The organism is Streptomyces diacarni (assembly GCF_003323715.1).
Taxonomy (GTDB): domain Bacteria; phylum Actinomycetota; class Actinomycetes; order Streptomycetales; family Streptomycetaceae; genus Streptomyces; species Streptomyces diacarni.
Window position 1 is genome coordinate 1 of the sequence record NZ_QOIN01000026.1, and the last position, 57,671, is coordinate 57,671.

General features: G+C 71.0%; 43 protein-coding genes, 2 tRNA genes and 1 pseudogene (1 of these 46 running past the window's edge). 23 read left to right on the forward strand and 23 right to left on the reverse strand.

What is annotated here, in order from left to right:
- The first annotated feature begins 146 nt into the window (after positions 1-146).
- On the forward strand, positions 147-467 hold the full coding sequence (locus tag DTL70_RS02475; RefSeq protein WP_245978933.1) for a LysR substrate-binding domain-containing protein: 321 nt from the start codon (positions 147-149) through the stop codon (positions 465-467).
- A 350-nt stretch (positions 468-817) separates the two neighbouring features.
- Here the strand turns inward: DTL70_RS02475 and DTL70_RS02485 are convergent, their stop codons facing one another.
- Positions 818-1,975, reverse strand: coding sequence for a macrolide family glycosyltransferase (locus tag DTL70_RS02485; protein ID WP_114020163.1), 1,158 nt, complete (start codon positions 1,973-1,975; stop codon positions 818-820).
- Positions 1,976-2,618: 643 nt separating this feature from the next.
- Here DTL70_RS02485 and DTL70_RS02490 point away from each other — a divergent pair.
- The 3 genes and pseudogenes from DTL70_RS02490 to DTL70_RS02500 form a co-directional block, all read left to right on the forward strand.
- Positions 2,619-3,464, forward strand: coding sequence for a DUF2637 domain-containing protein (locus tag DTL70_RS02490; RefSeq protein WP_114020164.1), 846 nt, complete (start codon positions 2,619-2,621; stop codon positions 3,462-3,464).
- A gap of 661 nt (positions 3,465-4,125) precedes the next feature.
- Positions 4,126-6,669 (forward strand): NACHT domain-containing protein, encoded by a 2,544-nt coding sequence (locus tag DTL70_RS02495; RefSeq protein WP_181860749.1) that lies wholly within the window; start codon positions 4,126-4,128, stop codon positions 6,667-6,669.
- 291 nt (positions 6,670-6,960) lie between these two features.
- Positions 6,961-7,155 (forward strand): annotated as a pseudogene (locus DTL70_RS02500) (transposase); the annotation flags it as partial.
- Between the two features lie 214 nt (positions 7,156-7,369).
- Here DTL70_RS02500 and DTL70_RS02505 read toward each other — a convergent pair.
- The 7 genes from DTL70_RS02505 to galU all read right to left on the reverse strand — a co-directional run bounded on the left by DTL70_RS02505 (position 7,370) and on the right by galU (position 13,529).
- A tRNA-Ala gene (locus DTL70_RS02505) sits at positions 7,370-7,443 on the reverse strand.
- Positions 7,444-7,551: 108 nt separating this feature from the next.
- Complete coding sequence (locus tag DTL70_RS02510) at positions 7,552-9,255, reverse strand: gephyrin-like molybdotransferase receptor GlpR (RefSeq protein WP_181860750.1); 1,704 nt, start codon at positions 9,253-9,255, stop codon at positions 7,552-7,554.
- Between the two features lie 163 nt (positions 9,256-9,418).
- The gene (locus DTL70_RS02515) at positions 9,419-10,048 is read right to left on the reverse strand and encodes a GNAT family N-acetyltransferase (RefSeq protein ID WP_114020167.1); all 630 of its coding nucleotides are present in this window, start codon (positions 10,046-10,048) and stop codon (positions 9,419-9,421) included.
- Positions 10,045-10,710, reverse strand: a complete 666-nt coding sequence (locus DTL70_RS02520) for a MogA/MoaB family molybdenum cofactor biosynthesis protein (RefSeq protein WP_114020168.1) — start codon at positions 10,708-10,710, stop codon at positions 10,045-10,047. Before DTL70_RS02520 ends, DTL70_RS02515 begins: the two co-directional genes overlap by 4 nt.
- Positions 10,707-11,216 carry a cyclic pyranopterin monophosphate synthase MoaC gene (gene moaC / locus DTL70_RS02525; RefSeq protein WP_114020169.1) on the reverse strand — a complete coding sequence of 170 codons (510 nt, stop codon included), beginning with the start codon at positions 11,214-11,216 and terminating at the stop codon, positions 10,707-10,709. The genes DTL70_RS02520 and moaC overlap by 4 nt, the downstream gene beginning before the upstream one ends.
- A gap of 66 nt (positions 11,217-11,282) precedes the next feature.
- A complete protein-coding gene (gene glp, locus DTL70_RS02530; RefSeq protein ID WP_114020170.1) occupies positions 11,283-12,623 on the reverse strand; it encodes a molybdotransferase-like divisome protein Glp in 1,341 nt (446 codons plus the stop codon).
- Between the two features lie 3 nt (positions 12,624-12,626).
- Entirely contained in the window at positions 12,627-13,529 is a 903-nt protein-coding gene (gene galU / locus DTL70_RS02535; protein ID WP_114020300.1) for a UTP--glucose-1-phosphate uridylyltransferase GalU, read from the reverse strand.
- A 101-nt stretch (positions 13,530-13,630) separates the two neighbouring features.
- Between galU and DTL70_RS02540 the strand changes: the two genes are divergently transcribed.
- Entirely contained in the window at positions 13,631-14,239 is a 609-nt protein-coding gene (locus DTL70_RS02540) for a 5-formyltetrahydrofolate cyclo-ligase (RefSeq protein WP_114020171.1), read from the forward strand.
- A gap of 136 nt (positions 14,240-14,375) precedes the next feature.
- Here the strand turns inward: DTL70_RS02540 and DTL70_RS02545 are convergent, their stop codons facing one another.
- Positions 14,376-17,210: a penicillin acylase family protein gene (locus DTL70_RS02545; RefSeq protein WP_114020172.1), complete on the reverse strand. Its 2,835-nt coding sequence runs from the start codon at positions 17,208-17,210 to the stop codon at positions 14,376-14,378.
- 332 nt (positions 17,211-17,542) lie between these two features.
- On the opposite strand from DTL70_RS02545, the gene DTL70_RS02550 reads away from it, so the two are divergent.
- From DTL70_RS02550 to mscL, 6 genes are all read left to right on the forward strand, one after another.
- Positions 17,543-19,054 (forward strand): potassium/proton antiporter, encoded by a 1,512-nt coding sequence (locus DTL70_RS02550; protein ID WP_114020301.1) that lies wholly within the window; start codon positions 17,543-17,545, stop codon positions 19,052-19,054.
- Positions 19,055-19,584: 530 nt separating this feature from the next.
- Complete coding sequence (locus DTL70_RS02555; protein ID WP_114020173.1) at positions 19,585-20,979, forward strand: MFS transporter; 1,395 nt, start codon at positions 19,585-19,587, stop codon at positions 20,977-20,979.
- Between the two features lie 67 nt (positions 20,980-21,046).
- The gene (locus tag DTL70_RS02560; RefSeq protein ID WP_114020174.1) at positions 21,047-21,448 is read left to right on the forward strand and encodes an FmdB family zinc ribbon protein; all 402 of its coding nucleotides are present in this window, start codon (positions 21,047-21,049) and stop codon (positions 21,446-21,448) included.
- A gap of 136 nt (positions 21,449-21,584) precedes the next feature.
- Positions 21,585-22,421, forward strand: a complete 837-nt coding sequence (locus DTL70_RS02565) for an S-methyl-5'-thioadenosine phosphorylase (protein ID WP_114020175.1) — start codon at positions 21,585-21,587, stop codon at positions 22,419-22,421.
- A gap of 720 nt (positions 22,422-23,141) precedes the next feature.
- The gene (locus tag DTL70_RS34050; protein ID WP_245978934.1) at positions 23,142-23,342 is read left to right on the forward strand and encodes a hypothetical protein; all 201 of its coding nucleotides are present in this window, start codon (positions 23,142-23,144) and stop codon (positions 23,340-23,342) included.
- Between the two features lie 174 nt (positions 23,343-23,516).
- The gene (gene mscL, locus DTL70_RS02575; RefSeq protein ID WP_114020177.1) at positions 23,517-24,119 is read left to right on the forward strand and encodes a large conductance mechanosensitive channel protein MscL; all 603 of its coding nucleotides are present in this window, start codon (positions 23,517-23,519) and stop codon (positions 24,117-24,119) included.
- A gap of 175 nt (positions 24,120-24,294) precedes the next feature.
- Here the strand turns inward: mscL and DTL70_RS02580 are convergent, their stop codons facing one another.
- Positions 24,295-24,492 (reverse strand): hypothetical protein, encoded by a 198-nt coding sequence (locus DTL70_RS02580; protein ID WP_114020178.1) that lies wholly within the window; start codon positions 24,490-24,492, stop codon positions 24,295-24,297.
- Positions 24,493-24,539: 47 nt separating this feature from the next.
- Between DTL70_RS02580 and DTL70_RS02585 the strand changes: the two genes are divergently transcribed.
- The gene (locus DTL70_RS02585; protein WP_114020179.1) at positions 24,540-25,664 is read left to right on the forward strand and encodes a P1 family peptidase; all 1,125 of its coding nucleotides are present in this window, start codon (positions 24,540-24,542) and stop codon (positions 25,662-25,664) included.
- Between the two features lie 364 nt (positions 25,665-26,028).
- Here the strand turns inward: DTL70_RS02585 and DTL70_RS02590 are convergent, their stop codons facing one another.
- The 3 genes from DTL70_RS02590 to DTL70_RS02600 form a co-directional block, all read right to left on the reverse strand.
- Positions 26,029-27,045: a sigma-70 family RNA polymerase sigma factor gene (locus DTL70_RS02590; RefSeq protein WP_114020180.1), complete on the reverse strand. Its 1,017-nt coding sequence runs from the start codon at positions 27,043-27,045 to the stop codon at positions 26,029-26,031.
- A gap of 557 nt (positions 27,046-27,602) precedes the next feature.
- Positions 27,603-29,171, reverse strand: coding sequence for an MFS transporter (locus tag DTL70_RS02595; RefSeq protein ID WP_114020181.1), 1,569 nt, complete (start codon positions 29,169-29,171; stop codon positions 27,603-27,605).
- 290 nt (positions 29,172-29,461) lie between these two features.
- On the reverse strand, positions 29,462-30,139 hold the full coding sequence (locus DTL70_RS02600) for a TetR/AcrR family transcriptional regulator (RefSeq protein ID WP_114020182.1): 678 nt from the start codon (positions 30,137-30,139) through the stop codon (positions 29,462-29,464).
- 429 nt (positions 30,140-30,568) lie between these two features.
- Here DTL70_RS02600 and DTL70_RS02605 point away from each other — a divergent pair, with 429 nt between their 5' ends.
- The 3 genes from DTL70_RS02605 (at position 30,569) to DTL70_RS02615 (ending at position 33,718) form a co-directional block, all read left to right on the forward strand.
- Entirely contained in the window at positions 30,569-32,440 is a 1,872-nt protein-coding gene (locus DTL70_RS02605; protein WP_114020183.1) for a glycoside hydrolase family 3 protein, read from the forward strand.
- Between the two features lie 82 nt (positions 32,441-32,522).
- A tRNA-Arg gene (locus DTL70_RS02610) sits at positions 32,523-32,595 on the forward strand.
- Between the two features lie 319 nt (positions 32,596-32,914).
- Positions 32,915-33,718 (forward strand): hypothetical protein, encoded by an 804-nt coding sequence (locus tag DTL70_RS02615; protein ID WP_114020184.1) that lies wholly within the window; start codon positions 32,915-32,917, stop codon positions 33,716-33,718.
- 142 nt (positions 33,719-33,860) lie between these two features.
- On the opposite strand, the gene DTL70_RS02620 is transcribed toward DTL70_RS02615, so the two are convergent.
- From DTL70_RS02620 to DTL70_RS02635, 3 genes are all read right to left on the reverse strand, one after another.
- Positions 33,861-34,667 (reverse strand): helix-turn-helix domain-containing protein, encoded by an 807-nt coding sequence (locus DTL70_RS02620; protein WP_281278647.1) that lies wholly within the window; start codon positions 34,665-34,667, stop codon positions 33,861-33,863.
- Between the two features lie 766 nt (positions 34,668-35,433).
- A complete protein-coding gene (locus DTL70_RS02630) occupies positions 35,434-35,853 on the reverse strand; it encodes a hypothetical protein (protein WP_114020187.1) in 420 nt (139 codons plus the stop codon).
- A 322-nt stretch (positions 35,854-36,175) separates the two neighbouring features.
- Positions 36,176-37,423 carry a helix-turn-helix domain-containing protein gene (locus DTL70_RS02635; RefSeq protein WP_114020188.1) on the reverse strand — a complete coding sequence of 416 codons (1,248 nt, stop codon included), beginning with the start codon at positions 37,421-37,423 and terminating at the stop codon, positions 36,176-36,178.
- 203 nt (positions 37,424-37,626) lie between these two features.
- Here DTL70_RS02635 and DTL70_RS02640 point away from each other — a divergent pair, with 203 nt between their 5' ends.
- The 4 genes from DTL70_RS02640 to DTL70_RS02655 all read left to right on the forward strand — a co-directional run bounded on the left by DTL70_RS02640 (position 37,627) and on the right by DTL70_RS02655 (position 41,348).
- Positions 37,627-38,172 (forward strand): flavoprotein, encoded by a 546-nt coding sequence (locus DTL70_RS02640; protein WP_114020189.1) that lies wholly within the window; start codon positions 37,627-37,629, stop codon positions 38,170-38,172.
- A gap of 730 nt (positions 38,173-38,902) precedes the next feature.
- Complete coding sequence (locus tag DTL70_RS02645; protein ID WP_114020190.1) at positions 38,903-39,517, forward strand: TetR/AcrR family transcriptional regulator; 615 nt, start codon at positions 38,903-38,905, stop codon at positions 39,515-39,517.
- Positions 39,514-40,755: an FAD-dependent monooxygenase gene (locus DTL70_RS02650; RefSeq protein ID WP_114020191.1), complete on the forward strand. Its 1,242-nt coding sequence runs from the start codon at positions 39,514-39,516 to the stop codon at positions 40,753-40,755. Before DTL70_RS02645 ends, DTL70_RS02650 begins: the two co-directional genes overlap by 4 nt.
- A 188-nt stretch (positions 40,756-40,943) precedes the next feature.
- Positions 40,944-41,348, forward strand: a complete 405-nt coding sequence (locus DTL70_RS02655) for a VOC family protein (RefSeq protein ID WP_114020192.1) — start codon at positions 40,944-40,946, stop codon at positions 41,346-41,348.
- A 23-nt stretch (positions 41,349-41,371) separates the two neighbouring features.
- On the opposite strand, the gene DTL70_RS02660 is transcribed toward DTL70_RS02655, so the two are convergent.
- Both DTL70_RS02660 and DTL70_RS02665 read right to left on the reverse strand, forming a co-directional pair.
- Positions 41,372-43,156 (reverse strand): MFS transporter, encoded by a 1,785-nt coding sequence (locus DTL70_RS02660; protein WP_342776439.1) that lies wholly within the window; start codon positions 43,154-43,156, stop codon positions 41,372-41,374.
- 715 nt (positions 43,157-43,871) lie between these two features.
- Positions 43,872-46,952 (reverse strand): serine hydrolase, encoded by a 3,081-nt coding sequence (locus DTL70_RS02665; RefSeq protein WP_245978936.1) that lies wholly within the window; start codon positions 46,950-46,952, stop codon positions 43,872-43,874.
- Positions 46,953-47,147: 195 nt separating this feature from the next.
- Between DTL70_RS02665 and DTL70_RS02670 the strand changes: the two genes are divergently transcribed.
- The 3 genes from DTL70_RS02670 (at position 47,148) to DTL70_RS02680 (ending at position 49,683) form a co-directional block, all read left to right on the forward strand.
- On the forward strand, positions 47,148-47,918 hold the full coding sequence (locus tag DTL70_RS02670) for a GOLPH3/VPS74 family protein (RefSeq protein WP_114020195.1): 771 nt from the start codon (positions 47,148-47,150) through the stop codon (positions 47,916-47,918).
- 494 nt (positions 47,919-48,412) lie between these two features.
- Positions 48,413-49,273, forward strand: a complete 861-nt coding sequence (locus DTL70_RS02675; RefSeq protein WP_114020196.1) for a helix-turn-helix domain-containing protein — start codon at positions 48,413-48,415, stop codon at positions 49,271-49,273.
- 194 nt (positions 49,274-49,467) lie between these two features.
- Positions 49,468-49,683 (forward strand): DUF397 domain-containing protein, encoded by a 216-nt coding sequence (locus DTL70_RS02680; RefSeq protein WP_114020197.1) that lies wholly within the window; start codon positions 49,468-49,470, stop codon positions 49,681-49,683.
- 157 nt (positions 49,684-49,840) lie between these two features.
- Here DTL70_RS02680 and DTL70_RS02685 read toward each other — a convergent pair whose 3' ends face one another.
- Positions 49,841-50,719 carry a hypothetical protein gene (locus DTL70_RS02685; protein WP_245978937.1) on the reverse strand — a complete coding sequence of 293 codons (879 nt, stop codon included), beginning with the start codon at positions 50,717-50,719 and terminating at the stop codon, positions 49,841-49,843.
- Between the two features lie 86 nt (positions 50,720-50,805).
- On the opposite strand from DTL70_RS02685, the gene DTL70_RS02690 reads away from it, so the two are divergent.
- Positions 50,806-51,600 carry an SDR family oxidoreductase gene (locus DTL70_RS02690; RefSeq protein WP_114020198.1) on the forward strand — a complete coding sequence of 265 codons (795 nt, stop codon included), beginning with the start codon at positions 50,806-50,808 and terminating at the stop codon, positions 51,598-51,600.
- 201 nt (positions 51,601-51,801) lie between these two features.
- Here the strand turns inward: DTL70_RS02690 and DTL70_RS02695 are convergent, their stop codons facing one another.
- From DTL70_RS02695 to DTL70_RS02710, 4 genes are all read right to left on the reverse strand, one after another.
- The gene (locus tag DTL70_RS02695) at positions 51,802-52,935 is read right to left on the reverse strand and encodes an ADP-ribosylglycohydrolase family protein (RefSeq protein ID WP_114020199.1); all 1,134 of its coding nucleotides are present in this window, start codon (positions 52,933-52,935) and stop codon (positions 51,802-51,804) included.
- Positions 52,936-53,018: 83 nt separating this feature from the next.
- Entirely contained in the window at positions 53,019-55,631 is a 2,613-nt protein-coding gene (locus tag DTL70_RS02700) for a bifunctional FO biosynthesis protein CofGH (protein ID WP_114020200.1), read from the reverse strand.
- Positions 55,632-55,859: 228 nt separating this feature from the next.
- A complete protein-coding gene (locus DTL70_RS02705; RefSeq protein WP_114020201.1) occupies positions 55,860-56,690 on the reverse strand; it encodes a TIGR03619 family F420-dependent LLM class oxidoreductase in 831 nt (276 codons plus the stop codon).
- A 112-nt stretch (positions 56,691-56,802) separates the two neighbouring features.
- Positions 56,803-57,671, reverse strand: partial view of an N-acyl-D-amino-acid deacylase family protein gene (locus DTL70_RS02710; RefSeq protein ID WP_114020202.1) — the 3' end only. It continues 871 nt past the right edge of the window; the window shows 869 of its 1,740 coding nt (coding positions 872-1,740); the start codon falls outside the window, past its right edge; it ends in the stop codon at positions 56,803-56,805.

Genomic DNA, 57,671 nt, shown 5'->3' on the forward strand with positions numbered 1-57,671 from the left:
AAGCCCTCCTCTGCCTCGCCCGACGACGCGCCGACGTGCTCTTCGCCATGCTCCGCGACGGCACCCTCTACCAACCGCCAACACCTTCAACGGCTTGACCAAACCCATAGAGGCACCCCCCCCCCGCGGAACGGGCTTGCGGGGGGGTGCTGGAACAGGCCTGCGCGCGGGCGGGGTTCCGGCCGCGGGTCACCTTCGAGACAGCGGCGCCGCCGCTGCTCGCGCAGCTGGCGGCGCGCGGGCTGGGCGTCGCCGTCGTACCGGCCATGCCGCCCGAGGCGGCGTCCTCCCTCGGCCTGCACACCCTGCGGCTGGACCCGGAGCCCCGCGCCCGGATCGGCCTCACGTGGCGCACCGGCGGCCCCGCGAGCCCCGCGGCCCGCGCACTGCTGGCACCCCTGCGAGCCGCGCTCACCTCGCCGCGTGCGGACGGCGGACCCGACGCCATGGAGGAGTGGACACGATGAGCTGCTTCCCCGACACCGTGAAGACACCGGCTTCGACGAGGTCTGCCCGACGAGGACGAGCCGCGTGACGCCCCTCGCCAGCCCCGGCAGTCCCGGCAGTCCCGGCAGCCTTGGGAGCCCTGGGAGCCCTGGGAGCCCTGGGAGCCCTGGGAGCCCTGGGAGCCCTGGGAGCCCTGGGAGGCGAACGAGGAGTGCCCGGACGTGTGTCGCTGATCCCCTCCTGGCGGACGGGGGCCTTGCACAGATCGACGCCCTGCCTGCCGCCGGCGAAACCACGGTGCCGCTTGGCCCGGCCGGCTCGGAACACTCTCAGGGGATTCCGAGCCGGCCGCAGGAGCGCCCGCGCGACCTCAGTCGCCGATCCCGGCGTACTCCTCGATGAGCTCCACGGCGCGCCGCGTACCGCCCTCAGCTCGCGCCTGGGCACTCAGTTCGGCCGACCGGCGTGCGACCTGTGGATCGTCGGCGAGTGCGGTCAGGGCCGCGCGCAGCAGCTCGGGAGTGGCCTCCTCGGTGTCGATCCGCCGGGCCACCCCCAGGGACACCAGTCGGTCCGCGTTGTCGAACTGCTCCGCTCCCTGCGGTACGGCGATCATCGGCGTCGCGGTCAGCAGTCCCTCCGCGCTTCCTCCCATCCCGGCGTGCGTGACGAAAGCGTCGGCCTGTTCCAGGATGGCCAACTGCGGCACCCACGAGTGCACTTCCACGTTGTCGGGAACGGGCCCCAGCTGCGCCGGCTCCGTGTACTTGCCGATCTGCAGCACGACGTGCCAGCCGGGCAGCCCGCCGAACGCCGCCACACAGCGCCGGTAGAACTCCGGCTGCCGGGTGTACGCGGAACCCAGCGACACCAGCAGCACCCGTTCGGCGCCCTCCGGGCGCTGCCAGGTGCCGCGCGCCCCCGGAGCACCGAAACAGGGACCGACGAAGTCGACACGGCCGCTGTCCACCTCGTCGGCCTTCGGCTGCATGACGCGGGGGATCAAAGCCAACGCCCGCGGAGGGAGGCTCATGTACGCGGCCACGTCCGTCGTGACGGCGCCGCAGCCTGCCAGCCAGGAGGCGTATTTGGCCCGGTAGGCGTCGGCGCCCGGCAGCGACCACAGGTGCGCACCGACGTCTTCCTGATAGCTGTCCCAGGCGACGAACGTGGGCGAGAGCTGCATCACCGGGCGGCTCTGCGCCTCGGCCAGGGCCCGCGTCGCCATGGCGCCGATGTCGTGCAGATAGAGATCGGGACGCTCGTGATCGTAAAGGGCACGCAACTGCGGCAGCGCGGCGATCGAGTCGTCGAGGAAGACCTCCATGGCCGCGATGGGGTCCTGTGGCCACGTGTTGTCCGCCACGGGCAGCGTGGAGCGGTACGGCAGGAACTCCGCGCCGGTGGAGGCCACCAGTTCGGCGACGGCCGGGTCGTTCGCATACGTCACCCGGTGGCCGCGCGCGACGAGCGCCCTGACGACCTCCAGGCTGGGCAGCACGTGGCTGACGGCCGGGATGCCGATCATCGCCAGATGACCGGGCCGAGCGGCGGGAGGGAACGCCGGAAGGTCACGAGAGGCCTCGGCTTGCGCGTTCCGGGAAGCCCGGGAGGACCGGGAGGCGGCGGAGGCCTGGGACACACGCGGGGTACGGGTCATGAATGATCACTCGTTTCAGGTCTACGGGTCTCCGCCACGGCACACGGCTTCACAGACCGGGCCCTCGCCTGACAGGGACATACCCGTGGCGGGGTGCTGTTGTGACGGAATGGACACACTCGGCGGGCCGGAGTGCGAAAACACACCCGGCGCGCCGTTGCGGGGCGGGGCGTCGCCCCGCGCGCGTCAGCCGTAGATCTGATGGAAGTACATGAGCTTCACTCTAATGCCGCATCACCCGGCCCCGCACGGATTAATCGCGACCTGACAACCGCATGCTCATAAGTCTGAGTACTGCGAACAGGGGTTTCCGCTGGCTGGAGTAGTCGTTGACGAGTTGTGACCGAAACGGTCGTATCCGTCCATCCCAGCCGGTCACCGCGGGCGGCAACTGGTCGCCACGTACGGCACGGGGCCGCCTGCCGGGAGCCGCTTCCCGGCAACGCGTGCGCGGATCGGACGGTCCCCGGCACCGTCGTCTGAACCTGCCCTCACAGAAGAGAGTTCAGTCTTGTCCGAGACGTCGCACACGTACGCGTCCTACACGCCCCGTGAACCGGACGCCGGCCTGCCAGGGCCGCGCAAGCCATCCTTCGTGGACGTGAACGCGGCGTACGGGGAAGGGACGTCCGCGTTCATGCACGACGCCTCCCCCCGTTTCGGCACGGCGGCGGGCCTCACCGACACCGGAACCCTCGGCCTGACCCGCTTCTCCTCGCCGCACCCCGAGCGCGACGAGTACCGGGAGCAGGCCGAGCACCCCGACCTGGAGACGGAACTCGCCCGTTTCCTCGACACGGTCGAACAGCAGTCCCTCGCCGACACGGAGGCCGCCCTCACCCGGGCAAGACACCGCAAGGACGGCCCCCTCGACCGGGTGAAGCAGCAGCACCGGCCCGACTTGACCTGGCGGCGCGTCCTGAGCGCCTTCTCCATCACCCTCACCGCGATGATCGTGCTCCTGGTCAGCTTCCTGGGCGCGAAGGCGTCCTACCCCTCCCTCTACGGCCTCGCCCAGGAGTCCGCACCCCCCGGCGTCGCCCACGCCTGGCCGCTGCTGATCTACGCCCCCTGGGTCGCGGCCACGCTGTCGATCCTGCGCACCCGCGCCTACCGCCGCCGCACCGTGCACTCCTGGCTCGTCGTCCTGTTCTTCGCCGCCGTCGCCTCACTGCTGTGCGTCGCCGACGCGCCCGCCACCCCGGCCGGCATCGCGGTGGCGGGCCTTCCCCCGATCACCGCACTGCTCTGCTTCCACCAGCTCGTCCGGCAGCTCGACCTGCCGCCCGTGCCGGCCGTGCCCTCACGGCACGCCCGGCCGCCCAAGGGCACCAACCGCCACCGCTCTGCGGGCTGACCGGCCCAGCGGCTGGCGCACCGGCCGCACCCCGCCGGACGCCCTGTGCGCACCGGCTGCCCGTGGCGCCGAGCGCCTACCCTCCGCACGGACGGCGGGACGGTTCCACCGTCCCGCCGTCCGTGCGGGCGTACGGGCGCGTTTCTCCTATCCCCCTCGCCCCGGACTGAACGTCCCCGCAGAGCGCGCTGAACGTCCCCGCAGAGCACGAAAACGCCAGGACGACGGTGCTGAGGCGAGAGCGAGCCAGGCGAACAGCAGCACGAAGACGATGTAAGAGACCAGTGCACTGACGTGAGGCGACAACGGCTCTGCAGGGGCAAGTTGTCGTACCACAGCTTGAGCAGCCAGAGCACGGGCAGGGCGAGCAGCACGCTGACTGGAAGCTGGGGAATGAGCCAGAACGCGGAACCTGTGGCGACGGTCCGTACGACGGGCGCTGCATTCTTCGGGGGTAGGACGTCGACCGGCCAGTATGGGACGGAACTTACGTCGCGGGCCGCGAAAGGCGACGGGCTTCACGGCGTACCACGGGCATCTCCGGTCACTGTTCTGGGAGTCGTGACAGTCGTGAGCACCAACGTCCCCTAACAGGTCAGGGGTTTGGAAGCGTCCGTGCCTGCCGCAGGATGACCACATGCAATCTCGGAGGCCGAAATGGTTGGCAGGGCTTGCCTTCGTCGGGTTGGTGGCGGGCGTGGTCGTCTTCCTCTCGCTGAACAGCCTTGCCAAGAGCGACCAGTGGTCCAGTGTTCTCGGTGGTCTGGTCGCGCTACTGGGCGTCCCTTCCGCTCTCGAGACCCTGGCGCGGATGTGGCGCGGCGCGTCGGCCGACCCGGCGACTTCCGAGCTGACAGTAGTAGCCGACCAGTTGTCGGTGGCCGTTCGCAGCCAGTGGGATGCCGAGGCATCGGTGCGGCGGGTGAACGACCCGTACCCCCTGCCGGTGGCCTGGCAGGCCGCAGACGTCGGACTGGCGGAACCCTGGGATCAGCTGGCACAACTGGCCCGTTCCTGGCCGGGCGGACCTCCCGGCACCCCGGACCTGTGGCCACAGGACATCGAGGGACTGGCCGGTCAGGACGCAGCAATCGGGAAGATCTTCAGCGAACGCGTACCCACCCGACGCCTGGTCGTCCTGGGCGAGCCCGGGGCGGGCAAGAGCGTGCTGCTCATCCGGCTCCTCCAGGACATCCTGACCCGCCGCACCGGCGACGACCCCGTGCCGGTCATCTTCTCCCTCGCCTCCTGGCACCCGGACCAGCCGTTACAACAGTGGCTGGCCGACCAGCTGCGCCGCGCCTATCCGGGCTTGCAAGCCAGGGCCAGGTCGATCACCGGCGACATCAGCGGTGATCTCGCCCAGGCGCTGCTGGAGACCGGCCGCATCCTGCCCCTGCTCGACGGTTTCGACGAACTCCCCCCGCACCTGCACCCCGCCGCCCTCGACGCCCTGAACCGGGCGCTCCCGGACCGTCGCCCCCTGGTGCTGGCCGCCCGCTCCGACGCCTACCGGACCGCACTGGCCGGACCGGGACCCACGCTCCGCCTCAACGGCGCGGCTGCCATCCGGCTCCTCCCACTGGATCCGAGTAGAGCAGCTGCCTACCTTCGCCGTGACGCCGGCGGCGTGAACACCCCAGCGGCCGCCCGGTGGAACACCGTCTCCAACCAGCTGGGCACCGACAGCCCCGCCGGCCGGGCACTGAGCACACCGCTGGGCCTCTTCCTCGCCCGCGCCATCTACAACCCCCGCCCCGGCCATGCGCCCGACGCCGCGGTACCGCACCCGAACGAACTGTGCGACACCACGAGGTTCGCCGACCGGGCCGCAGTGGATCGGCACCTCTTCCACGCCTTCATCCCCGCCGCCTACGCTCCGCACGGCCCCCGTCCGCCTCGGTGGAGCCCCGAACAGGCCCGGCGCGCCTTCACGCTCTTGGCCCGCTTTCAGGAGGCTCACCGCCGGGGCAGTCCCGACCTGGCCTGGTGGCAACTCAGGCAGGCCGTCCCGACGTATCTCCAATGTCTCGCCGGCGGACTCGTCGCCGGGCTCGTCGGAGTACTCATCAGCTTGATCGTGAACAGCCGCCTCCTCGGAGCACCCGACTACTACGGCGACGGGGGCACCGGGTCCAACCTCGTCATCGTGGTGAGTGTGGTCACCACGGGGCTCGCGTGCGCGCTCATCGGCAGGCGCACCTACGGCCCCGTCGGCGCCGCCCTTTTCCCACTCCTCGGGATCGCAGGCGGCGCGATTGCGTTCTTCCTCGCCGTAGCGTTGGTCAGCGGCCTGGAGGGCAAACGGCTACTGGTCAGCATTGCACCTGGTAGGTCAGGATTGTTCGAGGAAGCTTTGTTGGGGTTCCTCACCGGAGCCGTGCTGGGATGCCTGGCCTGGCATCCCTCCAGGCGTTCCACTTCCGCGGCCGCCGGGCCCCGGCAGTTGCGCCAGCAGCTGGTGGGTGGGCTCTCCGGAGTCGTGGTCATCGCTGCCATAGCCGTGGGATGGGCCCTCTTCCGCTACGGGCTCGCAGTCACTCTCGTGGGCGGACTCGCCGGCGGACTTGCAGGCGAACTCACCGGCCGACGCATTCACCACCGAACGGGCGGACTCACCACCGGTGCCAGCGGCGGCCTCGCGGCCAGCCTCGCAACAGCCGCCCTCATCAAAGCACTGCGTTTCGAAGAGGGCATGATCTCGATCGCGCTTGCGGTCGGGCTCATCGCTGGAATCGTGACCGTGGTCATCGACGGTGCCACGCGCCGCATCGCGCCCAGAACACCAGACCTGAGTTCCTACATCGGAGCATCCCGGGTATTCACCTGGGACCGGCGCTGCTCGCTCACGGTGGGCTTCGTCTTCGCCTCCACAGCCGGAATTGCCCTAGGGCTCCTGTACGGGACCAGCACCGGGGACAAGTTCGCACTCGATTTCGGCCAGGCCTATGGGATGGGTCTCGCCATGAGAATTGCCGTTGGGTTCGTGGCCGCGCTTGCGACCGGGCTTGCAGCAGCTACGGCAGCGACGGCCTGGCCATTCTTCGTCATGGCACGGACCTACCTCGCACTGCGCCGCCAGGCCCCCCGAGATCTGATGGCCTTCCTGCGCGACGCCCACGAACACCGCGGGGTCTTGCGCCAGGTCGGGCCCTTCTACCAGTTCCGCCACATCGACCTGCAACGCCACCTCGCTCAAAGCTGACCAGCACCCCTTCCGGGGGCGGCTGGCGGTGCCGCAAGAGCTCGCACCTCAGCCTTCGTGCAGAGCGGCGCCGACACGTCCACGGCCAGCTCGTGCGTCCACAGCAGACAGAACAGCACCCGCAGCACCGGCCTGTTGCCCAACGGCCGGCGCCCGTGAGCGCCACCAGCGGCTCGGGCCCACCGGCGCCAGCCGGAGCAGCGGGTGCCGGTACCCCCGGCCAATCAGCGCACGTCGCGCACTGCGTCGCGCTTGGCGCCTCCACGAGAGGGCTCCCACCCCACCTGAACGATCGAGCCGTTATTGCCGGTCGATGGCAGGCCAGGTGGGCGGTGGGCCGATCACCGAAAGGTGATCAATCAAGTGCTGTTCCGGGCCCCACGGGTGTGCCCCGGCCTGACCTGCCCGAGCGGTATGGCCCCTGGCAGACGGTCGATGAGCGGCACCGCCGCTGGTCGGCGGACGGGACGTGGCAGCGGATCCTGGCCACGCTGCGAATCGAGGCCGACGCCGCTGGTCTAGACGGCACGCGGGAGCGGGATCTGGAGAAGGAATGGGCGGTCAATACCGATCCGCCTACACACCCGCCACCCCGAACACGGTCGAACAGACCCCAGAAACGACGAAGATCCCGCCCGATCATGAAGATCAGCGGGATCTCGTGAACCGCTCCCGAGCCAACTCGAGAACGGCCCCGCGGTGGACCTGAGGGGATTTGAACCCCTGACCCTCTCGTTGCGAACGAGATGCGCTACCGGACTGCGCCACAGGCCCTTGCGATGGATGAAACTCTAGCATCCTCGTCGGGCCGGGAGGAAATCCGTTCCCTCGCTGGTCACGAGGGCTGCCGTGAGCGGGGCCCGGCGGCGGCCGCAGGGAGGATCACTCGTTGGCGGCGCGAGGGCGGTCCTCGTCCTCGTACTGGTCGAAGAGCGGGGTGCGGTCCCGGTCGTGGTGGTGACGGGGGCGGGCGGAACCGGCGTCGCGTGGGTCGCCGTCCACAGCCTGTGGGTCGGCGGCCGAGGCCGTGCTGGAGCGGGCGGAGCTCCAGGCGTCCGGTGCCTCCAGGTCGACTCCGCGCGTGGCGCGGGGGGCGACGGGGGCGCTCACGTACGTGGGCAGCGGCACCGGGACGGGCTCCCAGCCCTCACCGTCCGAGGAGTCACGCTCCCGGGCACGCTGCTGGTCGACCCACTCGGCGTGGTCGGTCTGCTCCACCAGGGCGCGCCGTTCGGCGGCCCCCTGCTCCTCCCTGACGCGCGCCGCCTCCTCACGCGCGCGGACAGCCTCTTCGCGGGCGCGGACAGCCTCCTGCCGGGCGTCCCTGCTGCCGGACGCGGTCGCGCCGCCCTGACGGCGGGCGTGCCCGGAGGCGTCCGCCGCCTGATCCGGTGAGCCGTCCGCGGTACGCCTGCCCTCGGGCCCCTGCCCGTCGTGCCGGGCGCCGGCCCCCTCGGGCCCTGGACCGGTCCGAGGGTGCGCGGCCGCGGGGTGGCGCGAGTCCCGCCCCGCGGAGTGTGCGGCATGGGCCGGGAGGCCGGGCTCGGTGTCGGCTTCCCAGGCTTCCGCCCGGCGGTGTCCGTCCGGAGCGGAGTCCCCGTCGCGGCGGCGCCGCGCGTGGAGCGTGCGGGCCGCCTCTTCTGCCTGGCGCCGGTCCATCGCGACGGCGAACCTGCGTCGCTCCTGGACGCGCAGGTAGGCGATGTAGATGCTCAGCAGGAGGGCCGGAACGGCGGGGACCCACAGGAGGGCGAGACCGCGCACGGCGGCGAAGACGCTGCCGACGGTGAAGGCCAGGAACAGCAGCATCGTCGTGCGGCGCCGCCGTGCGAGCAGCTTCGCACGCTTGGCCTCTCGGGCCCGACGGCCCGCCAGAGCGGCGGCCCGCGCCTGCGCGGACTGCTCGCGGGACATCTGTCCGGCGCCGTTGTCGGCACCACCCTGCTGCTCGCCCGGGCGGACGGAGTCGTCGCTGGCCGGGGCGTCCCCTGCGCCGCTGTGTTCGAGGCCGCCGTGCGCCGGGTCACCGCTGTCGTGGCCCGAGGGGGAGGGCAGGCCGGACGGTGCGGGGTGGTCGTGACCTTCCTGTGCGACGCGTCCTTCCGGGCGTGCGGCACCGCGCGGGCCGGCGTGCGCCTGACCGACGCGCTGAGCGCGCGCGTGGGGGGCGTGCGCGTTGCCGCGCTGAGCGTGTGCGTGCACCTCGGTCGGCGCTTCGGAGCCGGGTGCGCCGACCATGGTCTTGGGGTCGGCGAAAGCCCGGACGTCCACCGACTCGTCGGCGGCGTCCGGGTCGTTCCGGTACGCGTCTCCGTCGTAACCGTCGTACGCACCGGCAGAACCGGCGCCGGCCTGCGGCGCGTACGGGTCGTCCGCCTCCCACCGCTCGCGCACCCGGCGTCGCTCGGCGTCGCGCGCGTAGCGGCGCTCCATGCCGGCCTTGCCGGACAGCAGCCGGATGGCGGTGCTGAAGCGTTCCGTCGGACGTGCTTCGTTCAGCTCGTCCTGTCGGCGAAGCCACATCGGCACCAGGTAGGCGGCCCAGGCCCCGACGATGACTGCGTAGATGAGGCCACTGCTGCTCACCCTCACACGGTAGAGGGGATCGAGTGAGCCCATCTGCCAAATAGCCCGGTGTGTCGCACGATCTGGCTGATCTCTCCACCTTTTCTTGTGATTGCCGGCCCGGGCGGCATGGAAATGGGCGATTGATACCGGGAGGCGGCTTTCCGCGCCACAATTCGAACGTCTATTTCATTTCCGAGGAGTGACCGGGCCGCGAGCGGCGCCACCGGGTCAGAAGTCCCTCGGGGACCTCCTCCGCCGTCAGTGCGAACACCAGGTGGTCCCGCCAGGCGCCGTCGATGTGCAGATAGCGCGGCCGCACACCCTCTTCCCGGAAGCCCAGTTTCTCCACGACCCGTCTGCTGGGCACATTCTCGGGACGGATACACACCTCGATGCGGTGCAGCCCCACGGAGCGGAAACAGTGGTCCACGGCGAGCGCCACCGCCGTCGGCATGACCCCCCGCCCGGCGACACCGCGGTCGATCCAGTAGCCGATATGCCCCGAACACATCGACCCCCAAGTGATGCCCGCCACGGTGAGCTGGCCGACCAGCCTGCCCTCGAACTGCACGACGAAGGGCAGCATCCGTCCCGCCTGCGCCTCGGCGCGCAGATGGCGCACCATCTGGCGGTAGGTGGGACGCCGCGGCGGCAGGTGGCCGGGCGGAGCCGGGGGAATCGTCGCCTCCCAGGGGCGCAACCAGTCGCGGTTGCGCTGGTTCACCTCCCGCCAGGCACGCTGATCGCGCACCCTTATCGGACGGAGGGTCGTGGGACCGTCCGCCAACTCAGCCGGCCACGGCGCGTTCAGCGGTGGTCGTCCCCTCTGGGGTCGCCGGGCTGTTGGGACGCGCTCGGCTCGGTGGGCGTTTCGGTGTGGGCGTGCTGCGGGTGGTCGCCGCCGTGGACCTGGTCGACGGCGTGCGGCAGGAGGTCCGCCAGGACGGCGAGTCCGTCCTTCACGCCTCCTGTCGAGCCCGGAAGGTTGACGATAAGGGTGCTTCCCGCGACACCGGCCACACCGCGCGAGAGGGCGGCTGTGGGGACCTTCTTGCGGCCCTCCGCTCGGATGGCCTCGGCGATACCGGGGATCTCGTAGTCCAGCAGCGAGCGGGTCACCTCAGGGGTGCGGTCGTTCGGGTTGATGCCGGTACCGCCCGTGGTGAGGACGACCGCGTACCCGGCCCGTACGGCCTCCCTCAGTGCCTGTCCCACGGGTTCTCCGTCCGGCACCACCCTCGGCCCGTCCGTGGCGAACCCCATGGCCGTCAGCCCCTCCACGAGCAGGGGGCCGCCCTTGTCCGCGTACACCTGGGCGGCCGCCCGGTTGGAGGCCGTCACGGCGAGAGCCCGGTGGGACGGTTTTCTCGCGCCCTGGGGCCCGTTCCCGGCGGCGTGCTCTCCGGGGCCCGCGGCCGCGTGCCCGGTGCCGCCCGACGTGTGCGCGGCGCCACCGTGTCCCGCTGCCGTCATGCGTCGCCCTCCTCCCCGGTGAGCGGCGAGCGTGTCCAGTCGCCCGACTTGCCGCCGCTCTTCTCCTGCACCCTGACGTCCGTGATCGTCGCAGCCTTGTCGACGGCCTTCACCATGTCGATGACCGTCAGACCGGCGACCGTCACCGCGGTGAGCGCCTCCATCTCGACGCCGGTGCGGTCGGTGGTCCTCACCCGGGCGGTGATCTCCACCGCGTCGTCGACGACCGCCAGGTCGACCTTCACTCCGGAGACCGCGAGCGGATGGCACAGCGGGATGAGTTCCGGGGTCTTCTTGGCGCCCATGATTCCGGCGATCCGGGCGGTCGCCAAAGCGTCGCCCTTGGGCACGCCCTCACCGCGCAGCAGCGCGACCACCCGCGGGGAGACCAGCACCCGTCCGGTGGCGCGGGCCGTCCTCGCGGTGACGTCCTTCTCCGACACGTCGACCATCCGGGCGGCCCCGGACGTGTCGAGGTGGGTGAGGTGCTGCTGGGGGCTGGTCATGGTTCTCCCGGTCCTGTGCTGTGCCCAGACACGGTACCGGCAGGGGCAAGGGCCGTGTCCGGCGCGTCAGTCCAGCGGAACGACCGTGACCTCGCGCCCCGGTACGACCCTGCTCGTCTTCTCCGGGATGTCGATGAGGGCGTCGGCCTGCGCGAGAGCGGCGATCAGGTGGGAGCCCGAACCGCCGACCGGGCTGACGCTGCCCATCTCCTCGTCCTCTGCGGGCGGCGTGTAGGCGCCACGCAGGAACTGCCGCTTGCCCTCCGGCGAGGTCAGTTCCGACTCTCCGGACAGACGGGCGCTCACGGTGGGGCGTCGGACGGGCTCCTGTCCCATCAGGGCGCGCACCGCGGGACGGACGAACAGTTCGAAGGAGACGTACGCGCTCACCGGGTTGCCGGGAAGCGTGAGGATGGGCGTGCGGTCGGGGCCGATGAGGCCGAAGCCCTGGGGCTTGCCCGGCTGCATCGCGAGCCTGCGGAACTCCACCGCGTCCGAGGCGCCGTCCGCCGGCTCGCCGTCCTCGTCCGCGCCGAACGCCTCCACACGGGAGAGCGCTTCCTTGACGACGTCGTAGGCGCCGACGCTGACCCCGCCGCTGGTCACCAGGAGGTCGGCGCGGATGAGCTGGTCCTCGATGGTCGAGCGGAGCGTGTCCGCGTCGTCGGCCACTGCGCCCACCCGGTAGGGGATGGCTCCCGCCGCGCGGGCCGCGGCCGTCAGGACGAAGCTGTTGGCGTCGTGGATCTGACCGGGGCCCAAGGGCTCCCCCGGGGAGACGAGTTCGCTGCCGGTGGAGAGCACCACCACGCGGGGGCGGGGACGGACGGTCACCGCGCCGCGTCCGACGGCCGCGAGGAGGCCGACCTGCGCGGGGCCGAGCACCGTGCCCGCCCGGAGCGCGACCGTGCCGGGGCGGACGTCGCTGCCCTTGGCCCTCACGTGCTGGCGCGGGACGACGGGGCGGTGTACGCGCACCTGTCCGGAGGCGTCCTGCGGGGCGCTGCTGTGCGCCCGCATGGCGTCCGCCGGGCCGCTGCCCGTACCGCCGTCGGTCCACTCGACCGGGACGACGGCCTCGGCTCCCGGTGGCAGCGGTGCGCCGGTCATGATGCGGGCCGCCTGTCCCGACGACACCGTGGGCAGTCCCGCACTGCCGGCCGCGATGTCACCGATGACGCTGAGCACCGCCGGGAACTCCTCGCTCGCCCCCTCGACGTCGGCGATCCGTACGGCGTAGCCGTCCATGGAGCTGTTGTCGAACGGCGGAAGGGCCGCCGGGACGATCACGTCCTCGACCAGGGCGCACCCCTGCGCGTCCAGCAGGTTCAGCTCGATGGGTTCCAGCGGACGGATGCTGCGGAGGATGTCCTCCAGATGCTCGTCGACGGACCAGGTCTTGCTCAAGGCTTACATCTCCTCGGTGACGTAACCGCGCAGCCACTCCCGGAACTCCGGGCCCAGGTCCTCACGTTCGCATGCGAGTCGGACAATGGCTCGCAAATAGTCTCCCCGGTCCCCGGTGTCGTAGCGGCGTCCGCTGAAGACTACGCCGTGCACGGGGCCGCCCAGGGACTCGTCGACGGACAGTGCCTGCAGGGCGTCGGTGAGCTGAATCTCGCCGCCCCTGCCGGGCTGCGTCTTGCTGAGGACGTCGAAGACCGCCGGGTCGAGCACGTAGCGGCCGATGATGGCCAGATTGCTGGGTGCCTGCTCGGCGGAGGGCTTCTCCACCAGGTCGGAGACGCGGACGACGTCGCCGTCCGAGGTGGGGCTCGCCGCGGCGGCGCCGTACAGGTGAATGCTGGACGGGTCGACCTCCAGCAGGGCGATCACGCTTCCGCCGCGCTCCTCCCGGACCTGCAGCATGCGGGCGAGCAAAGGGTCGCGCGGGTCGATCAGGTCGTCGCCCAGGAGGACGGCGAAGGGCTGGTTGCCGACGTGCGGCGCGGCGCACAGGACGGCGTGCCCGAGCCCTCGGGGGTCGCCCTGACGGACGTAGTGCATGGTGGCCAGGTCGCTGGACTCCTGCACACGGGCGAGCTTCCCCTCGTCGCCCTTGTCGCGCAGGGTCTGTTCCAATTCGTAGTTGCGGTCGAAGTGGTCCTCAAGGGGCCGCTTGTTGCGGCCGGTGACCATGAGGACGTCGGACAGTCCTGCTGCCACGGCCTCCTCGACCACATACTGGATCGCGGGCTTGTCGACGACCGGGAGCATCTCCTTGGGGGTGGCCTTCGTCGCGGGGAGGAAGCGGGTGCCCAGGCCGGCGGCGGGGATGACCGCCTTGGTGATCCGCGTGCGGGGAGAAGTCATGTCCCGCACCATAACCGCTCAATTGATCCGAAAGATAAGGGTTCGCATGGTTTCCATAAGGTTTGTTGCGTTTTGCGAACCCGGGAGGGGTGAGGCGCGTCATGGGCGAGCCGAAGACCGCCGGCAACAGTAGGAAGCGCGAGTTGCGTCGCACTGTCCTCGCGGTGAGGAGGACGTTGCCGCCGGATGACCGCCAGGCAGCCGCCGAGGAGCTGGCACGGCGTGTCCTGGCCCTCGACGAGCTCGCCGCGGCCCGCACGGTCGCCGCCTACGTCTCGGTGGGAACGGAACCGGGAACGGGCCCTCTGCTCCGAGCGCTGGACGAACGCGGCGCACGGGTGCTGCTGCCGGTCCTGCAGGCCGACAACGACCTCGACTGGGCCCCCTACGAGGGTCCCGACGCGCTCGCCCCTGTGGGACGGGGACTGCGGGAGCCCACCGGGCCGCGGCTCGGGCCCGAGGCGGTCATCGAAGCCGACGCGGTGCTGCTGCCCGGCCTGGCCGTCGACCGGCGCGGGCTGCGACTCGGCCGGGGCGCGGGATGCTACGACCGCGTACTCGCCCGGCTGGCGGCCTCCGGTGCGCACCCGGCCTGCGCGGTGCTGCTGTACGACGGTGAGGTCGTCGACCACATCGACGGCGAGGCACACGACCGCCTCGTGCGGACAGCCGTGACGCCGGCTGGAGTGCACCGCCTCGGTGAGGAGTAGGGCACCGCCCGACTCTCCTCCTCGACCACCTCCACCGCCCACCTCCCGGGTCGGCCCCGACCGCCCACGGAGCCGGGTCGGGGCCGTAGAGGGGCGTCAGGGCGGTACAGGGGCGTCAGGGGCGGCGCCCCGGATCTCAGGGCGTCAGGGCCATCTGGTCATCGGTGGCCTTGGCGACCGCCTTCTCGCTGTAGGGCCACTTGAGGAACTCTCCCCTGGCCCACTTGTCGGTCTGATCGGTGTAGTGCGCGTTGTAGGCGTGCCCGGAGGCTCCCGTCAGGTTGATCCACCGGGAGTTGTCCAAGTCGCTGAGGTCGACGACCATCCGCATCGACGGCACCCAGGTCACGTCGTACCCGCCGGCCGCGTTCCAGCCGGTCGCGTTGACGGCCGCCTCGCCCCCGCTCAGGTCCCAGGGGCCCCGGTTGAGGAGCCACTGCACGACGCCGGGGCCCTCGGTGCCGAGGGTCTGGTTCTTGAGCATCAGCCGGTGCAGCCTGCCCCAGCTCCAGGTGCCGATGTCCTTGCCGAGCTTGGAGGTGAGCTCCCAGCGGGCGTCCTTCATGGCGTGGCCCAGCAGGTCGTCCCGGTTCTCGTCACCGTCTCGCCGCGCGGTGCCGCGCGTCTTCCACCAGTCGCTGTCGGGCTTCTTGAGCAGCTTGCGCACCACCTCGAACCAGCGGTCACCGCCGTCGGGCTGCGCGGTGTCGGCAGAGCGCTGGCCGCACTCGCGTACCAGGCGTTCCTCACCGCTGAGGTCGTCGACGGGCCCCGAGTCGTCGGACGGCGCCACGTAGAGGCAGTCGCCCTTGACCCGCAGTTCCTTGGGGAGCTTGTCCCCGAAGGAGAGCTTGAGGAGGTTGCGCCAGACCGCGTTGAAGTAGGCGGCCGGTGCCGAGTCGGAGTCCTGGGTGTAGTCCCAGCCCTCCAGCAGCTTCTGTGCCTCCCGTACGTACGGATCCTTGACGTCGATCTTCAGCAGGTAGGGCACCAGCAGCTTGGCGATCTCGCTGCTGTTGTCCATCTGCATGCTCTCCATGTCCTTGAGGGAGATCTTCCCCCCGTCCTTGATCTTCGACTGGATGAGGTCGTTGATCCGCTGGCTGCGCGCCCCGTAGCCCCAGTCGTCCGTCAGCATGTAGGGATACTTCTCGCGGTCCACGACGGCCTGGTTGGCCGTCACGACGTAGCCACGCTCGGGGTTGTACTCCCACGGCAGGGCGCGCTGGGGGATGTATCCCTTCCAGCGGTATCGGGGGTCCCAGCCGGGGGCCGGGTAGCGCCCGTCGCCCTTTCCGCGTACGGGGATGCGTCCGGGCGCCTGGTAGCCGATGTTGCCCTTGGTGTCGGCGTAGATGAGGTTCTGCGAGGGGACGGCGAAGTCGCGTGCCGCCTTGCGGAACTCGGAGAAGTTCGACGCCTCGTTCAGCTGGAAGACCGCGTCCATGGTCTTCGACGGCTCAAGAGCGGTCCACCTGAGGGACACCGCGTAGCCGTCCCCCCGGTCGGGCGCCGCGTTGCCGACGGGTGACTTGTCCCCGACCTTGCGCAACTCCTTGTCGCGGTCGGAGATGACCGGCCCGTTGTTGGTCTCCCTGACGGTGATGGTGCGGTCCTTGCCCCCGGCGACCTTGATGGTCTCCTCGCGGGTGCGGTACGGCACCTCCTTGCCGTCGTAGAGGTAGTGCCCGTCGCTGACCTTCTCCAGGTAGAGGTCGGTCACGTCGGCGCCGAGGTTGGTCAGTCCCCAGGAGATGTCCTGGTTGTGGCCGATGACCACGCCGGGCATGCCGGAGAAGGTGAAGCCCGAGACGTCGAAGGGGCAGGACTTGTCCACCGAGCGGCAGTGCAGGCCCATCTGGTACCAGACCGAGGGGAGCTGCGGCGCGAGGTGCGGGTCGTTGGCGAGCAGCGGTTTGCCGGTGGTCGTGTACTTGCCCGAGACGACCCAGGAGTTGGAGCCGATGCCGCTGCCGTTCGGTCCCAGCAGTCCGGGAATCTTGTCCAGCTTCTTCGCCACCGTGCCCAGTTGGGTGCTCGCACCCTGGGTGGCCTCACCGACCGACTGGGCGCCGTTCGCGGTGCCGGACCCGCCGGAGGCCACTCCGCCCTCTCCCATGCCGTCAGCGGGGCTCTGAGCGCCGCCTGAGCCGGGCTGACCGGCATCGGTGCCGGTATCGGCCCCGTTCGCCGTGTCCTGTCCACCGGTCTCGTCCGCCTCGGTCTTCGGGTCGAACTCCTTGGAGACCGGGTCGACCGCGCCGTGATCGACGATCGGCTTGTTCCGGTCGTACGGGTACTCCGGGTACAGCTGCTCGATCTCGTCCTTGTCCAGGCGGCTGGTCATCAGCGCCCGGTCGACCTCGTCGGACATGTTGCCCCGCAGGTCCCACGCCATCGCCTTGAGCCAGGCGACCGAGTCGACGGGGTCCCAGGGCGCGGGCTTGTAGTCCTTGCCGTCCAGATCGAGGGCCGCGTACTCGACGGAGAGCGCGGAGCCCTCGTGGTCTTCGAGGTAGGCGTTGACGCCCGCGGAGTAGGACTTGAGGAATTCCTTGGTCCGGTCGGGCAGTTGCTTGTACTCCTTCTCGGCCACCCTGCGCCAGCCGAGGGTGCGCAAGAACGCGTCGGTCTCCACCTGTCCCGCGCCGAACATCTCCGAGAGCCGGCCCGAGGTCATGTGGCGGCGCACGTCCATCTCCCAGAAGCGGTCCTGGGCCTGCACGTACCCCTGGGCGAGGAAGAGATCCTCGGAATTGTCCGCATAGATCTGCGGAATGCCGCTACCGTCCCGTTTCACACTCACCGGCGCCTCGAGAGCCTTGAGTTTGAGGCTGCCGGTCGTCTGCGGGAAGGAGTCGCGCACGGTGCTGATGCCCCAGTACGTGCCACCGCCGATGCCTGCCACGAGCAGCAGCACGACGACGATCACGATGAGGCGGGCGCGTCGCGAGGTCTTCTTGGCGGGCATCGCTGTCCTTCGAGGGGCAGGGTGAACCTTGACTGAGGGGACCGGACGGGCTCGGTCCGTACGGAGCAACCATAGGCCGCCCCTCGTCACGCCCGGACAGCGAGTCGCCAACTACGGATTCCGCCGGGGGCTTGTTCAAGCGATGGTAAATTGTTAGCTACCCAAACGAACTAGAGACTTCCGGACACTCGTCCGGGAGCCACCCGCCCCCATGGGCAGCGCGTTAAGAACGCGTCAGGAAAGTGTCAGGAAAGTGTCAGGAGGACGTCAGAAACCGCACTCGCACCCGCTCGCGCCCCCAAGGAGCAAGCCCCGGAAGAGAGGACCGTGCCCTGACCGTCGACAGCCTCAACCAGCTACTGCTCTTCAGCGCCCTCGTACTGCTCGTCGCCGTCGCGGCGGTCCGCCTCTCCTCACGCAGCGGGCTGCCCAGCCTGCTCGTCTACCTCGGGATAGGTGTCGCCATAGGGCAGGACGGCATCGGCTTCGGATTCTCCGACGCCGAGCTGACACAAGTCCTCGGATACGCCGCCCTCGTGGTGATCCTCGCCGAGGGCGGACTCAGTACGAAGTGGAGCGACATCCGACCCGCCGTACCGGCGGCGGCCGTACTGTCCACCTTCGGTGTGGCCGCCAGCGTCGCCGTCACGGCTCTGGCCGCGCACTATCTGGTCGGCCTCGCCTGGCAGGCCGCGCTCCTGATGGGCGCCGTGGTCTCCTCCACGGACGCCGCCGCCGTCTTCTCCGTCCTGCGCAAGGTGCCCCTGCCCAAGCGCCTCACCGGGATCCTGGAGGCCGAGTCCGGCTTCAACGACGCGCCTGTCGTACTGCTGGTGGTCACCTTCTCCTCATTCGGTTCCCAGCACCATCCCTGGTACTTCCTGCTCGGAGAGATCGCGCTGGAACTCGCCATCGGCCTCGTAATGGGCCTGGTGGTGGGCAAACTGGGCGAGTTGGGCATGCGCCATGTGGCACTTCCGGCCTCCGGCGTCTACCCGATCGCCGTGATGGCACTGTGCGTCCTGGCCTACGCCGGCGGCTCCATGGCGCACGGATCCGGCTTCCTGGCCGTCTACGTCGCCGCGCTCATCCTGGGCAACGGAAAACTCCCGCACCGTCCGGCGGTAAGAGGATTCGCCGACGGGGTGGCCTGGATGGCGCAGATCGGGCTCTTCGTCCTGCTGGGGCTCCTGGTCACTCCGCACAACCTGTGGAAGGACTTCTGGCCGGCGGTACTCATCGGTCTGGCGCTCACCCTGGTCGCCCGGCCGCTGTCGGTCTTCCTGTGCCTGAAGGTGTTCAAGCTGCCCTGGCAGGACAAGGTGCTGCTCTCCTGGGCGGGGCTGCGGGGAGCGGTGCCCATCGTGCTCGCGACCATCCCCATGGTCGCGGACGTCGAGGACAGCCAGCGCATCTTCAACATCGTCTTCGTCCTGGTCGTCGTCTTCACCGTCCTCCAGGGGCCCACACTGCCCTGGCTGGCCAGAATGCTCCGCCTCAACGAGAGAGACGAGGCGGACGACGTGGACATCGAGTCGGCGCCGCTGGAACGGCTGCGCGGTCACCTGCTGGCGGTGTCCATCCCGCCCTCCTCCCGGATGCACGGGGTGGAGGTCACCGAACTGAGGCTCCCTTCGGGCGCGGCCGTCACCCTGGTGGTGCGCGACGGCACCAGCTTCGTACCGCAGCCCTCCACGGTGCTGCGGCACGGCGACGAGTTGTTGGTCGTCGCCACCGATCAGGTGCGCGACTCCGTCGAACGGCGCCTGCTGTCGGTCAGCCGCGGCGGCAAGCTCGCCGGGTGGCTGGGCGGCCCCGGAGGGAGCACGGCACTGCGGAGATAGCGCCCCTTCCGTACACGGAGCGTGATGGCGCGGTCGCGTGCGTTCGCATGCGTTCGGTGGGTTCGCATCCGTTCGGTGGCGACGCGGGCTGACCGGACGGGGTCCCTTTGCGTGCCGTCGGCGGGAGTGCGGGCGGCAGGGGTGCGGGCGCACCGAACAGAGGCCCCTTCGCGTGCGGCCGGTAAGGACGCGGGCGAACCGAACGGGGGGTCCGTTTCCGTGCCCCCGGCCGGCACGCGAGTGGGCAACCGGACGGGACGGTGGGGGACGCTCCGGTGGGTACGCGGGCGGCCCTTGGGTGGGTGATCTGAGCGCGCGTTCACCGAGAACTGATCTCGGCCGTTATCCTCATACCGGACAGGACAGTTTTACCCGACTCTGCCTGAAGCAGAGCTGGCGCGACCGCTCGGCGGCCACGGTCCGGATCGCCCACCCCGCACCGGACCGGGTATCTACCCCGGTCCTGCGCGAGAGGACAGCTCTCGGCGCGTCACCCTGAACGCGCTACCAGGCGGCAGAAAGGCCCGGCCGTGGAATCCCCGGCCACCAACACCGACCACGCAAGGACACGCGAGGCCAACCAGGCACACCCCGAGCGGCACCACGAGCAACGCTCCGACCGCTCCAAGGGCGCCACCGAACGCCCCGGATACGGGCAACTCCTGCGCACGGAGGGGGCCTGGTCCTTCCTCCTGCCCGGATTCCTGGCCCGCCAGCCCTACGCGATGCTGACCATCAGCATCGTCCTGCTGGTCGAGCACACCACCGGATCCTTCGGGCTCGCAGGCGCAGTCTCGGCGACCGCAGGCATCGCCATGGCCGTCATCGCACCGCAGAGCGGCAGACTGGCCGACCGGTTCGGACAGGGCGCCGTCCTCTTCCCGCAGGTGTTCCTGCACGCTCTCACCATCGCCGCCCTGATCGCGGTCGCCGTGCTGGACGCCCCACTGTGGGCACTGTTCGTCGCAGCCGTACCCGCGGGTGCGACGGCACCGCAGATCAGCCCCATGGTGCGCGCCCGGTGGGCGGCGCGTCTACAGGGCACCCCCCTGATGACCACAGCCGCCGCCTTCGAGTCGGTGACGGACGAATTCACCTTCGTCGTGGGACCCGTACTGGCGACCGCCCTGTGTACCGGAGTGCATCCGGCCGCCGGGCTCGTCGCGGAAGCCGCCGTCTCACTCGTGGGCGGGCTGGTCTTCGCCGCCCAGCGCCGCACACAGCCCGCCTCTGCCCGGGCCGGCGGCGCGGGCGGCAAGGAAGCGCCCGTCCACGGAGCGGACGGCGGCACCGCATCCGCGCTGGCCGTGCCCGGAGCGCGGGTGCTCGTCGCGGCGGTCCTCGGCATCGGCATGGTCTTCGGCGGCATGCAGGTCTCGCTCACCGCGTTCACGGAGTCGATCGGGCGGCCCGGCATCAACGGCGTCATGTACGGGGCCTTCGCCGCGGGCAACATGCTGGCAGCCGTCGCCGTGGGCGCGATCCGTTGGAAGCGGGGGCCGCAGACTCGGCTGCTCGCCGCCTACCCGGCCCTGGTGCTGGCCGCCGCGCTGGTCGCGGTCGCCGCACAGCTGGGGCCCTGGGCCGTGCTGCTGGGCGCCCTCGGGACACTGGCGGGGCTGTGCGTGGCCCCCTGCATGATCACGTGCTTCACACTGATCGAGACGCTGGTCCCGGCGGGAGCCCGTACGGAGGCCTTCACCTGGCTGACGGGCGCGGTGGCGCTGGGGCAGGCGGCAGGTTCCACGGTGGCCGGGCAGCTGGCCGACCACTCGGGCGCCGGTGCGGGCTTCTTCGCACCGTTGGCCGGCACGGGCCTCGCACTGCTGGTACTGCTCGCCTTCCGCGGGGCGCTGCATCCACCGCACGGCAGCCTGGTCGCGGCGCGTGGGCTGGGTCACCGAACGACGGTCCCAGTGGACTGACGCGCGGGAATGCTGCACTATGGAGCGTTGTTAGCACTCAACAAGTGAGAGTGCCAGGAGGAAGAACGTGCCGACGTACCAGTACCAGTGCACCGACTGCCGCGAGGGCCTCGAGGTGGTGCAGAAGTTCACGGACGACTCGCTGACCGTGTGCCCCAACTGCGAGGGACGCCTCAAGAAGGTGTTCTCGGCCGTCGGCATCGTCTTCAAGGGCTCCGGCTTCTACCGCAACGACAGCCGCAGCTCCTCGTCGAGCAGCAGTTCCTCCTCTTCCAGCTCCTCCTCGGACTCGTCCGGCAAGAGCGACGGCGACTCCAAGAGCTCGTCGGACTCCTCGTCCTCCAGCTCCTCCTCGTCGTCGGACTCGTCGTCCTCCGGCTCTTCCTCGTCGGAGTCGAAGTCCTCCGGCAAGGGCGAGAGCAAGAGCAGCGGCAGCAAGAGTTCGGCGAAGGCGGGCAGCTCGAGCTGAAGCGGCTCGCCGGGACACCGGCGTCCGCTTCCGCCCGCGAGCCCCACGAACGAACCGTTCACGGGTCTGACCACAGGCGTCACCGGCCCGTTGCCTTCCCTGCCCTCCCGACGGTGCGCCCCCTTAGGGTGACCGCATGAGCGAACAGGCAGAGATCGGCGTCATCGGCGGTTCCGGGTTCTACTCCTTCCTCGACGACGTCACCGAGGTCACCGTCGAGACGCCTTACGGGCCGCCGAGCGATTCCCTCTTCCTGGGGGAGACCGGCGGCCGCAAGGTGGCATTCCTCCCCAGGCACGGCCGTGGCCACCATCTGCCTCCCAACCGCATCAACTACCGCGCCAACATGTGGGCGCTGCGTTCCGTGGGAGTCCGGCAGATCATCGCCCCCTGCGCGGTCGGCGGCCTGCAGCCTGAGTACGGGCCCGGCACGCTCGTCATCCCCGACCAGCTCGTGGACCGCACCAAGACGCGGCAGCAGTCGTTCTTCGACGGGGAGGCCCTGCCCGACGGAAGCGTGCCCAACGTGCTCCACATCACCTTCGCCGATCCGTACTGCGAGGCGGGGCGCGAGGCCTCGCTGCGCGCGGCCCGTGACCAGGGCTGGCAAGCGGTGGACGGCGGCACGATGTGCGTCATCGAAGGCCCGCGCTTCTCCACCCGTGCCGAGTCGCGCTGGCACGCCGCACAGGGCTGGTCTGTCGTCGGCATGACCGGACACCCCGAAGCCGTGCTCGCCCGCGAGCTGGAGCTCTGCTACTCCTCACTGGCCCTCGTCACGGACCTCGACGCGGGCGCGGAGGCCGGCGAGGGCGTCTCTCACGAGGAAGTCCTGCGGGTCTTCGGCGAGAACATCGACCGTCTGCGCCAGGTCCTCTTCGAGGCAGTCCGCGAGCTGCCCACCGGCAGCGACCGCAAGTGCGAGTGCGGCACGGCGCTCGGTGGTCAGGAACCCGGCTTCGCCCTGCCCTGAGGACCGCACCCGCTCCCTACCGACGGCGTGCCGGCCACTTCGCGTTTCCTTCGGCGTCGGGTCGGGTCGCCTCTGGTCGCGTCACATCTGGTCGCGGCCTCGCGCTGAGCCGCGGTGTCCTGCGGCCTCGCGTTCCGGGGCGGGTCGCGGACCCGGGGCCGCTCGGGCCCTCGGCCCGGCAGACCACCGCCCTCCTCATACGGGTGAGGAAGTTGTCCACAACCGGTAGGTAATCCACAGATTCCGCGGGTGCTCAGCGGATTCCGGCGAACGGGTTCACCGTGAGGCGACGAGGACCGCGACCACGCGGTCTTCCCCTGAAGGCTGGTGGTGAGCATCGTGTCCCGACCCCGGAATCCGTTCTCGCAGCGCTTCCCCCCGCGTACGCGGCCGCGGACGCCGGTGCCCGATTTTCCCCCGGTGCGCGCCGGGCGCGGCCGTCGGCCGTCTCGGGGTGCGCTCGGCCGCCGCAGAGTCTTCTCGGCGGCGCTGGCCGTCTCCGCGGCCGGGCTGACCGCTGTCGCCGGCGGCTCCACACCCGCCGACGGGACCGACGGAGGCCAAGGTTCCGGGGAAGGAGATCGCCCGGGCATCGCTAGGCGTTCCGGCACTGAGAAATCCGTCACGGAGCGAGGCGCAGCCGCGTCCCCCGTCTCCGCGCCGGTCCGCATCGCCGATCCGGCGACGGTCCGTCTCCTGAGCCCCGGGGACCGTGTGGACGTGCTGGCGAGCGGCTCGAAGGGAGACGCCGCGCGCATCGTCGCGACCGGCGCCCGAGTGGCTCAGGTGCCCAAGACCGGCGACACTGTCTCGGGCGACGGGGCCGAGGGCTCACTGATCGTGGTCGTCGTGCCACGGCGCACCGCGGCCGCGCTGGCCGGCGCCGCAGCCGAGTCGCGGATGGCGGTGACGCTGTGCTGAGCTTCCGGCCGCCCGCCTCCGCGCCCGCGGGCCGGGGCAGTGCGTGCATGAGCCACCCTCTTCGGGGGCAGGCGAGTGGCCTGTCCCGTGCGCAGGCGCTCCCCTGGGGCCCGTGTGCCCTGGGTCTCCCGCTCGCAGTCAGCATCGTCACATGGTTTCGGAAGAGGCAGTTCGTTGAGCAACGCACCCGCACCCGCCCCCGAGAAGAAGGGCCTACTCGCAGGCTTCAGGGAATTCCTGATGCGCGGCAACGTGGTCGAACTGGCCGTTGCCGTCGTCGTGGGAGCAGCCTTCAGCAAGATCGTCGACTCTGTCGTCAAGGGGTTCATCAATCCGCTGGTCGGAGCGATCGGCACCAAGGACCTGGACCAGTACCAGTCGTGCCTGAAGGGCCCGTGCGAGACCAGCCCGGCGGGCGAGGTGGTCAGGGGCGTCCCGATCAACTGGGGCCCCGTGCTGAGCGCCACGCTGACCTTCGTGATCACCGCAGCCGTCGTCTACTTCCTGATGATCCTGCCGATGAACAAGTACAAGGAACGGCAGCTGGCGAAGGCGGGCCCGGTGGAGGTGCCCAAGACGGAGGTCGAGCTGCTCACGGAGATCCGCGACGAGCTGGTCGCCCAGCGGTCCGGCACGAGCGCCCTGGACGGCACGGGCGGCCCCGGTCCCCACGACGCCTCGGCAGCGGACGCAGGCGGCTCGCAGGCGTCCTCCGCCGCTGGGCCGGACGCCTCGGTGGGCTCGCAGCGCGACGGTGGCGTCAGTACGCAGAAGTAGTGGCGCAGCGCCGCAGGGCACTGCGGGCGCGGTGCCGTCTGCCGCTGCGGCGGGGCTTCGCCCGGTTGACGCGGTGGCGCCGTCGGTCCCTCGACGGGACGGGGGCGCTGCCCCAGCGCGGGTCAGGTGGTCCCCAGGGGCCCGAGCCGCGGCGGCTTCGGCCGCGCGCCCCGGTTCACAAGTGGTGGGGCGGCTTCTCGTCGAGGAAGCGAGCCAGCTCGGCGTCGCTTCCCTGGGCCTCTCCCGCTGTGCCCTCGCCCCACCCGCGGTCGGTGTCGTCACTGGACGGACGGCTCAGCGGGTCGTCGAAGACCAGCGACGCCGCCGCGTCACGCGGCGTCGGTCGTGCGGAGGGCTGCGGATCGGAGCTCATGGCTCAAGCGTACGGCGGCCGCCCGCCCTTCCTGGTATGGATGCCGGATGAGACCTCAGGACTCACAGGAACCGACCGCCCCCGCGACGACCTCCCCCTCGACCGGCGCGCTGGACGCCCTGACCGACGTGCGAGAACTGCGCGTGGGTCACGCGCAACGGACCGACGACGGCTGGCTGACCGGCACGACCGTGGTGCTTCCAGCGCGGGAGGGAGCCGTCGCGGGAGTGGACGCTCGGGGAGGAGCCCCGGGGACGCGCGAAACCGACGCTCTGGATCCGCGGAATCTGGTGGAACGCGTCCACGCGGTCGTCCTGAGCGGGGGCAGCGCGTTCGGGCTGGACGCCGCCTCGGGCGTGATGAGCTGGCTGGAGGAGCAGGGCCGCGGCGTCCCCGTGGGCACCGACCCCTCGCAGGTGGTGCCGGTGGTGCCGGCTGCGGTGATCTTCGACCTCGGCCGGGGAGGCCGGTGGAGCGCCCGGCCGGACGCGACGCTCGGCAGACAGGCGGTGGAGGCCGCCGGTGGAACGGAAGCGGGAGCCGCGCTCCCGCAGGGCTGTGTCGGTGCGGGGACCGGAGCTGTGGTCGGGGGCCTCAAGGGCGGAATCGGCACGGCGAGTGCGCTGCTGCCGTCGGGGGCCGTGGTCGGCGCCCTGGTCGTCCTGAACGCGGCCGGGTCGGCGACGGATCCGGCGACGGGGGCGCTGTGGGGAGAGCTGCCCGGCAGCCTGCACCACCTGCCCGCCCGGTCCGCTCACGCCGAAGCGGAGCGCCGGCGCGCGGCGGCGCAGGAGGAGACCGTCCAGCGGTCGGCGGGAAACCTCAGGCCCGCCCTGAACACGACGCTGATGGTGGTCGGGACCGACGCGACGCTCACCCGGCCGCAGGCACAGCGGCTGGCGGGCAGCGCCCACGACGGTCTGGCACGGGCGGTGCGCCCGATCCATCTGATGCACGACGGCGACGCGGCCTTCGCTCTGGCGACCTGCGAGCGGGAGCTGGGGCAGGGGGAGTTCAACGAGGTGCTGACCGCGGGAGCCGAGGTGGTGGGCCGGTCCGTGGCCAAGGCGGTGCGAGCCGCGAGCGGTTTCGACGGGCCGGGCGGGGTCTTTCCCGCGTACGGCGATCTCTACGGCGGGCACACCCGTGGAGGGCACTCGGAGCCCGCCTGATGGAACTGACGGTTGCCGTGGGCGCGGCAGCGCAGCGTGCGGAAGCGGCGGTACGGGGGTGGCTGGCCGTGAGGGCGTCGATGTTCCCGGTACGGCGGTTGGCGCGCGGGCTGCACCGGACCGACGAAGGCCGGCGGGCGGAGGGATCCGGCAACAAGAGCGGGATGGCTGCCTCGCGAGGGCGCCAAAAGAGCGGGGAGGCGCCGGGGAGCGAAAACGCGAAGGCGGAAGGAGCCCGGACCATACGGGTGCCGCCGCGGGACAGTTGAGAGCCCCGGCGCTCGGGGGAAGCACCGGGGCTCGTCGAGGGGCAACGACGTCGGCGGCTCGGGGAGCCGGTGTGCCGACGGCTCGGAAACTGGTGTTACGCCGCCTCGTCGAAGCCCGTGTCGTGGGCCATCTTCTTCAGTTCGAGCAGCGCGTGCTTCTCGATCTGGCGGATGCGCTCACGGGTGAGGCCATGCTGCTTGCCGACCTCGGTCAGCGTGCGCTCCCGCCCGTCGACCATGCCGTAGCGGGCCTTGATGATCGAGGCAGTGCGCTCGTCGAGCCTGCTGATGAGGTCGTCGAGCTCTTCCCTGCGCAGCACCGTGAGCACGGACTGCTCCGGCGAGTCGGCCGAGGTGTCCTCCAGCAGATCGCCGAACTGGGTCTCGCCCTCGTCATCGACCGACATGTTCAGGCTGACCGGGTCTCGGGCCCAGTCGAGGACGTCGGTGACGCGCTCGGGCGTGGAGTTCAGCTCCGCCGCGACCTCGGAGGGCTCCGGGTCCCGGCCGTGCTCACGGTTGAACTCGCGCTGCACACGGCGTATGCGGCCCAGCTCCTCGACCAGGTGCACGGGCAGCCGGATCGTACGGGACTGGTCGGCGATGGAGCGGGTGATGGCCTGGCGGATCCACCACGTGGCATAGGTGGAGAACTTGAATCCCTTGGTGTAGTCGAACTTCTCCACAGCGCGCACGAGTCCGGCGTTCCCCTCCTGGATCAGGTCCAGCAGGGGGAGGCCGCTCCGTGGGTAACGCCTGGCCACGGCGACCACAAGACGGAGGTTGGAGCGGATGAAGACATCCTTGGCCCGCTCCCCCTCGGCGACGACCGCTTCCAGTTCCTCACGGTTCGCGGTCGCGCTGGCCGAGTCGTCGGCGACGGGCGCCTCGAGCCCGTCCAGGATGCGCTTCGCGTAGACACCCGCCTCGATGGCGAGGGAGAGCTCGACTTCCTTCTCAGCGTCCAGCAGCGGAGTCCGGGCGATCTCGTCGAGATACATGCCGACCAGGTCACGGTCCGCGACTTCGCTGCCGGCGGCGCGAACACTGCTTGCCGTGTCGGAGACACCCTTGGTGTTCTCCTGACGACGGGCGACGGCACGGGTTGCCATGCGTGCTCCCTTGCGAGTGGACTTGAAACTTTGGCCTGGTGGCTGGCTCGGACACTCCCCGAGTGCCCGCCTTGCGTAGATGTCAACGGCTGGAAACCGGACTAAATTCCCAACTCGCGCAACATTTTTCGGATCATGCAGTACCCTGTGCCGCTACTCACCCGATCCGAATGGTCACAGTACGGATTCACACCTGGTCGGAGGGGGTGCGGAACACCTCGGGCAGTTCTTCCGTTGTCGCGCGCGGCTGCTGCACGGGCGTTCGCCATCGTCCGCCCGTCACCTGTCTAGACGGTTGTCGTCCGTTCTTGGTTGCGTGGCCTCGCACTGGTCGTCTCTCCCGCCCCTCCGACGACCTCCGGCTCACTCCGCTCACCGGGATGGGGGCCTCCCTCTTCCGCGGGTGACAGGCGGACAGACCCCACCGCCTCGCATTCGTAAGTGGTCACGCCCTCACACCACAGGAGACTCCGGCCCGCCCCCGCACACGAGGAGAGGCCCCCGCACTCTTCCGGGTGCGGGGGCCTCAGGGGGCTCGTGCAGTCGCAGCCTGCCGGTCAGTGCATCGCGACCAGTACCGGCTCGGGCTCGCCGTCAGGGCTGTCACCCGCGGCCTCGCCCTCGGACGGGGCGGCGGAAGCCGAGCCGCTCTGTCCACGGGCGTTCACGAAGACCGCGACGATCGCTGCGGACACGAGCAGGATGCCCACGGCCCACCAGATCGCCGAGGTGTAGCCGTGCACCATGGCTTCCAGCTTCAGCATCTGCTGCGCCGGCTTGCTGGTGGCCTCGGCGACGTGCGAGGCGACGAAGGAGGTGGTGGCACTGGCGGCGATGGTGTTCAGCAGAGCCGTACCGATCGCGCCTCCCACCTGCTGCGAGGTGTTGACCATCGCGGAGGCGACACCCGCGTCGCTCGACCGGACACCGTGCGTGGCCAGGGACATGGCGGGCATGAACGCCGTTCCGAGCCCGAGGCCGAGCAGTATCTCGGCGGGCAGAATCAACGCGGGGTAGGAGCTGTCCACCTCGAGCTGGGTCAGCAACAGCATGCCGAGCGCCGCGACCAGGAAGCCGGGCATCATCAGGAGACGGGAGGGAACGCGGGTCATCAGCCGCGCCCCGATCTGCGTGGACCCGGTGATCATGCCGGCCACCATCGGCAGGAAGGCCACACCGGTACGGACCGGCGAGTACCCCTTGACCACCTGCAGGTAGTAGGTCAGGAACAGGAACAGCCCGAACATCGCGATGGTCGCCAGGCCCAGCGACAGGTAGACCCCGCCCCGGTTGCGGTCGGTGACCACGCGCAGCGGCAGCAGCGGTGCCCGGACCTTGGACTCGACCAGCGCGAAGGCGATCAGCAGGACGGCGGAGGCGACGAAGACGCCGATGGTGCCGCCGTCACTCCAGCCGTCCGTCTCCGCCCGGGTGAACCCGTACACGAGCGAGACCAGACCGAGCGTGGAGAGGAAGACCCCGGGGATGTCGAGAGCGGAGCGGTTGCGGGTCTCGGCCGGTTCCCGAATGACGCTGAGGGCACCGAGCGCGGCGATGACGGCGAACGGAACGTTGACGTAGAAGGTCCAGCGCCAGTCCAGGTACTCGGTGAGAACACCGCCGAGGATCAGCCCGATGGCGCCGCCGCCTCCGGCGATGGCGCCGTAAATGCCGAACGCCTTGGCGCGCTCCTTGCCGTCGGTGAACATCACCGCAAGCAGCGAGAGAGCGGCGGGGGCGAGCAGCGCACCGAAGGCCCCCTGCAGGGCTCGGGCCGCGAGCATCATCACCTCGCCGGTGGCGGCTCCTCCGAGAGCGGAGGCCGCCGCGAACCCGACGAGCCCGGTCACGAAGGCGCGCTTACGGCCCCACATGTCGGCGATACGGCCGCCGAAGAGCAGCAGGCCACCGAACGCCAGGGCGTAGGCGGTGATGACCCATTGCCGGTTGGCATCGGATATGCCCAGGTCGGACTGGGCCGAGGGAAGCGCGATGTTCACGATCGTCGCGTCGAGGACGACCATGAGCTGCGCGATGGCGATGAAGGCCAGGGCCTTCCATCTCCGTGGGTCCAGGCCGGTCTGCACGGCGGCCGGAGCGGCTGATTTTGGCATGGATGTGCCCATCTCTTGGTGCTGAGTACGAAAAAACGGTCGGTGACGTGGTGAACGGGTGAGCAGATCGAGACCTGAGAGACCCCTGCGCAGTCGTGACGGACAGAGAAGAAATGCGCTACCGCGAGGCGGTCTTCCCGTACGCCGTCGGCCGTCTGCGAGCTGACGGACCGGCGCGCCAGTGGGGCGGCGGTGAGACCGGAGGTCGGATCTGGTGTGGTCTGGGCGGTCGGAAGTCGGAGTACTGACTCGGTAGGGAAGCGGAAGTAAGCGGTGTTGCTCGGATCAGTCGCCCTGGCGGATCAGTGGTCTTCTCGCAGCTCCTCCAGCGTCGCGGCGTGGCCCGGGAGTTCGGACCTGGCAGGGGCGCGCAGTCCGTCGATGTAGAGCTGCACGTGACGTTCGACGAAGCGCTCGAGCCGCCCGCAGCCGACCCCCGGCAGAGGTCGGGTGAGCTGGCCGAGCGCGACCATGACGTCGCCGACGTCGATGTCGGTCCGCACCTCTCCCGCCCGCTGGGCGCGCCGGATCAGCTCCTCCGTGAGCCCTTCCACCCGCTTACGCGCAGCGAGGCACTGCGGCTCCGTGGAATCGAAACGGCCGGAGAGCATCGGACAGAGCGCGCCGATGCGCTCCTCCACTGCGGCGAACACGAAGCTACGCAAGGCCTCGAAGGGGTTCTCCTCCTCGGTCAGCGCCTGCTGTGCGCGGGTCGCGATCCGCTCGGTCACGGCGTGCATCACACCGTGTACGAGGTCGTCCCGGTCGGGGAAGTGCCGGTAGAGGGTCGCATTGCCGACCCCGGCCGTGCGAGCGATTTCGTCCAGGGACGCGTCCGCACCGTGGATGACGAACGCCTCGCGGGCAGCCGCCAGGATGCGCTCCCGGTTACGTGCGGCATCAGCACGCCCCCTGTGCGCGGCGCCGCCGGCAACGCGCTCGGTGCCCGGGCACTTCGTGGTGGCGGTGGGGCTGCCCATCCTGGTTCCTCGCTCCTTCCGGGACGGCCGGTGCCGTCGAACGCGATCCCGCTGGTGCGGTGGCACCCGCGGGTGAGGCGGAGTCCCCGATACGGGGACTGATTCCCCGTTTGCCGGAGACGCTGATGTAAACGGGGACGCGATCCCCGGTTATTTCCCTGACCCTTGTGACGCGCATCACTTGGTTGCCTCGTCTCGACGGCGCGGCACGGACGGGAGGAAGACAGGGAGGGGGCAAGACCTTCGCCGCAGCACCGGACGCCACTGGACTGGACCCATGAAGTTCCGCGCGGCGTCTGGTCCAGATGGCCTCCACGCTGCGACGATGTGCTGCCGCGTCCAGCGGTGTCCCCCACATGCACCCCGTGCACATCCCACCAGTGCCCCTGCACTCAGTGCAGCCAGCCCGCACACGTGAGGAGCGTTCCGATGCAGCAGGAGCCCACCACCCGCAGACGCGTCATCGCTGCCGCGGCGGGCGTCGCGGCGGCAGTCGGTGCCACGGCCCCCTCGGCATCGGCGGCGTCGACGACTGCCTCGTCGGCCGCGAGCCTCGCAGGCCACTCGGGAGCCGCCGGATCCTCGCCGCACGGATCGTCGTCCGCCGTCCGCGCCCGCGCGGCGGCCCTGCTGCGCCGCATGAGCCTCGAGGAGAAGATCGGGCAGCTGTTCGTCGTCGAGATCTACGGGCAGAGGGCGGAGACCGAGCACGCCAGGAACCGCGAACTCTACGGAGTCTCGACCCCCGCAGAGGTGATCGAGAAGTACCGTCCGGGCGGCGTCATCTACTTCGACGCGCGTCGGGGCCCGGACAACGTCCGTGAGCCGCGCCAGATCGCGCGGCTGTCCAACGGGCTGCAGCGGGCGGCCGTGCGGGGCGGCGCCCGCGTACCCCTCCTGGTCTCCATCGACCAGGAGGGAGGCAGCGTCGTCTACCGGATGCTGGAGCCCGCCACCCAGCTCCCCGGCAACATGGCGCTGGCCGCGACCCGGTCCACGCGTGACGCCTACGACAGCGCCGACATCATCGCCGACGAACTCGCCGCCGTCGGCATCAACCAGAACTACGCGCCGGTCGCGGATGTCAACATCAACCCGGAGAACCCGGTCATCGGCGTGCGCTCGTTCGGCTCGGACACGGATCTGTGCGTCGAGTTCGTCTCCACGGCCGTCCGTGGATACCACCACGGTGGTGTCGCCAGCGCGGCCAAGCACTTCCCCGGCCACGGGGACACCGATGTCGACAGCCACACGGGGCTTCCGGAGATCACACACACGCGCGAAGAGCTGGACCGCATCGATCTGCCACCGTTCCGGGCCGCCATCAGGCACGGAGTCGACACGATCATGACGGCCCACATCGTCGTCCCCTCACTCGACCCCTCCCGGGTTCCGGCGACCATGTCGCAGCCGATCGTGACCGGACTGCTGCGCGAGGAACTGGGGTTCGACGGGCTCATCGCCACGGACGCCCTCGACATGGGCGGTGCCACCGCCGACTTCCCTCCCGACGTCGCCCCCGTGCGGGCCCTCCAGGCCGGCTGCGACCAGCTGGTCCTCGCCCCTCAGCTCGACACCGCCTTCGGCGCCGTACGCGCCGCCGTACGGTCGGGCAAGGTCAGTGAAGAACGACTGGACGCGTCGGTGCGGCGGATTGTGGAGCACAAGTTGCGCCGCCGCCTGTTCCCGCTGCCGTACGTGAGCGAACGACGCGCCGCGCGGACAGTCGGCAGCAGAGGGCACAGGGCGCGGGCGCGCGAGATCACCGAACGGTCGATCACCCTGCTCCGCAACGAGAGCGGCGCCCTTCCCCTGCCCAGCTCCTCCAGCACGGTCCTGGTCGCCGGCTGGGGCACCTCTCCCCTCGCCGATCTCGCCCGCGCGATCGGCACCCGGCGCGGCCAGCGGACAACCACCCTGGAGACCGGGACCGCACCGAACTCCGCCACGATCGCCCAGGCCACGGAGGCCGCGCGCACCCACGACGTCACCGTCGTACTCGCCAACGCGGCCGCAGCGGGCAAGGAGGGCGGGGCCGCCCAGGCGAAGCTGATCGAGTCCCTCGTCACCACAGGGAGACGCGTCATCGTCGCCGGCGTGCGCCTCCCCTACGACATCCGCCGCTTCCCCGGCATCCCCGCCTACCTGGCGACCTACTCCTACACCGCCCCCTCCATGACGGCCCTGGCCCGCGTCCTCTACGGCGAGACCCGCCCCCACGGCAAGCTCCCCGTCACCATCCCCCACCTCGACTCCCCCGACCGCCCCCTCTACCCCTTCGGCCACGGCCTCCACTACTGACCCGGGCCACCCACGCCGAACGACGTTGCCGACGCCGCTCCCCCATCCGCTAGGCTAGGCGCCGCGGATCACCACTCCGCACGCCTCCGTAGCTCAGGGGATAGAGCACCGCTCTCCTAAAGCGGGTGTCGCAGGTTCGAATCCTGCCGGGGGCACACGGGAAAGGGCCGGTTCAGCGGAGCGTTTCGCTGGGCCGGCCCTTTGTGCGGTCGGCGTCGCAGCGGGGTCCCTCCCGGTGGGCGGCTGCGAGCGCTCCTCTCCGGGGGCGTCCCCTACACGGCTGGTGGATCCGCGAGGCCCGGCTGCGCTCGGCAGGTGGTGGTTGTGCTGGTCACGCGTGAGGGAGCACCGTTCGGCCGGGCGGATCTCGATTTACGGTCGGTTTGGTTTAGCGCACAACCGTGCCGCGGTCACGCTGGTCTTGCTTGCACGATCTGCGCCCAGCGCAGGAACAACAGCACAGGGAGACGCACAGTGCGAGTCGCTGCCATACGCCGTACCGTCCTGACCGCTTCCGCGGTCTCCGTCGCGCTTTTGGTCACCGGATGCGGTGGCGACGCAGAGAGCGGTGGGGGCAAGGAGGCGCGCGGCGACGCGGGGGCCAAGAAGCCGGTGGCGAAGGCGCTCACGGCCGGCGAGTTGGAGAAGCGCGTCGTCGCCGAGGGCGATGTCAAAGACCACGAGGTCAAAAAACCGGGCAAGAAAGACGTGTTCGAGCCCGGCTCCGTCTCTGCCGAGAGGGCCGAGTGCAAGCCCGTCGCCCAGGTGTTGTCGGCCCTGCCGGCTGGTGAGCCGACGGCACGTGTCCAGCGACTCGTGGTCCATGAGGCCGATACCGCCAAGAAGGACCTGCCCTCCACGGACGAGATGGCGGACATGAAGGAGGGCGAGGCGGAGGAGGCGATGCTCGACTCACTCGACATCACCAAGACGCTGACCTCCCTGTGGTCCTACGACGCCGACGGCGCCGAGCAGGCCCTTGCGACGCTGCGGAAGGCAGGTAAGAAGTGCGCCGGGGGCTTCGCCATGACGGCCGACGGAGACAAGCAGCAGGTCACCAAGATCAGCGTGGAAAAGCTCTCCGCGGGTGAGGACGCCGTGGCGTGGACCGTGGGGACGAAGCAGGACGGTACCGCTGCCGACACCAAGGTCGTCGTCTTCCGGCAGGGCACCACTCTGGCAGGGTTCTCGTCCTTCAACATCGCGGCGATCACCCGGGGTGAGGCGTTCGAGCAGCCGACCGCCGTCATCGAAGCGCAGGAGGCCAAGCTGGGCTGACGCGTTCGCCCGGTGCGTGCACCCGCGTGGGCAGGGACCCGGCGGGTGCGCGCATCGGCTCGAGTGCGGAACTGGCGCTTTCTCGGTGTCCGGTGACTTCTTCGGCGCTCCTCGGGTCGTGGGCGGTCGTGCGCGAAGGGGGTTACGACTGGTCGTCGTGCTCCTGGGTGAGGTTCCCGGGCAGGGGGAGGGCTGCCGCGAGATGGCGTGCTCCTTCGGGCGTGAGAACGAGAGCTCTGGGGCGGCGGCCCGGGGTCAGCCACCGTTGGGTGAGGAGCGCTGTGAGAAGGGCAGCTCCCAGGCGGCCCGCCAGATGGTGACGCTGCTCCGTCCAGTCCAGACAGAACCGCAGCAAGGGACGTCGAGTGGGGCAGGACGGGGTGGCCGTTTCCGAGAGATCGACGCCCAGACAGGCGAACACCTCCTTGGCGGTGGTTCCCAGTTCGTAGGGGTGGGCGGGGAGCGGGGCGGAGAGAGGGTCGTGGGGACGGCGGTGGGTGTCGGGGATGGCGTCGGCGGGGTGCAGGGCGTCGGCCGCGACCAGTGCTGCGGTCACCTGGACGCCCAGGTCTCCCGCGAGGTGGTCGTAGCAGGTCCGTGCCCGGCGCAGCGCTGTTGCGCGGGGGTGAGCGCGCAGGGAGCGGGCCGGGCGGGGCAAGGCGAGCGCTGTGAGAGCTTCCAGCGCTGTGGCGACCTCCGGGCCGGTGAGGCGGTAGTAGCGGTGCCTGCCCGACTTCTCCACCGTCACCAGGCCCCCTTCGCGCAGTTTCGCCAGGTGCGCGCTCGCCGTCTGCGCGGAGACGCCCGCCTCGTCGGCCAGTACGGAGGCAGGGAGCGACCTGCCGTCCGCCAGGGCCATCAGGGCTCGGGCACGGGCCGGGTCGGCGAACAGGGCCGCCGCGGTGGCCGGATCCGCCTCACCGCGGGGCGCGGATTCGGGCGTACGGATGCCGCAGTGGGTGGCGCGGACGCCACTGCTGCGGGTGGGTGGGGACGCGGGAGTGTCGCCGCAGGGCGACGGCGTGGACGGGGCGTCGTCACAACGGTGCGTGGCGAGTTCGTCTTCCGGGGAGCGCGTGCAGGGCTTCCCTTCCGGCGGTGGAGTCGGAGGGCGCGTAGGCACGGTGGGGCGCCGCGGTGGGGGGTGGTTGTTGGCCGTCGTCATGGAGCGGGTGTGAGGTGAGGACACTTCGGGCTGGATGGAAGTGTCCGGCGGTCAGGGTGCGGTCGGGGAGGACGGTGCGTCTGCCAGGCGGTGCTCAGGAGGGCTCTCCCCCGGTGGACCGGTCCCGGTGGGTTCTCGGCGTGATGTGTGCCGGAATGTCCCTGGCGTGGCTCGACGTGGCTGTCGTCGATGCGGCGGGGCTCTTCACGGGCGCTGTGGTCGCGGTCGCGGTGGGCGCGGTGTCCGCGTGCCGTTCGGGGCTCGTCAGTGGGGCCGGCAACGCGGCCCGGCAGACGGGAACCGCCCTCGGCGTCGCCGCCTTCGGCACTGCCGCCGGGTCCCCGTGTGCAGCGGAGGCGTTCACGGCCGGGATGCTCCGTCTCGGGCTGCGGGGAGCGGCTTGGGGGTGCGTCGTACTCGCCGTGACGACGGTGGCTGTTTCGCGTCGTGGCTGACGCACGCGCGGGTCCCGGCGTGCGGCGGAGCGGAAACCGCACGTGCGTTTCGTTCGGCCGGGGTAACGGCCGTGGGAGCGGGGTCGGGGCCGGCCTCATCCCGCGCCCCGTGCGCGCGTGCTCTCCCGGGGGCCGAGGTTGTGGAGGATCGTCGAGTGCAGGGCCGCGTGGAGGGCGGCGGCGGGGGTCAGGGACGCCGCTGGGGTGCAGGGGACAGCCCAGTGGGGGCCCGGAGGGTGCAGGCGGCTGCTGGGCGGTACGGTCACCCAGCTCGCGGTCCCGAGGACTTGGACGGCGGCGAACTCGTTGAAGGACCAGTCGCGGGCGGTGTCCGGCTCGATGAGCCAGTAGAGCCTGCTGCCGTAGGGGTCACGGATGACGGCTCCGGAGGAGGGGCCGAGCCGTGCCAGTACGCCCTCTCCCAGGTAGGAGGGGACCCTTACGGCGTCCCACCACTCCCCCGCGGGTAACAGCACGGCATCCAGGCCCTTCGGCAGCGGCCACCATACGGTCACGGCTTCTCCTGTGCGTCCTGCGCGTCCAGTGCGTCGTGTACGTCCTGTGCGTCGTGCGCAACGCGCGCTCGTCGCGCGCCGACGGCACTCGGAGTACGGCTAGGCGCCCGAGGGCGCCGAACCGTGGCTCCGCCGACCCTCGAGGCGCCGACAGTCGTCACTCCGGCAGCGCCCCTCGGTGTCGTGACGGGATCAGCCTGCCGCGAGGATGACGGAAGAAATGTCACCGATGAGTGACACTTTGATCGCGCACCGTAGTCATCTCGCCCTGAGTTCCGCCGCAGGCTTGCCCGATGGCCCCGTCTTCGCGTGTGTGTGTGCTTCACAGGCCCAGCCAGGCGGCCATGTTGTCCAACGAGTCGGGGGTGCGGCGGCGCTGCGCCACCAGCCCGTTGATGGTCTCGCGGGCGCCGGGATGGTAGCGCGTCTGCTCAGGGGCCAGTTTGCGTGCCGTCATGACGGATTCCAGTGCGGCGTCGCAGCGCCCCGTCTCCATCTCGGCGCGGGCGCGGTCGACGTAGAAATGGGCGCGGCGCGACATGGGCCAGCCGTGCGGCAGGTTCACCTGCCGGGACTTCTCCAGCGCCTTCCCGTAGCGCCGCATCTCCACCTGTGCTGAGACCTCGTGCACGGTGACGTTGGCCGGCCCGAAGCTGAGCCAGTGGACCCGCGAGGCCTCGCCGGTGCGCTGCGCGTACGAGGCGGCCTCGCGCAGATGGCCCTCGACGGCGTTCGCGTCGTGCGCGCGGGCCGCGATGACGCTCGCCCCCAGGTGCAGCTGGCCCCGCACGACGAGGGTCTCCCGCGCTTCCCGCTGAGTGCTGTCGGTTTCCGAGAGGGCTCTGTGGCCCGCTTCGATGAGGCGCAGCCCTACTGTGTGCTCGCCCTCACGGAAGTAGGTCAGCGCGCGCATGTACTGGCGTACGGCGGCCAGCCGCGGGTCGGAGCCGCGTTCGGCGGCCCAGCCGAGCCGGTCGAGTGCGATGGTCGCCAGGTCGTAGAAACCGAGCTTGGTGGCGATGTCGTGCGCCGTGCGGTAGGCGGAACCGAGTGTCTGCCAGAGCGCCGCACTAGGCGCCCGGTGGGCGGCGGAGGTGACTTCCGCGATGAAGGCGGGGAGCGCGTTGCCCGCCTTGCTCAGTTGAGTGGCACGCACCATGCGGCACAGGTCGTCCGCACGGGAGGCGAGTTCGGCGGGACGGACGTCGTTTCCGCCGCTCCCGTCGCCGTCTCTGCCCCCATTCCCGTCAGTCCCCGGGGAGTGCACGAACCCGTCTTCGAGGTCGTAGAGGTCCAGGGACTCACGGATGGGCCGGATCAGGGCGGCGAGCCTGTCCTGCTGGAGCTCGGTGACGTAGGGCTGTCCGGTCAGCACGGTGACGTCGATCCGCAGCAGCCGCGCCACCGCCGAGATCAGGTCGGGTGACGCGTTCTTGCGGCCTTCCTCGACCTGTCGTAACAGGCTGTAGGAATAGGGGATCTGGGCGGCCAGACCACGCTGGGTCAGTCCGGCCAGTTTGCGTTGATGGGCGATACGGACGCCCGCGTGTTCTTCCTTCAGCCCGCGCATCCGCGACTCCGTTCGACTTTCCCGATGCCCCGGCACGGTACGCACGGCGGCGTGGTGCACCGGATCGCGACCGGGAGCACCACTCGATCGAGTTCCGTGAAGTTGCGCCGGTGGGACGGGATGTGAGAGAGGCGGACGAGTCGGCGGAAGGGGCGAAGAGGGCGCCAACGGTGCGCTCCGGGAGTTCATGGTGGGATGCCTCCATGGCCTCACGCGTCCTGTACCTGCTCGCCTGCGCCGCGCCTCCCGTCCTGCGGGTCGCCGATGTCGTCCGGGACGCCCGGCGGGCGGGCTGGGACGTGTGCCTGGGCCTCACGCCGACCGCGGCGCACTGGCTCGACGGCCAACTGCCCTCCCTGGAGCACCGTTCCGGCCACCCCGTGCGCTCCCGTTACAAGCTGCCCGGAGGACCCGACGTCTGGCCGCCCGCAACGGTGGCGCTGGTGGCACCCGCAACGTTCAACACCGTCAACCAGTGGGCGCTCGGTCTCACGGACAAGTTCGTCGTCGGTTTCGCCGCCGAGGCGATCGGCAAGGGCATCCCTTTGGTGACGATGCCGTGCGTGAACGCCGCTTACGCCAGGCACCCCCAGTTCGCCCGTTCCCTGGAGGTCCTGCGGGGTGCCGGTGTGCGGGTGCTTTACGGGGAGGGCGGTTTCGTTCCCAATCCTCCGGGCCAGGGCCGTCCCGGCGCGTTCCCGTGGGAGCTCGCCCTGGAGGCCGTGAACCAGGCCGTCGCCGAGACCTGACCCGGCCCCGGCCACGTCGAGCGTTATCGGCGGCCCCGTCGAGCGTTCCCGGCGGCCCCGTCGAGCGTTTCCGGTGGCCGCGTCGAGCGTTATCGGCCGGAGGCTCCACCCTCTGACCGACGAGGGCCGGCCCGACGGCCGCTCCGAGGACCGCTCCTAAGTTCTGTCCTGACCCCTGCCCGAGGGCTGGGCCGGTCCGGTGCGCCTGGCAGATCACCGCTCGGCCCGGTGCGCCGCCGGTCCCCGGCGCGGCAGGCCCCCGCTCCCGCGCAGCCGCCGACCTCCACCCGGCCGAAGCGTGACAGGTGGCCCGCTCCTGCGCGTTCGGCGCACGGAGACCTCTGAGGTCGCGGGAAGACCGCGGAGAGACACGGAAGCGCGGGAAGCGCGGGAAGCGCGGGAAGCGTGGGAAGCGCGGGAAGCGCATGCGTCGCAGCAAGGCCGGAGAACGCGGAAGGCGCGCTCCGGGGACCGAAGGGCCCGGAGCCTCGCCCTGGACCGAGCCGTCACCGCCTCGACCTGGGAAACCTGCGGCACGCCGCGACAGGCGCTACCCTCTTGGACAGACGGCTTGGGCATACGCCCAAGGCGACTGACCTGTGTACGTCACCCGGAAGCGTCCGGTCCGAGCGAACGCCCCGACGCACGGCGCTCACTCGGACCGGGCGGCCGGGCACCGATCCGCTATGCACCCGGCGCACCTCAGCGCCGCGTCAGTGAGGGAGATTCCGTGCCACCACCACCCGTCACCGCCGCCGACCGGGGACGTGAGGTACGGCAGCGACTGCTGCGCGCCGGTGCCGCATTGATCGCGGAGCGGGGCTGGTCGGGCGTCAGCACCCGTGCGGTCGCCGAACGCGCCCAGGTCGGCCCCGGGCTCGTCCACTACCACTTCGCGTCCCTCGGAGCGCTGCTCACCCAGGCCGCCCTCGGCACGATAGAGGCGCTGACCCAGGAGATGACGGCGATGCTGGCGGCTGCCGCCACGCCGGAAGAGGCGCTGGAAGGCGTCCTGGGGGCGCTCGACACGTACCCGGGCACCGATCCGACCTCGCTGCTGTTCATCGAGACGTACCTGGCGGCCACCCGCGACGAGGAACTGATGCGCGGTGTGGCCGCGATCATCTCGACCGCACGCGAGGAGCTGGCCGGACGGCTGGACGACCACGGCGTGCCTCGCCCGCAGGAGACCGCCGCGGTGCTGTTGGCGGCACTCGACGGGCTCATGTTGCACCGCACCGCAGTCCCCGAGCCGGCGTCCGGAGCTGTCTCTCCCGTGCTGCGCCGCCTCCTGACCGATCCGGGCATCGACGCTTCCACGACACCGAGGAGGGCAAACCCGTGAAGGCCGTCATCTGCGGAGCGGGCATCGCCGGGTTGGCGCTCGCCCATCGGCTCGCCGCGCACGGCTGGCGCAGCGAGGTGGTCGAGCGCGCCTCCGGGCCGCGCTCCCAGGGATACATGATCGATTTCTTCGGTCCCGGCTACGAGGCCGCCGAGGCGATGGGGCTGCTGCCGCGCCTGCGCGAGCTGGGCTACACGGTTCACGAGGCCGCCTTCGTGGACGAGAGGGGCCGTCGCCGGGCGGGGCTCGACTACGCGCAGTTCTCCGCGGTCGCGGGCGGCGCGCTGCTGAGCATCATGCGTCCGGACCTCGAACTGGCCCTGCGCGAAAGCCTGCCGGGCGAGGTGACGCTGCGGTACGGCACGAGCGTGACCGGCCTCGACGAGGGGCCGGACGGTGTGCGGGTCACCCTCGACGACGGCACCGTGCGCGAGGCAGATCTGCTGGTGGGTGCGGACGGCATCCATTCCACGGTGCGCTCTCTCGTCTTCGGCCGGGAGGGCAGCGACGAGCAGAGTCTCCGTCACCTCGGTTTCCACACCGCCGCCTTCGTTTTCGACGACCCTCAGGTGCGCGAGCAGGTGGCGGGACGGTTCTGTCTTACGGACACCGTGGGACGTCAGATGGGTTTCTACGCCCTGCGTGGCGGGAAGGTCGCGGCCTTCGCCGTCCACCGGGTCACCGATCCCTCCGCCCCGCTTCCCGACGACACCAGGAGTGCTCTACGGGAGACGTACGGAACGCTCGGCTGGGTGGCGCCCCGGGCGCTGGCGGCCTGCCCGCCCTCCGCGGAGATCTACTACGACCACGTGGCGCAGACCGTACTGCCCCGCTGGAGCACCGGAAGGACGGTGCTGGTCGGTGACGCCTGTTACGCGGTCTCCCTGCTGGCGGGCCAAGGTGCCTCGCTGGGCATCGCCGGCGCCCACGTGCTCGCCACGGCGCTGTCCGAGGCCCGGGGAGACGTCCGCGCGGGCCTGGAGCGGTACGAGCGTCTGTGGCGTCCGGTCGCCGAGGAGAAGCAGCGGGTGGCCCGCCAGGGAGCCCGCTGGTTCCTGCCCGAGAGCGCGGCGTTGCTGCGGGTCCGCCGGGGCGCCATGCGACTGTCGGGGCTGCCGGGCGTGGACCGGCTCATCGCGGCCGCGGTCAGCGGCAAACCCGCGGAACTGGCGTCGCTGACCCAGGCGGGAGCGGACGACCGGCGGAAGGGACGCAACACGTCCGCGCCATCGCGATGAGTTTCCCGTTCGGGCCCGGTCTGCCTTCACGTACACCACACCGGACCAGCGGAGCATGTCCCTGAGGCGCTCGTCCCACAGGCGTGCCCTTTCGGGGAAGCGTCTCCCGCCGAAGGCGAGAAAACGCTCCGCGACAACCGACCGCTCCGTCGCGCACGACCCTGCGGAGCCACCGAGAAGAGGCAGTCATGTCCCGGAAGATCTTCGTCAACCTCCCGGTGAAGGACCTGAACCGCAGCGTCGACTTCTTCACCAAGTGCGGCTTCTCCTTCAACCCCCAGTTCACCGACGAGAACGCCACCTGCATGGTCGTCAGCGACGACATCTTCGTGATGCTCCTCGTCGAACCGTTCTTCCAGTCCTTCTCCAAGCGCGAGATCCCCGACCCGGCGCGGACGAGCGAGGTGCTGGTCTGCCTGTCGGCCGACACCCGCGAGGAGGTGGACGCGCTGGTGGACAGCGCGGTGGCAGCCGGCGGGGACGCGCACGGGGAGCCGCAGGCGGAGGGCCCGATGTACGGGCGTTCTTTCACCGACCCGGACGGGCACATCTGGGAGGCCATGTGGATGGACCCGGCGGCTCTCGAAGGGTGAGCCGCCGGGTGGGGCCGAGGACGTCAGTTCTTCCTGTCCTCGGTTTCCCGCTCGTCGTCCGGGCACGGGGTGCCGCGCGGCAGCTTGTAGGGAGCCGCGATGTGGTAGACGCCGGGCCGGGGGGCGTCCAGCACCGTCCACGTGTCCAGGACCGGCTCGTCCTTGCCCTCCGGCGGCGGACCGCCGAACGTCGGTTCGGCCTCCCGCAGGCAACCGTTGACGTTCTCCTCCTCGCGCGCGGGTGGCGCCACCCGGTCGCCGTCCCCGTCGACGAGACCGAGCCACGGTGAGTACGGCACCCGCACCAGCACCCGTCCGCTCTCCTTGACCCGCACCGTCACGCTCTCCGCGTCGGCGCGCTCGACGGAGGCTGATGAGTCCACCAGCGGCACGGCGTCGTTGACGCGGAAGAGGCGCCAGCTGTCGTCCGACCAGATCTCCTTCAGGTACGGCTGTCCCTCCCCCACCAGCTTGGCTTCGGCGACGCCGCCCGCGATGTCGGGCGGGTCGGCCGGCAGCACGACGTAGTGCACCGCCCAGCGGCGCAGCCACGCGTGGTAACGCTCGGGGCTGAGGTCCTCCTCGTAGAAGAGGGGATTGCGCTCCAGGTCGGCCTGACGGTTCCAGCCGCGCGCGAGATTGACGTACGGCGCCAGGGCCGAAGCCTCCCGGTGACTGTTGACAGGCACGACCTCCACCCGGGCACGGTCCGCGTCGACCTTCTGCAACTGGGCGACCAGCGGCTCCAGCTCCCGCGACCAGTTGGTGTCGGGCGTCGTGTGCAGGACGTCCCAGGTGGGCTTGGCGATCTGCCAGCCCATGGTCACCAGTAGCGCCAGGGCCATCGCCAGGCCCTTGCGCGACTTCCACGGCTGCCAGCCGTGCCCCACCACGAGCGGAACGGCGGCCAGCAGCGCCACCGCGCCGAACAACAGCCCGAGTCGTTCGACGTTGGACCCGACCTGCGAGGGAATCGCCCAGGTCGCAACGATGCCGAGGGTGTAGATGGCGCCGCCGACGCGGACGGCCGTCCACGTCTTGGGCATCAGCAGCGTCACCGCGACAGCGCCGAGGACCGGAAAGATCAACGACACGAACGGCATCGGCTGCACGCCCGTGAACGGGAAGAGCAGCGCGGAGAACGCCACCACCAAGGGCGGCGGAACGGCGATCGCGAACATCGCGGCCGGCCTGCGGGCCAGCAGCAGGGAGGCCGCGACCACTTCGAGGAAGAGGCCCGCCACGGGGCTGGCAGCGGTGGCCAGCGCGGCCAGCACGATGGCGAGTGCGGCCCGCAGATACCGGGCGGGGCGGCTCGCGCGCCCTCCGCGCCAACGCGCGGGCCACGTCCAGACGACCGCGACCGCGCCGAGCCCGAAGAGGACCCCCAGCGCGAAGGTGACCCGGCCGGACGCCGCGTTGCACGCGAACGCGAACGCACCCCACAAAGAGGGCACCAGCGGCTTGGGCACCGTCCGGGCCAGCAGCAGGGACAGCAGTCCGGCCGAGAGCACCCCGGAGACCATGAGAGTCGACCGCACGCCGAGGACGGCCATCAGGTAGGGCGAGATGACGCTGTAGGAGACGGGGTGCAGCCCCCCGTACCAGGCGAGGTTGTACGCGGAGCCCGGGTGCTCGCCCGCGAACTCGGCCCAGGCGTCCTGTGCCGCCAAATCCCCGCCACCGCTGGCGAGGAACCACAGCCACACCAGATGCAGCAGCGCCCCGGCGGCCAGCGCGGCCCCGACGACGAACGCCGGCCTGGCAGACGCCTTCTCCCCGTCGCCCCGCGCCGGCCCACTCCGCACGCGCAGGGCCCACAGACGCAACGCGTGCCGGCGGCCGGCCCCGGCGGCACTTCCGCCGTCGGAGCCGCCGGCGCCGGCGGCACGGTCGGAACCATCGGAGCCGTCCGCCGAGACGCCCTCCGTCCGAGCGCCCTCCCCGGACGCGGCCTCCGTCCGCACACCGTCCCCCGGGACGTCCTCCGTCGGGGCGTTCCCAGCGGGGGCGTCCGCACAGGTCGGTAGGGGCTCCTCGGCTGCGGGGGCTCCGCCGTCGTCCGCGTCTCCGTCGTCGGCGGGAGCCGCCTGACCGGACGGCTGCCCGGCCTGTCCGGGCGACTCTCCCGCACCTTCGGACGACTCTCCGGGACCTCCGGAGGACTCTCCGGCATCGCCGGACGGTTCCCATCGTGGGCGTTGCCCGGGAACGGGTGTGCGAACGGCATCCGCGGCGTCGTCCACGCCCGGATTTCCGGCTATCTCGTCGGCGCCGGTGTCAGGCTCCGACTCCGGCGGCCGCGGTGGGTGCACAGTGGCCACTGCGCTCTCTCCCCCATCCTCCCCGTACGGATGTGCGGCTCAGATCCGCATGACGTTACCGGACGCCGCCCGAGCACTCCCCGTCGCCCCGCGCGCTCCCCGGGCTTTCCCGCCGCGGGGAGCGCGGACACGTTGGTGAGCCGGGCGCACCGGCTGGAACGGGGGACGCCGCGGAGCACCGGAATGGTTCAGTGGAACGTCAGCCGACACGCGTCAGCTTGTCCCCGAACCCGGGTTCGGACAGATCGTCCTGCAGGGCGACCGGAACCTTCACCTGCCCGGGACCGTCACCCGCGGTCAGCGTACCGACCTTGGTTCCGGCCTCGGCCTCGTGCGGAATGGTCTTGCCGCCGTCGGTCAGGCCCAGCTCGACCTTCAGACCCGACCAGCCGACGGCCTTCACGTCCTCGGTGGCCACCACCGGCGTCTTGCCGCCGAGCTGATCGTCCACGTAGCCGACGACCTCGCCCTTCTTGACCACCGTCCGCGAGGTGAGCGAGTCCTGCGCCGCGTCGATCAGCTTCTTGCTGGAAGCGAGAACGGTGTCCAGGATCGAGGGCTTGTACTGGCCCAGCATCGCGCCGATGATCAGCTGCTTGGTGCCGCCGATCTCCTTCTCCGCCGCGAAGACCAGGTTGCCGCCCGCCTTGGTGGTCGTGCCGGTCTTGATACCGCGGACGCCGTCCATCGGGACGAGCCTGTTCCAGTTGCGCTGCGTCTTGCCGTTGCCGTCCACGTACAGCGGCTGGCGCACGACCTCGCGGAAGATCGGGTACTGCATGACCTTCTTGGCCAGCTTCACCTGGTCGGCGGCGGTGCTGACGGTGGACGCCGTGAGACCGCTGGGGTCGGTGTAGTGCGAGTTGGTCATGCCGAGGTCCTTGGCCGCGGCGTTCATCTTCTTCACGAACGCCTTCTCCGACCCCGCGTCCCAGCGCCCGAGCAGTCGCGCCACGTTGTTCGCTGACGCGATCATTATCGCGTTGAGCGCCTCGCGCTGCGAGATCTTCTCGCCCGCGTCGACCTCGACCGTCGACTCGTTCTGCGCGCTGAGACCCGCCTCCTTCTCGGCCTTCTTGTCGACCGGGATCATCGCGCCCTTGCTGCCCTTCTTGACCGGGTGGTCGCGGAGGATCACGTAGGCGGTCATCACCTTGGCGACGCTGGCGATCGGCACGGGCTTCTGCTCGCCGTACGAGCCGAACGAGCCCAGGCCCTGCACGTCGATCACGGCCTGCCCCTCGGAGGGCCACGGCATGGACGGCTTGGAGCCCTCGAACGTGTAGGTCCGCGACGCCGTCAGCGACAGCTCGGGGTCCGGCACCGAACGCACGGACTGGACGACGACGAAGACGACCGCGAGCAGCAGCACCAGCGGCGTCCAGATCTTCACCCGTCGGGCAGCCGTACGCAGCGGCGTCTCGGGGGGCGGCGGCGTGTTCGTCAGCTGGGCCAGCAGGTCCAGCGGCTGCTGGTTCTGCTGCCCGGCAGCCTCCGCCTCCGGGGTGCCCGGCATCGGCTGCTGCCGCGTGCGCTCCGGCTCGCTCTCCGCAGCGCTCGGCGTCCCCGCCCCGCCTGGAGCGTGCGGGGGCGCTCCCGGCGCCTCTGCGGGACGCTGGGGCGCCGACGACCACGGGTTGACGGTCGGAGCCCCGGACGGGGGAGAGGACGGCTTACGCGGCGCTGTGGGCGCCGCGGAGGACGACGCGGCGGGTGGCAGCGGCTTGGCCGGCGTGCGCGGCCCGTCGGTGGTCCGGAGCGGAATGAACTGGCTGGTCCGCTCCGCGTCCGACTCGCCACCGTTGCGACCGTCCTCGGCCGACCGGTCCGGCGCGCCAGTGGCCGCCTTGCCAGTGGCCGACTTCTCCGAGGACGGTCCTCCTGCGGAGGTCTTGGCCGTGCCCTGTGCACCGGTGCCCGTGCCCTGTGCACCCGTGCCCTGTGTCGCCGTGCGCGAAGCGGTCGCGGCCTGTGCGCCCGTGGTGGCGTCCGTCGTCGCCGGCTCGCGGGGGGCGGACGCCCGCGGGTCGGCCACGCCGCCGTTGGCCTCCGGGGCGGCCGAACCCTTTTTCCCGGAGCTTCCCGACCGAGCGGACTTTTCCACCTTTTCGGATGTTCCGGTCTGCCCGGTCTGCCCGGACTGCGCGGACTGCGCGGACTGCGCGGACTGCGCGGATCCCTCCTGCTGCCGGGGGTTTCCGTTGGCCTCTTCCTGCCCCGCCTTCGGAGACCCGGCCCGCTCGACATCGGGCGCACGGAAAATCGCCGTCGGCTGGTCGACGGCGGGCTTCGCCGCACCGCCTCCCTCGGCACCATTGGCGGGCTTCGCGTCACCGTCGGCGGGCTTCGCGTCACCGTCGGCCTGCACGCCCTCGGCACCGTTGGCGGCCTCCTCGCCCCCTTCGGCGTCCCCGTCTTCCTTCGCTCGCTTTGAAGCACCGAAGAACGCCGAGGTCAACCGCTCGGCGCGGTCCGCCGCTGCCGTGTCGCTGTCCTTGGCGGCGTTCGCGTCGTCACGGTGCAGAACGTCGAACATCGCGGTCGGCGCGTCCGGCCGGCCGCCTCCGTCGGACTTCCCTGGAGCGTCGGAACTCTTCTTCGATCCGGCATCTTCTCCTGCAGCCGCGCCGTGTGTCGCCGCCGTCTTGTCCACCGCCTTGTCGGCCTCCGCCGCCTTGGGCCGGACGGGGAGGTCCGAGGCGGCGGCACGATCGTCCGCTCCGCCGTCGTTCGCCTGACCACTCTCTTGCAGCCCTCCGGCCGCCTCGGACGAGTGCGCGCCATCGGAGCCCTCGGACTCCTCGGGGTGGCTGGAATCACCCGCGACCCAGGCCGCCACGGCGGACTTCAGCCGCTCGTCGCCCGCGTCGCCGGTGCCTGCCCGCTCGCCCTGACCGTCACGGCTCGCGCCGCTGTCACGGCCGTCACGGCCCTCGCCGTCGTCCTGGCCGTCGACGCCGTCAGTACCGCCGGAGCCCTCGCCCTCGGGGCCCTCGGCGGCCCCGTCCGTCGTCGGGGCCTCCTCGTCCGGGGTCGTCGGAGCCGGGATCTTGGAAGACGCCCCGCCCGACTGCGCGTCCGCGGTACCGTCCTCGGCCGCGACTCCCGTGCCCTTCGCAGCTCCGGAGCTGCTCAACCGTTCGTTTTCGGCCGTCTCGCCGGGGCGCGCAACCGTGCCCCCGCTCCCCGTCGTCTCCCCCGACGACCTCTCCCGCTCCGACCTGTCGGGGGATTCGCCCGCCACCGATGCCTCCTGATGCTGCTGCTCGCCGCTCGCCATACCAGTTAACAGTGTCCCGTGCACAGAAGCCGCCACCGGCGTGGCGACGCTCCTCCAAGAGGCGGCCACAACAGCCACCCCAAGCGGCAGACGAGAACGACATACCTACTGGTTCCCGCCCATAACGTCCAGGCACTCTCGACAGACCATTGTGAGAGGGGTCACCCTGTCATTCATCCACGCGGGGAGGCATGGATGGGCAGGAGCCGCAGAACAATTCCTGAGGAGCTTCTGCTGCTCGCTCTGGACCCGGCCACGGGTACCACGGCGCAGCCGCAGTCGCTCGACCTCGGCCTGGCCGGGGCCCAGCTAGTGGAGCTGGCTCTGGCAGGACGGATAGCCCCGGATGGGGATCGTATCGCCGTGGTGCTGCCACGGCCGACCGGAGATCCGACACTGGACTCCGCACTGGAACTGCTGCGCAGGCGCGGCAGCCCGGTGCGCGCCGTCCACTGGATCGGCGGGCCCCGGTTGGGGTTGCGCCAAACCTATCTCACACATCTGGAACGGTGCGGCATGGTGCATGCCGTTTCCGGCCAAATGTGCGGAGTGCTGCCGACGACGCGCTACCAGGCGACGGACACGGCGATCAGCAGGGAGATCAGGGCCCGCCTGGACGCCGCGATCCGTACCGGGGTCCCACCGGACCCACGGACGGCGGCGCTCGCCGCGCTGGCCCACGCGGTCGGCCTCGGCAAGCACCTCTATCCAGGCAACGAGGGGCGGTCGTGCCGCTCCCGGCTACGGGATCTGATCAGGCACGACCCGATGGGCGGTCTCGTCGCGCACGCGGTGATGGACGTGCAGAACGGCGCCGGCGCCCAGCCCCGACGGGCGCCGGCGGGCGGTGCACCGCCGGGCCGCTCTCCGGCACGTGCCACGGCGTCCGCGGCACCCCCGGCTCGCCACGTACCGGAGCAGGCGCGGCATCTGGCGGGCGGAATGGTCCGCGCGGGAGCTCGCTGAGCGAGGGCGCGCCGGACGCTGTTCTCGGACACGGCGCGTCCGTACGGACACACGGCCGTGCCGGGCGAGAGCACTGCTCGCCCGGCACGGAAGCGGTCTGCCCGTACGGACGCGCCCCCGGGAGGCGGCGCGCACCACCACGGGCGGGCGGTTCCGCCCGAGGAAAAGTTCCCCCGGCGCACGGTCCCACCCGGCCAGGAATCACCTCGCCCGGACGTCACGCCCGTCCGAGCAGCGCGCCCGTCCGGGCAGCGCGCCCGTCCGAGCAGACCGCCCATACGAGCAACGCGTTCGTACGGACAGCGCGTTCGTACGGACAGCGCGTCAACGCCGCAGATACACCGCGCGGCACCGCACCAGGGCGAGCCGTGCAGGCGGCGAACTCACCGCTTCCGTGCTCAGGTCCGCACTCTCTGTTGCCATTTCCCAGCGGGGACGCACATGTTGATGGCAACCTACTGGGAGTAGTCGTACTTACACGGAGGTGCGGTCCCGTGGCGTCGAACGTCAACCCCACAGTCCGGCGTCGCCGACTGGGCCAGGAGCTGCGCCGGCTGCGTGAGCAGCGCGGTATGACGGCCGAGGAGGTCGCGGACCGGCTGCTGGTCTCCCAGTCGAAGATCAGCAGGCTGGAGAACGGAAGACGGAGCATCAGCCAGCGGGACGTGCGTGACCTGTGCGAGGTCTACGAGGTCGAGGACCGCCGGATAGTCGACTCCCTGATGCAGATGGCGAAGGAGTCGCGCCAGCAGGGTTGGTGGCACGCGTTCGGTGACATTCCGTACAGCGTCTACATCGGGCTGGAGACGGACGCCGCCTCACTGCGTGTCTACGAACCCCAGGTGGTCCCGGGGCTGTTGCAGACGCATCCGTACGCGGAAGCCGTCGTCGCGGGAGCGCTGCCGGAGGCCACGGCGGCGGACATCGAGCGTCGCGTGCAGGTGCGGTTGCGCCGCCAGGACCGGATCAGGGACGAGCGCAATCCGCTGCGGCTGTGGGCCGTGCTGGACGAGTCGGTGCTCCGCCGCGAGGTGGGCGGCAAGCACACGATGGCCGAGCAGCTCGAGTACCTCAACGAGATGTCCCAGCGCCCCCATGTGACGCTCCAGGTCATGCCGTTCTCGATGGGCGCGCATCCGGGCGTCAACGGTCAGTACGCGATTTTGGAGTTCCCCGACGCCTCGGATTCGACCGTCATCTACCTGGAGGGCGTCACCAGCGACCTCTATCTGGAGAAGGCGAACGACGTCCAGAAGTACAGCGTCATGTACGAGCACCTGCGGGCGCAGGCGCTCAATCCGGACCAGACACGGGAGTTCATCGAGAAGGTCGCCAAGGAGTACGCCCGCGGCTGACGCCCACCCCCGGCTTCCGGCATGTGCCAACAAGGCATGCCGGGAAACCGGGGGAGGCTACACCGCGGCCCGTCGCGATGTGAAGACCAGCCTGGAATATGCCATCCGGTTGAGTGAACGGCCCCTTCGTGCGCCCGAACCGCCGCGTAATGTCGTTCGCACGTCAGGAAAAACTCGGAACAACCGGAGCAGATATGGCCATTCAGCAGGGAAAGACCCACACGTGGACCAAGTCCAGCTACTCGACGGGGAACGGCGCCTGTGTCGAGGTGAAGTCGCCGGCGGTGTGCTCGATCGCCGTGCGTGACTCGAAGGAGCCGCAGGGCCCCGCTCTCAGCTTCCGCTCTGCGGCCTGGGACGCGTTCGTCTTCCGCGTGAGCGGTGGGGAGCTCGGCGCCGGTCTGGACTGAGGCCGGGGCCGGGTGCCACACCGCGTACGACGTGGCGCCCCCCGACGCGCCTGAGGTGGCGTCGAAGCGCAGGACACAGCCCTCTCGACTGGCTCGCCGTCCCGGCCGAGGGGGCTTCGCGCTGCCGCCCCGCCCTTCCTCCGCCGTGCGGCACCCTTCAGCGGAGTTGATCCACGTAGGTGTCCGTTCCCGGGATCGTCGGAACGAAGGGCGCCACCAGTTCCGTCCGTCCCAGCCCGGTCTCCGCCACGGCTTCCTCCAGACCTGTGAAACATGCCTCCCAGCGTTCGCGCGGGTCCTCCTGGAGGAACCACAGCAGGGTCAGCCGGGTGTCGGTCCTCTCGACCTGCCGCACGTACGACATCCGGTCGGTGGGCAGCGGGGTGGGGCGGAACACGGTGACCATCGCGGCCGGAGAGCCGTGGAGACGGGCCGGGAGATGCTCCGCGCGCAGCCACTCCAGCAGTTCGGCACGCTGACCGGGGCCGGCCGCGTCGACCACCTGGAGGACCAGGCCGCGGTACGGGTGGTCGAGCGCGTGGTGATCGCGCGGTCCTGCGGCCCCGTCCCGGTAGACGGTGCCCTCGTGGTCCTGGAAGCTGGTGAAGACGTGGGTGCGTTCCTGGTGGACGCGCGCGTCCCGGTTGAGGCGCTTGTTGATGGCGACCGTCCACTTCATGTGGTCCTCGTAGCGGCCCTCGGTGATCCAGTACGTCGACAGGTAGCAGCCCGCGGTCACCGGCTGGGCCACCGCTGAGCGGGCCGGGTAGCGCAGCAGTTGCAGTTCACGGGTGGCCACCCAGCGGCGGCCCGCGTAGATCCAGGGCATGGCCATGGCGCCGGCGATGTAGTGGTCGTCCTCGTACCAGCGGTTGTAGGCGTACTCGTGGCCTGCGTGCGGCTCGACCATGGTGATCAGGGCGTGCCCCGGGCGCACTCCGTAGGGGCCGACCGCGGCCAGTCGGGCATATGCGTCGCCGTCCGTACGGTGCGCGGGCGGGTCGCTCGGGGCATCCGACGTGTCCGGTGTGTCCATCGTGCCTCTTCCTCCCCCTCGACTTCTCCCCTACGGTGTAGCTGACTGGGCGTCAGAATTCGATACCCGTACGGAGGGGGATCGGTGTGCTGCTCGCGGACAGGACAGTGGTGATCTCGGGGGTGGGTCCCGGACTCGGCCACGAGGTGGCCGCCGCGTGTGTACGGGAGGGCGCCTCGGTCGTGCTCGGCGCCCGTACAGAGGCCCGTCTCGCCGCCTGTGCCGAAACAGTCGATCCCTCCGGCGCCCGCAGCACGTACCGGACAGCCGACATCCGGGACGAGCGGCAGTGCGAGGCACTGGCCGCCGCGGCGGTGGAACGCTTCGGCCGTATCGACGCCGTTGTGCACGTGGCCGCACTCGACACGGTCATGGGCGGCCTCGAGGGCGCGGATCTGGCCGAGTGGCAGTCGGTGCTGGACGTCAATCTCCTGGGCACCCTGCGGATGACACGTGCCTGTCTGCCCGCGCTGAAGGAGGCCGGTGCGCGGGGCGACGGCTCCGTCGTGATGATCGGCACCCAGTCCTCCGTCGCGGCTCCCGCACAGGTGCAGCAGGCGGCTTACGCGGCGTCCAAGGGTGCTCTCGTGTCCGCCATGTACTCCCTCGCCCGCGAGCTGGGGTCGCACGGCGTGCGCGTGAACACCGTGCAGCCCGGCTGGATGTGGGGCCCCATGGTCGAGGGGTACGTGGCGTGGCAGGCCTCGTCCGAGAACGTGGAGCCCGAGGTCGTACGGGAGCGGCTGGACGCACGGATGGCGCTGCCGCGGATGGCGGAGGACGCGGACGTGGCGGAAACAGCGACGTTCTTCGCCTCACCCCGGGCCCGGGGGATCACGGGGCAGTGTCTGCTGGTGAACGCGGGAGAGCTGATGCGCTGACCCCGCGCGACGACGCGGCCTGCTCATGCGCTGACTCCGCGCGACGACGCGGCCGGGTGTGGTCACCGCGCTTGCGCTGCGGAGCGGTCCTGCCTCCCACCGATATCCGGTCTCTCCGGAGCGTCCGGCGCTCGCCTTGAGCACTGCCCCTGAGCGTTTCCTCTGTGCCCTCCCACCGAGCGCTTCTCGGGAACCCTTCTTCTAGGCGCGCGGGTAGCGGGCCAGCCAGGCCGGTGTGGCCGTACCGGGGCCGTGCAGGGCGGGCCCCTGGGTCATCTCCATGGCGAAGTCGTCGGCCAGTTCCAGGATGGTCGCGCGGCCTTCCACCTCGGCGACCCACCCTGCGGGCAGGGCCGTCTCCCCGTGCATGGCGCCCAGCAGGTTGCCGCACACGGAGCCGGTCGAGTCGCTGTCGCCACCGTGGTTGACGGCCAGCAGCAGGCCGTGGCGGACGTCCTGCGCGACCAGGGCGCAGTAGACGCCGATGGAGAGCGCTTCCTCGGCTGTCCAGCCCTCCCCCAGCGCGGCGACCCTCTCGGGCGACGGCATGCCCTGACGGACGGCGCCCAGGGCGCGCTTGAGCGCTTCGGTGGTCTCCTGGTGGCCGGGGCGGGCGGCCAGCTGCACGAGGGTGCGCTGGACCGCCGTGTCCAGGTCGTCGCCGCGGGCCAGGGTGTGGACGATCGCGGCGAACGCCCCGGCCGCCAGGTACCCGGTGGGGTGGCCGTGGGTCTGGGCGGCGCACTCGGCTGCCAGTTGGAAGACCAGTGCGGGCTCCCAGCCGACCAGCAGCCCGAAGGGAGCCGACCGCATGACGGTCCCGCATCCCTTGGAGTCGGGGTTCTTGGGCTGGTCCAGCGTGCCCATGCGGGGGTCGGCCAGGCCGCTGAGACAGGCGTTGCCGGGCGCCCGGCGTGAGTAGAGCCACTCCTCGCGGGCGAGCCAGCCGTCGTTCTCGCGGCGCTCGTCGGGGCCCCAGTCGCGCTGTGTGGCCGCCCAGCGCAGATAGGCGGCGTGCACGTCGGTGGGCGGGTGCCAGGCGCCGGTGTCGCGGCGGACGTGGGCGCGGATGAGCCCGTCCACGGTGAACAGCGTCATCTGGGTGTCGTCGGTGATGGCGCCGCGCCGTCCGAAAGCGGGCAGGTAGTCGGTCACGCCCTGGGGGCCGTGGGTTTCACGGATCCTGTCCAGGGAGTCGAACTCGACGGCCGCGCCGAGCGCGTCACCGACGGCGCCGCCCAGCAGGCATCCGCGCACTCTGCTGCGGAAATCCTGCTGTTCGGCACGTCCCCATATGGCACTCGCGCCGCTGTCCGCCCCACCCGCACCTGTCACGATCCGCCGCCCTCCTGGCTGCCCCTCCTCCGGCTTGTGGCCCCGCACTCTAATAGACGGGGCCGGGGGCCGTTCAGCGCCCGTCAGTCCAGGACGGGCAGCAGTTCGGGCAGGTGGCCGTCGGAGGCGTGGGCCGCGCGCATCCGGTCCTCGGTAACGGGGCCGTATCCGGTGGTGCGGGGGCGTGCCGGGCGCCCGGTGGCGTCGGCGATGGCGACCAGGTCCTTGATGGAGCGGTAGGAGCCGTAGGAGGAGCCGGCCATCCGGGAGATCGTCTCCTCCATGAGGGTGCCGCCCAGGTCGTTGGCGCCGGAGCGCAGCATTTCGGCGGCGCCCTCGGTGCCCAGCTTCACCCAGCTGGTCTGGATGTTGGGCACCCACGGGTGCAGCAGGAGGCGCGCCATGGCGGTGACCGCCCGGTTGTCGCGGGCGCTGGGCCCTGGGCGGGCGATGCCGGCGAGGTAGACGGGCGCGTTGGTGTGGATGAACGGCAGGGTGACGAACTCGCTGAACCCGGCCCGTCCCTTCTCCAGCGCCGTGCGCTGGATGCGTGCCAGCAGCCGCAGGTGGCCCAGCCAGTGGCGGGGCTGGTCGACGTGGCCGTACATCATCGTGGAGGTCGTGCCGAGCCCCACCTCGTGCGCCGTCTCGATGACCTCCACCCAGGTGGCGGCCGGCAGTTTGCCCTTGGTGAGGATCCAGCGGACCTCGTCGTCGAGGATCTCCGCCGCCGTGCCGGGGATCGAGTCGAGCCCGGCCTCCTTGGCGGCGGTCAGCCACTCGCGGATGGACATGCCGGTGCGGGTGGCGCCGTTGACGACCTCCATCGGGGAGAAGGCGTGCACGTGGAGGCCCGGAACCCGTTCCTTGACGGTCCGCGCGATGTCGAAGTAGGCGGTGCCCGGCAGGTCCGGGTGGATGCCGCCCTGCATGCACACCTCGACGGCGCCGACATCCCAGGCCTGCTGGGCGCGGTCGGCGACCTGTTCGAGGGAGAGCGTGTAGGCGTCGGCGTCGGTGCGGCGCTGCGCGAAGGCGCAGAACCGGCAGCCGGTGTAGCAGACGTTGGTGAAGTTGATGTTGCGCGTGACGATGTACGTCACGTCGTCCCCGACCGCCTCGCGCCGTACGTCGTCCGCCGTGCGGCACAGCGCGTCCAGCGCGGGTCCGTCGGCGTGCAGGAGCGCGAGTGCCTGCTCGTCGGTGAGTTTCGTGGGGTCGTCGGCGGCCTGGGAGAGCGCCGCGCGCACGTCGGCGTCGACGCGTTGGGGGGCCATGCCGGGGGCTGCGCGCTCGCGCAGTTCCGCCCAGTCTCCGTACACCTCGTCGAAGTCGTCGCGGCGGTCGCTGGTGCGGCCCTCGGTGTCGATGGTGCGGTGCAGGTCGGTGCGGCCGCCGGCCGTCAGGCCCGCGAAGCCCTCGTCGGGCTCCTGCCACGGCAGCCCCTGGGGGCGCACGTCCTCGCGGGCCATGCCGGTCTCGGGCTCGGCGAGCGCCCGCACGTGCGGGAGGATGCGCGGGTCCAGCCACGGTTCCCCGCGGCGCACGAACTCGGGGTAGAGGGCGAGGCGTTCGCGCAGCTGGAAACCGGCCTCTGCGGTGCGCTCGGACAGCTCGTCGAGCTGCGGCCAGGGGCGCTCGGGGTTGACGTGGTCGGGCGTGACAGGAGAGACGCCGCCCCAGTCGTCGACACCGGCGGCGATGAGCCGGCCGTACTCCGCGTCCAGCAGATTCGGCGGGGCCTGGAGACAGCCGGAGGGGCCCAGGAGGTGCCGGGTGACGGCGACGGTGGCCACCAGGTCGTCCAGCTCGGCGTCGGGCATACCGCGCATGGCCGTGTCCGGCTTGGCGCGGAAGTTCTGGATGATCAGCTCCTGGATGCCGTGGTAGGCGCGCTGCACGCGGCGCAGCGCGAACAGCGAGTCCGCGCGCTCCTCGTACGTCTCACCGATGCCGATGAGCAGGCCGCTGGTGAACGGCACGTTCGAGCGTCCGGCGTCCTCCAGCACGCGCAGCCGCACGGCCGGTTCCTTGTCCGGGGAGCCGTAATGCGGGGCGCCCGGCTCGCTCCACAGCCGCTCGGCGGTGGTCTCCAGCATCATGCCCATGGAGGCGGCCACCGGCTTGAGCCGCTGGAAGTCCGTCCAGGACAGCACCCCGGGGTTGAGGTGCGGCAGCAGCCCCGTCTCCTCCAGGATGCGCACGGCGACGGCCCGCACGTAGGCGAGTGTGTCGTCGTAGCCCTCGGCGTCCAGCCACTCCCGTGCCTCGGGCCAGCGGTCCTCCGGCTTGTCCCCGAGGGTGATCAGCGCTTCCTTGCAGCCGAGTTCGGCGCCGCGGCGGGCGATGTCGAGGACCTCGTCCATCGACATGTACATCCCGTGCCCCGCGCGCCGCAGCTTGCCGGGGACGGTCACGAACGTGCAGTAGTGGCACTTGTCCCGGCACAGCCGGGTGAGGGGGATGAAGACACTCTTGGAGTACGTGATGACGCCGGGCCGTCCCGCCGCCTCCAGGCCCGCGTCCCGGACGCGGGCCGCCGAGGCCGTCAGATCCGCCAGGTCGGCTCCCCGCGCCTGGAGGAGGACGGCGGCTTCCGTCTGATCGAGCGCCACCCCGTCCCGGGCCCGCTTGAGCGCCCGCCGCATCGCATTCGCCGTCGGGGCAGTCGGCGACACCTGTCCGTGAGAGGTCATCCCCCCACCGTAGCCCGGAGCAGCGGCAACGCCGCAGGCGGCGAGCGGGTCGGGCGCTGTGGCGACCGCCTGTTCCGGCCACCTGCCGCACCGGTCGGGCGGGCCCTTGGGTGCGGCGCTCCGCGCGACCGTTTCGGCACACCCCGCCGGTCGCCGGCCGCGCCGCCTGCCCGCTCGGCCGGCACCGCTCTCATCGGCCGGCACCGCTCTCATCGGCCGGCACCTCTCTCACAGGTACCGGGAGTAGTCGTCCAGGGCGCGCAGAACTTCGAGTTCGGTGCCGGAGGGAAGCTGGAGAACGACCTCTTCGGCGCCCAGCTCGTCACGGTAGTGGCGCAGTTTGCCCGGGGAGGGCAGGACGAAGGCGGGAACGAGCGCGGGCTCTCCCCGGCGTCCTGCGGCGCGCCAGACGCGGTGGAGGTCGGGCACCGCGTCCCTCAGGCCGCTGCCGCCGACGGGGAGCCATCCGTCCGCGTATGCAGCGATGTGGGCGAAAAGGGTGGGCCCAGCGGCTCCGCCCACGAGCAGCCGGGGGCCGCCAGGGCGCACCGGCTTGGGGTGGGCGAGGGAGGCGCGGACGGATCCGAACTCGCCGTCGTAGGCGACGGGCTCGTCCGCCCACAGGGCCCGCATGAGCGCGACGCGGTCGCGCACCACGTCCCTGCGGCGGCGCCAGTCGACGCCGTGGTCGGCGGCTTCCTCGACGTTCCAGCCGAAGCCGACGCCCAGGGTGAGGCGGCCGCCGGACATCCAGTCGAGCGTGGCGATCTGTTTGGCCAGCACGATGGGGTCGTGTTGGGCGACCAGTGTGATGCTCGTGCCCAGGGCGAGCCGTTCGGTGACGGTCGCGGCGGCGGCCAGGCCGACGAAGGGGTCGAGCGTCCGCGCGTAGGGGCGCGGTAACGGGTCGCCCATGGGGGCGGGGGTCTGCCTGCTGACGGGGATGTGGGTGTGCTCGGGCAGGTAGAGGCCGCCGAAGCCGCGCTGTTCCAGCTCGCGGGCGAGGCGGGCGGGGCGGATGGTCTCGTCGGTGAGCAGAATGGTCGTGGAGATGCGCATGCCGCCACTGTGCGGCCCGGCGGCGGGGAACTCCATGGCGTGTGAGCACGCCTGTGGGTGCCTGCGCCGTCTGGCCACGCGTGCTCCGTTACGAACGCCCGCGCAAGCGGTGTTACCGCGTGCTGACCGTCTCCGTGTCCCGTCCCGAACGGAGCACCGTTCCGGGGACGGCGCCGGTCACCGTGTCGTCGCGTACGGTCCGCGTCCCGTTGACCCAGACGCCGACGATGCCGGTGGCACGGGAGTCGAGCCGGGGGCTGTCGCCGGGGAGGTCGTGGACGAGGGTGGCGGGTCCCGCGTCGATGCGCTCCGGGTCGAAGAGCACGAGGTCGGCGTGCCAGCCCTCGTGGACGCGGCCGCGCTCGCGCAGCCCCAGGAGGCGGGCGGGCTCGTCGGTGAGCATCCGTACGGCCCGCTCCAGTGGGGCGAGCTTGCGGCCGCGCAGGCAGTCGCCGAGGAACCGGGTGGTGTAGGGGGCCCCGCACATGCGGTCGAGGTGGGCGCCCGCGTCGGAGCCGCCCAGCAGCACGTCCTCGTGTTCCCAGGTGCGCCGGCGAAGCTCCCAGCTGGCCGGGTCGTTGTCGGTGGGCATGGGCCACAGCACCGTACGCAGCTCGTCTTCGGCGCAGATGTCGACGAGGCACGAGAACGGGTCCTGTCCGCGTTCGGCGGCGATGTCGGCGACGACGCGGCCGCTCAGGCCCTCGTTGGCGGCCGAGTACGTGTCGCCGATGACGTACCGGTCGAAGTGGGTGAGGCGGAGGAAGACGCCGGCCTCCTTGCTCTGTGCGCGGCGCAGCATCTCGGCGCGTACGTCCGCGTCCCGCAGCCTGGCGATACGTTCGGGTACGGGCAGGCTCAAAATCTCGCCCCAGCCGGGGATGAGGTTGAGCGCGCAGAAGGTGCCCAGCGACATGTTCATGGGCGTGAGGATCGGCATGGTAAGCGCGACGACCCGTCCGCCCTGTTCGCGCGCCCGTG

Bases quoted from the DNA above. Each gene is read 5' to 3' on its own strand.
- DTL70_RS02485 (WP_114020163.1), bottom strand. From the start codon at position 1,975: ATGATCGGCATCCCGGCCGTCAGCCACGTGCTGCCCAGCCTGGAGGTC.
- DTL70_RS02520 (WP_114020168.1), bottom strand. From the start codon at position 10,710: ATGACGGCAGCGGGACACGGTGGCGCCGCGCACACGTCGGGCGGCACC.
- moaC (WP_114020169.1), bottom strand. From the start codon at position 11,216: ATGACCAGCCCCCAGCAGCACCTCACCCACCTCGACACGTCCGGGGCC.
- galU (WP_114020300.1), bottom strand. From the start codon at position 13,529: ATGACTTCTCCCCGCACGCGGATCACCAAGGCGGTCATCCCCGCCGCC.
- DTL70_RS02540 (WP_114020171.1), top strand. From the start codon at position 13,631: ATGGGCGAGCCGAAGACCGCCGGCAACAGTAGGAAGCGCGAGTTGCGT.
- DTL70_RS02545 (WP_114020172.1), bottom strand. From the start codon at position 17,210: ATGCCCGCCAAGAAGACCTCGCGACGCGCCCGCCTCATCGTGATCGTC.
- DTL70_RS02565 (WP_114020175.1), top strand. From the start codon at position 21,585: ATGAGCGAACAGGCAGAGATCGGCGTCATCGGCGGTTCCGGGTTCTAC.
- DTL70_RS02580 (WP_114020178.1), bottom strand. From the start codon at position 24,492: ATGAGCTCCGATCCGCAGCCCTCCGCACGACCGACGCCGCGTGACGCG.
- DTL70_RS02585 (WP_114020179.1), top strand. From the start codon at position 24,540: ATGAGACCTCAGGACTCACAGGAACCGACCGCCCCCGCGACGACCTCC.
- DTL70_RS02590 (WP_114020180.1), bottom strand. From the start codon at position 27,045: ATGGCAACCCGTGCCGTCGCCCGTCGTCAGGAGAACACCAAGGGTGTC.
- DTL70_RS02595 (WP_114020181.1), bottom strand. From the start codon at position 29,171: ATGGGCACATCCATGCCAAAATCAGCCGCTCCGGCCGCCGTGCAGACC.
- DTL70_RS02600 (WP_114020182.1), bottom strand. From the start codon at position 30,139: ATGGGCAGCCCCACCGCCACCACGAAGTGCCCGGGCACCGAGCGCGTT.
- DTL70_RS02605 (WP_114020183.1), top strand. From the start codon at position 30,569: ATGCAGCAGGAGCCCACCACCCGCAGACGCGTCATCGCTGCCGCGGCG.
- DTL70_RS02635 (WP_114020188.1), bottom strand. From the start codon at position 37,423: ATGCGCGGGCTGAAGGAAGAACACGCGGGCGTCCGTATCGCCCATCAA.
- DTL70_RS02640 (WP_114020189.1), top strand. From the start codon at position 37,627: ATGGCCTCACGCGTCCTGTACCTGCTCGCCTGCGCCGCGCCTCCCGTC.
- DTL70_RS02655 (WP_114020192.1), top strand. From the start codon at position 40,944: ATGTCCCGGAAGATCTTCGTCAACCTCCCGGTGAAGGACCTGAACCGC.
- DTL70_RS02665 (WP_245978936.1), bottom strand. From the start codon at position 46,952: ATGGCGAGCGGCGAGCAGCAGCATCAGGAGGCATCGGTGGCGGGCGAA.
- DTL70_RS02670 (WP_114020195.1), top strand. From the start codon at position 47,148: ATGGGCAGGAGCCGCAGAACAATTCCTGAGGAGCTTCTGCTGCTCGCT.
- DTL70_RS02680 (WP_114020197.1), top strand. From the start codon at position 49,468: ATGGCCATTCAGCAGGGAAAGACCCACACGTGGACCAAGTCCAGCTAC.
- DTL70_RS02685 (WP_245978937.1), bottom strand. From the start codon at position 50,719: ATGGACACACCGGACACGTCGGATGCCCCGAGCGACCCGCCCGCGCAC.
- DTL70_RS02700 (WP_114020200.1), bottom strand. From the start codon at position 55,631: ATGACCTCTCACGGACAGGTGTCGCCGACTGCCCCGACGGCGAATGCG.
- DTL70_RS02705 (WP_114020201.1), bottom strand. From the start codon at position 56,690: ATGCGCATCTCCACGACCATTCTGCTCACCGACGAGACCATCCGCCCC.